Raw genomic sequence first — 55,823 nt, 5'->3', positions numbered from 1 at the left:
GTGCCGGGCGACGAACTTCTCCACGCCCTCGGCGATCCAGGCGCAGCCGTCCGGGTCGATCACCGGGTCCTCGTCCTCGGCGGCGTTCTCCGTGGCGTAGAGCACATTCTCCAGGCCGAGGATCAGGTCGACCAGCTCCGTGTAGGCGGTCGCCCGCACGGTGCCGGTCTTCGCGATCAGCTCGGCGAGCGCGGCGGTCGGGGCGGAGATGCGGGGTACGTCCACGATCTCGCCGAAGTCCACGAACTCGGCCGGCGCGACCGGATCGTAGAAGCGGCCGGTACGCGGCCAGTGCACCGCGACGTTGTCCAGCCCCATCTGCGTCACCTCTCACCATGCGTCTGTCGGACCATCTCCGCCGATGGTCCCCGGTCCGGGCGCGAAAGATCAAGACCGCAACGGCGGCGCCGCAAAAGGTACGGCACGTCGAGTTCCACCGCGACCCCCGGTCACGGTGGCCGCCGATCATGGGCCGGGGACGTCCACCGCTCACGGGGGCCGGTGGCGCGGCACGGCGTCGCTGGCGTGTAGGGGGAGTCGCGGGCAGCGAGGTTCGTCCGGCTACGGCATTCTCAGCCGCCCTCAAGGGGTGCCGAGTGGCGGTTTGGTCGGCTGCGCACAGTAAGATTGGAGGCGAGACGAAAGACCCGACACGGAGCGACGGACACGGGCCCGCAGGGCCCTTGATCATTGTCCCACATCGGGTCCGAGCCGATCGCGATCCGCGGGCAACCGCGGCGCCCGGCGCGCACGATCCGTGACCTGGCGATCCCGGGGGCGGTCCGGGCGCGCCGACGTCGCGTCCTGTCCGCCGAACCCGCGCCCCGCGCCCACGCGCGGCCGGTGCGAGAAAGTGGCCGAGCGTGGCAGCGGAGGACAACAAGAAGTACGGTGCCGAGTCCATCACCGTGCTCGAGGGCCTGGAAGCGGTCCGGAAGCGGCCCGGTATGTACATCGGGTCCACCGGCGAGCGCGGCCTGCACCACCTGGTGTGGGAGGTCGTCGACAACGCGGTGGACGAGGCGCTGGCCGGCTACTGCGACACCATCGACGTGGTGCTGCTGGCCGACGGGGGCGTCCGGGTCACCGACAACGGCCGAGGCTTCCCGGTCGACCTGCACCCCAAGCTGAAGAAGCCGGGTGTCGAGGTCGCGCTGACCGTGCTGCACGCGGGCGGCAAGTTCGACGGCAAGGCGTACGCGGTCTCCGGCGGCCTGCACGGCGTCGGCGTCTCCGTGGTCAACGCGCTCTCCACCCGGATGGCCGTGGAGATCCACAAGGACGGCTTCGTCTGGCGGCAGCGCTACGACCACTCCAAGCCGACCCCGCTGGAGAAGGGCGAGTCGACCGACCGCACCGGCTCCGCGGTCTCCTTCTGGCCCGACCCGGACGTCTTCGAGACGGTCGACTTCGACTTCCACACCATCTACCGGCGCCTGCAGGAGATGGCCTTCCTCACCCGTGGCCTCACCATCCACCTGCTCGACGAGCGGGTGCCGGAGGACGAGGAGGGCAAGACCCGCGAGGTCACCTTCCACTACGAGGGCGGCATCGCCGACTTCGTCCGGCACCTGAACGCCTCGAAGAGCCCGATCCACAAGACGGTGGTCGAGTTCGGTTCCGAGGAGACCGGCATGTCGGTCGAGATCGCCATGCAGTGGAACGAGTCCTACGGCGAGTCGGTCTACACCTTCGCCAACAACATCAACACCCACGAGGGCGGCACCCACGAGGAGGGCTTCCGGGCGGCGCTGACCAGCGTGGTCAACCGCTACGGCGCGGAGAAGAAGCTGCTCAAGGGCGACGAGCGCCTCTCCGGGGAGGACATCCGCGAGGGCCTGGCCGCGATCATCTCGGTCAAGCTGACCGACCCGCAGTTCGAGGGGCAGACCAAGACCAAGCTGGGCAACACCCCGGTCAAGGGCTTCGTCCAGCGGGTCTGCAACGAGTCGCTGGTCGACTGGTTCGACCGCAACCCGGCCGAGGCCAAGACGATCATCACCAAGGCGTCCCAGGCCGCCCGCGCCCGCATCGCCGCCCAGCAGGCGCGCAAGCTGGCCCGGCGCAAGTCGCTGCTGGAGTCCGGCTCGATGCCGGGCAAGCTGGCCGACTGCCAGTCGACCGACCCGCGCGAGTCCGAGGTCTTCATCGTCGAGGGCGACTCGGCCGGCGGCTCGGCGAAGCAGGGCCGCGACCCGCGCACCCAGGCGATCCTGCCCATCCGCGGCAAGATCCTCAACGTGGAGAAGGCCCGGATCGACCGGGTGCTGAAGAACAACGAGGTGCAGGCGCTGATCACCGCGCTGGGCACCGGCATCCACGACGACTTCGACATCGAGAAGCTGCGCTACCACAAGATCGTGCTGATGGCCGACGCCGACGTGGACGGCCAGCACATCCAGACGCTGCTGCTCACCCTGCTGTTCCGCTTCATGCGGCCGCTGGTCGAGCTGGGTCACGTCTACCTGGCCGCCCCGCCGCTCTACAAGATCAAGTGGAACAAGAAGGGCGACGACGCCCAGTACGCGTACTCGGACCGGGAACGTGACGGGCTGATCGCGCTGCGCCAGCAGAAGAAGGCCAACGCCAAGCCGGACGACATCCAGCGGTTCAAGGGTCTCGGTGAGATGAACTACCCCGAGCTCTGGGAGACCACGATGAACCCGGCCACCCGCACGCTGCGCCAGGTCACGCTGGACGACGCCGCCACCGCGGACGAGCTGTTCAGCGTCCTGATGGGCGAGGACGTCGAGGCACGCCGGTCGTTCATCCAGCGCAACGCCAAGGACGTGCGGTTCCTGGACATCTGACGGACACGTGACCGGGCCGGCCGGTGATCCACCGGTCGGCCCGGCGGTCCACAGAGTTATCCACAGCCTGGCCGCTTTCCACAGCCGTTATCCACAGCTAGATCACGACTCTGAGTCTGATAAGGGTTAACAGTGACCGATACTCCCGAGTCCACCCCGAACGAGCCGGAGACCCCGGAGACACCGACCGCGGTCGTCCAGCACGACCGGATCGAGCCGGTCGGCCTCGAGGTCGAGATGCAGCGCTCGTACCTCGACTACGCGATGAGCGTCATCGTCGGGCGCGCCCTGCCGGACGTCCGGGACGGGCTCAAGCCGGTCCACCGCAAGATCCTCTACGCCATGTTCGACTCCGGCTACCGGCCGGACCGCGGCTACGTGAAGTGCTCCCGCGTCGTCGGTGACGTGATGGGCCAGTTCCACCCGCACGGCGACTCGGCCATCTACGACGCGCTGGTCCGGATGGCGCAGCCGTGGTCGCTGCGCTACCCGCTGGTCGACGGCAACGGCAACTTCGGTTCGCCCGGTAACGACCCGGCCGCCGCGATGAGGTACTGCGTTACGGCAGATGTCCGTATTCGTACTTTTGATGGCAGTGTCCGGATGGGCGACGTCGTGCCGGACGCCGCGCCGAGCAGCGAGACCGACATTGAGCTCAAGGTCCGCGATCGCAACGGCGACCTGGTCCGCGCCTCGAAGTTCTTCCACTCCGGCGAGCACCCCACGCTGCGGCTGCGTACCCGCGAGGGGTACGAGCTGACCGGCACCCACAACCACCCGGTGCTCTGTCTGGTGAACGTGGCCGGCGTGCCGACCCTGCTCTGGAAGCTGCTCGCCGAGGTTTCACGCGGTGACCGCGTGGTCCTCCAGCGCACCGTGCCGGACGAGATCGGCTACCCGATGCTGGAGCACGTCGAGGCGGCCGTGCTTGCGGGTGCCTACGTGAGTGAGGGTTGGACCTCCGGTGACCGGGTTGGCTTCGACAACTGCGACCGGGAGTTCTTCGTCCGGGTCCTCGCCGCCTACGACCTCGCGGTCGGCGGTCGGCGCTGGGTCGGCACCGAGACGACCGTTACTGGTAAGACGCTGCACAAGCTACGGGGATGGATCTCCGATTTTGCGGGATCTGCTCTTGGCGAGCTGGTCGGCGCGCGTAGCGCCGCCAAGTTCGTGCCGGAGTTCGTCTGGCGTGGGCCGGCCGCGGTGAAGCGGGCCTTCCTCCAGGCGCTGTTCGAGGGCGACGGCTCGTCGTCGCTGCTGCCGCGCCACACGATCCAGGTCTCGTACTCGACCCGCAGTGAGCGCCTGGCCCGCGAGGTGCAGCAGCTCCTGCTGGAGTTCGGCGTCATCAGCCGGCAGTGCCGGTACGAGGACGGCGAGATCAAGGTCGTGATCACCAACCGGCGCGACGCGCGGATCTTCGCCGCCCACGTCGGGTTCCTCGGCCGCAAGCAGGCCAAGCTGGAGTCGGAGCTGGCCTCGGTGCCGGCGACCAGCACCGCGCTCTCCGGCGACATGGTGCCGTTCGTCGGTGACTTCATCCGGGAGCACGGCGCGACGCGCTGGACCGAGCGCGACTGGCTGCGTCGGCACAACGTGGACCGAGTGGAACGGTGGGAGCGGGACCGCGACGAGATCGCCGCCCGGATCACCGAGCCGGGGATCCTCGACGTGGTCGAGCCGTTGGTCGACGGCCGGTTCTACTACGCCGAGGTGACCGAGGTCACCGACGCGGGGGCCCGGCCGGTCTACAGCATCCGGGTCGACACCGACGACCACTCCTTCGTCTCCGACGGTTTCGTCAGCCACAACACCGAGTGCAAGCTCGACCCGCTGGCCATGGAGATGCTGCGGGACATCGACGAGGACACCGTCGACCTCCAGGACAACTACGACGGCCGGGCCAAGGAGCCCACGATCCTGCCGTCGCGGATCCCGAACCTGCTGATCAACGGCTCCGAGGGCATCGCGGTCGGCATGGCCACCAAGATCCCGCCGCACAACCTGCGGGAGATCGGCGCGGCGGTGCAGTGGTGCCTGGAGAACCCGGAGGCCGACGAGGCGACCACGCTGGAAGCCCTGCTGGAGATCGTCAAGGGCCCGGACTTCCCGACCCACGGCCTGATCGTCGGGCAACAGGCCATCCAGGACGCCTACCGGACCGGGCGCGGCTCGATCCGGATGCGCGCGGTGGTCGAGGTCGAGGAGGACAAGCGGGGCCGGCCGGCGCTGGTGGTCAGCGAGCTGCCCTACCAGGTCAACCCGGACAACCTCGCCGAGCGGATCGCCGAGCTGATCAAGGAGGGCAAGCTCGCCGGCATCGCCGACATCCGGGACGAGTCCTCCGGGCGTACCGGCATGCGGATCGTGCTGGTGCTCAAGCGTGACGCGGTCGCCAAGGTGGTGCTGAACAACCTCTACAAGCACACCCAGCTCCAGGAGACGTTCGGCGCCAACATGCTGGCGCTGGTCGACGGGGTGCCGCGCACGCTCAACCTGGCGCAGTTCATCCGCTACTACGTCGAGCACCAGATCGAGGTCATCCGCCGGCGGACCGCGTTCCGGCTGCGCAAGGCGGAGGAGCGGGCGCACATCCTGCGGGGCCTGTCCAAGGCGTTGGACGCCCTGGACGAGGTGATCGCGCTGATCCGGCGCTCGCCCACCGTGGAGGACGCGCGGCAGGGCCTGATCCGGCTGCTGGAGATCGACGAGGTCCAGGCGACCGCGATCCTGGACATGCAGCTACGCCGCCTGGCCGCGCTGGAGCGTCAGCGGATCCTGGACGACCTGGCCAAGCTCGAGGTGGAGATCGCCGATCTCAAGGACATCCTGGCCAAGCCGGAGCGGCAGCGGAAGATCGTCTCCGACGAGCTGGGCGAGATCGTCGCCAAGTGGGGTGACGACCGGCGCACCAAGATCATCCCGTTCGACGGCGAGGTCTCGATGGAGGACCTTATCGCCCGCGAGGACGTGGTCGTGACGATCACCCGCACCGGGTACGCGAAGCGGACGAAGGTCGACCTCTACCGGTCGCAGCGCCGTGGCGGCAAGGGCGTGAGCGGGGCGACGCTCCGGCAGGACGACATCGTGAGTCACTTCTTCGTATGCTCTACCCACGACTGGATCCTGTTCTTCACGAACAAGGGTCGGGTCTACCGGGCGAAGGCGTACGAGCTTCCCGAGGCCAGTAGGGTGGCCAAGGGCCAGCACGTGGCCAACCTGCTCGCGTTCCAACCGGACGAGCAGATCGCGCAGATCATCGAAATCCCGAACTACCAGGTGGCGCCCTACCTGGTACTGGCCACGAAGAACGGCCTGGTGAAGAAGACGCGGCTCGAGGAGTTCGACTCCAACCGTTCCGGCGGCATCATCGCGGTCAACCTGCGCGATGAGGACGAGCTGGTCGGTGCGGTCCTGGTGGCGCCGGAGGACGACCTGTTGCTGGTTTCGAAGAACGCGCAGGCGATCCGCTTCAACGCCACCGACGAGGCCCTGCGTCCGATGGGCCGCGCCACCTCGGGGGTGATCGGGATGCGCTTCAGCGGTGAGGACGAGTTGCTCGCCGTCGAGGTCGTCCGGGAAGGTCTGGACGTTCTGGTCGCGACGAACGGGGGCTACGCGAAACGTACCCCGATCGAGGAATACCCGGTCCAGGGCCGGGGAGGTAAAGGCGTGTTGACTGCCAAGATCACCGAGCGACGGGGTGGTCTGGTCGGCGCGGCCGTGATCGATCCGGAGGACGAGCTGTTCGCCATCACGAGCAACGGCGGCGTCATCCGGACTCCGGTGAAGCCTGTACGCCGTACGCGTGACCGGAACACAATGGGGGTCAAGCTGATGGACCTCCCGGACGGCGTGACTATCGTGGCGATTGCTCGCAATGCCGACGAGCCTGACGAACAGGACTAGTTGATGACGGAGACACAGGCGAAGTCGGGGAACAAGGGGACCTCGGCCACCCCGGTCGAGGAGGATGCCGCGCAGAGCGGCACACCAGCGACCGGCCGCGCGGCTGTGGGCCGGGCCACGGTCCCCGCCGACGCGCCTGCCCCGAAGTTCACCCGGGCCCCCGGCATGGCCCCGCCCCCCGACAAGCCGACCGAGGGCTCGGAATCCCGTGAGGCGACCGAGACCAAGGTCGACGCGCCGACGTCGGCCGACGGCCTGGCGGCCCCGGCCGCGGCCAGGCCCGCCACGAGCACACCGCCGACCAAGGCGACCGCGACCGCCCGGCCGTCCACCGGGACGACCGGCACCCAGCCGCGCATCGGCGCCGGCCTGGGCACCGCGCCGAAGGTGACGCCGGAGGCCGCCCGCCCGACCGGCGGCGGACCCGGCGCAGGCACCGGCACCGCCCAGGGTCGCCCCGCCAACGGGGGCGGCCTGCCGCCGGGCATCGGCGGGGCGGCGGCGGTCGGGGCCGCGCGCGTGGGCGAGGCGGTACGCGCCGCGCGTACCTCGGTCAGCTCGGCCGCCTCGCGCGGACCGCGCCGGGCCCGGCTGAACCTGAAGCGCATCGACCCGTGGTCCGTGATGAAGTTCGCATTCGCGGTCTCGGTGGTGCTCTTCATCGTGGTGGTCGTGGCCACCTCGGTGCTCTACCTCGCGCTCGACGCGATGGGGGTGTTCAAGAGCGTCAACGACAGCCTGACCGACCTGGTGAACGCCGGCGGCCAGAGCGGCGGCGGTGGCTTCCGCGTCACGGCCAAGGGCGTGATCCTGACGTCGGCGCTGATCGGCCTGGTCAACGTCGTGCTGTTCACCGCGTTGGCCACGCTGAGCGCGTTCGTCTACAACGTCTGCGCCGACCTGGTCGGCGGGATCGAGCTGACGCTCGCCGAACGGGACTGATCCGACGACGCCGGGGCACCGCGTAAAGCGGTCGCCCCGGCGTCGCGCGTCCGGGTAGGTTCGTGGTGGCGACGAGGTGTTTCCGCCACGGGCCCCCCGATTTGGGCGCGCTGGCGGCGATGGGTTAACCTTGCTCGTCGCTACGCGGGGCTATAGCTCAGTCGGTTAGAGCGCAGAGCTGATAACTCTGAGGTCGCTGGTTCGATTCCAGCTAGCCCCACCGCACATCGTCCGACGCCAGTCGAGCGCGAGGGGTCAAGCCCATGTTCAAGAAGCTCCTGATCCTTGCCGGCATCGTCGGCGTCGCCGCCGTCGTGGCCAAGAAGGTCAAGGCCTCGAACGACGAGCGCGCCCTCTGGCACGAGGCCACCACCGCGCCCGACCTGCGCTGAGCGCCACACCGGGCGGTTCCCGCCCGACACGGGGCCCTAGCTCAACTGGCAGAGCACTGCCTTTGCAAGGCAGGGGTTAGGGGTTCGAGTCCCCTGGGCTCCACCACTTAACGTCACCTAGCTGTTGACGTGCGCTTCCGTGGTTCGCATGACCGAGGCATAGGGCTTCGCCCGTTCGCCGGATAGGTCATGATCGGGCTCGGCTCTGTGTAGTTTGAGCTATATCTGTCCGGTGAACACCGGGCCAGCCCAGCGCGCCGGGCGACTAGGACGACAGGCATGTCCGTGACTGCTTACGGGCGCTACGTCGGACCGACGCCTGAGCGGCCGCAGCTCGGTAGTGCGGGTCGATGCGGGAGGCACTCGACCTGTGGTCCGACGACGAAGCCTGCCGCAGTCGTCATACGAACCGGTTGGTCGCGGCTTCGAGTCTTCCTGGCCAGCGAGTGATGCCGCATGCATAATGAATGCATGGTTGCTCTCCAGATTCGGGACGTGCCGGAAGAAGTGCGAGACGCCCTGGCGGCGCAGGCCAAGGCGCGTGGGCAGTCACTCCAGGCGTACCTGCTGGATCTGGTGGAGACGCAGGCTCGGCGGCTGCGCAACACGGCGGCCCTCGATCGCTTCGCCGGCCGATCGGACGGTGCTCGCTCCCTACCGGGGGAAAGCGCGGGCGAGTTGAATGACCAGCGGGAGCAGCGCGGACCATGGGGAAGCGCCGCATGATCGTCATTGATGCGTCGGTTCTGGCCGATGCCGTGGTTGACGACGGGCCGGTCGGCGACGCGGCGCGGGCGGAGCTGACCGGAGATCCGCACTGGGCCGCTCCGAGTCATCTTCTGGTCGAGGTCATGTCGGTGATCAGGGGCAAGGTCCTCGGTGGGAAGCTGGGCCTTGCCCGGGCTCAGGAGGCGATCGACACCCTGCCCTCGTTGGTCATCGATGACGTTGACATCGCGATGCTGCTCGACCGGATGTGGCAGTTGCGGGGCAATGTCACGGCGTACGACGCGGCCTACGTCGCGGCGGCGGAGTTGTTGGCCTGCCCACTCGTGACCGGAGATGGTCGGCTCGCCAAGGCCAGCGGCGTCCGTTGCGAGTTCCGACTGCTCGCGGTGTCCTGACAAGGGCCACCCGAGAATCGGCCTGAGGTCCCTGGGCCGGCCAACCTCAGTGGAAGCGGGTCACCGGCGATCGTCGCGGGGTGGTTCGCATGGTGGTACCTCCGGCCCACCAGCACACACGCCCGCTGACCTCGATCCTCAGTAGAGCCCGGCGGACGTGCAGACGTCACGCGTACGGCGTTTGGTCCGACCGAGTGCGGGGACGCCCGATGATGCATTTCGAATTGAACGAGCCCAGGGCTGCCGAGCGGTTCTGGGAGGGCATGCGAGAGATCGCCGCAGCCGCTACCCGACACCAGGACTACGAGCTGTACGCGGCCATCGTGACGGTGGGCCGGGCGGCCTTGTCGCAGGGTATTGAGCTGGTGCCGTCGGGTGGCTTGTTCCTCCGCTGTCCGGTGTGTTCCGCGGTGCCGGGCCAGCGTTGCATAAACCTGCCCGGCCACCTGCTGGGCGACAGCCAACTCCACTCCGAGCGGGCGGTGTTGGCGGAGCGGGTGATTCGAGGAGAGGTGCCTCTGCCGGTCCCCTTGTAGGCAAGTGATTACTTGCCTATTGTGGTTCGGGTGGGTGACCTCTACCAGGCGCTGGCCGACCACACCCGCCGCCTGATCCTCGACGAGCTGACCGAACGCGACGGTCAGACCCTGTTCGAGATCTGCGGCCGGTTGGCCACCCGGCACCAGGTCACCTCGTCCCGGCAGGCGATCTCCCAGCATCTCGACGTGCTGGAGGCCGCCGGCCTGGTCATCACGCGCCGGCAGGGTCGCTACAAGTTCCACCACCTCGACACCCGGCCGCTGCGTGCTGTCGCCGAGCGATGGCTCGGTGCCGAACCCCGACAGGAGACGCCATGAGGATCAACCTGACCAGCGTGTACGTCGACGACCAGGCGAAGGCGCTGCGCTTCTACACCGAGGTGCTGGGCTTCGTGAAGAAGACGGACGTGCCGACCGGTGAGCACCGCTGGCTGACCGTCGTCTCACCGGACGCGCCGGACGGCGTCGAGCTGCTGCTGGAGCCCGACGCGCATCCGGCGGCCAAGGCGTTCAAGGAGGCGCTGGCGGGCGACGGCATCCCACTCACGCAGTTCGCGGTGGACGACGTCGCGGCCGAGCACGAACGGCTGCGCGGTCTCGGGGTGTTGTTCACCCAGGAGCCGGTCGACATGGGGCCGGTGGCGACCGCGGTGTTCGACGACACCTGCGGCAACCTGATCCAGATCGCGCAGTACAAGTAGCGGCGTCAGCCCAGCCGGCCCAGCAGGTCGCGGCTGCGGCTCACCGCCAGCGCGGTCGCCTCGGCGTCGTACGACGGGAGCGAGCGGTCGGTGAACAGGTGCCGGTCACCGGGGTAGACGAACAGCTCGCCCCGGTCCGGGCCGACGATCGACACCAGCTCGCGCGCGGCGTCGACGTCGCCCTCCAGCCCGAAGAACGGGTCCCGCTCCATCCCGTGGACCTGCACCGCCACGCCGTCGGGCCAGGGGCCGATCGCCCACTCGCCGGTGACCGGCAGGCAGGCCTCGTAGAGCAGGGCGGCGCGGGCGCCGGGCCGGGTCTGGGCGAGCCGCTGGGCGATGGCCGCGCCCCAGGAGACGCCGGCGTAGACGAGATCGGGAGGCAGGTCGGCGGCGATCCGGTCGGCGCGTTCGTCGAGGGCGTCGCCGCCGATCCGCTTGGTGAGCGCCGAGCCCTCCTCCACGCTGGCCGGCAACTCGCCGTCGAACAGGTCGGGGACGTGCACGGTGTGTCCGCCGGCGCCGAGGGCGTCGGCGAGCGCGCGGACACCGTCGGTGCGCCCCTGCAGGTGGTGGAAGAGGAGGATCTCGGCCATCTCTAGACTCCTGACTGTCGGACCAGAATCATCGAACGAACCAGAATCTTAGAACGGTCGAGAAATGTCGGTCAATCAGCGGATCCCGGACTACGACCTCGACGACCTGCTCGTGGTCACCGCCCCGGAGCAGTTGAAGGCGCTCGCCGACCCGCTGCGCGGCACCCTCCTGGAACTGCTCCTGGAGCGCGCGGCCACGGTCAACGAACTCGCCGCCGCCGTCGACCGGCCGAAGAGCAGCGTGGCCTACCACGTCAACCAACTGGTCGACGCCGGTCTGCTGCGGGTGGTGCGCACCCGCCGGGTCCGGGCGATCGAGGAGCGGTTCTACGGCCGCGTGGCCCGCACCTTCTACGTCGGTGCGCTCCACCGCCCGGAGGACAAGCAGGTCGCCGCCGGCATCAACGGACTCGCCGAGGCGGCGGCCGAGGCGGCCGCCGCGCACGCCGCCGACGAACTGCGGTGCACGCTGGTGCACGCCCGCATCCCGATCGAGGACGTACGCGAGTTCTGGGCCGAGGTGCAGGCGCTGGCCCGGCGATTCGCGCAGATCCCGCGCGCCGGCGAGCAGGTGTACGGCTTCGCCGCCGGCCTCTACCCCACCGACGCGCCCACCCTGCCCGACCCGGCCGACCCCGCTTCCGACCCGCAGACCTGACCGCCGGCGTGCGGGCCCGCCCGTCCGCCGTCCAGACGGCGACCTGCGGACGCGGTAACCGGCGGAAGCGGCGAACCGACGCGGGCCGCCGGGGCCGCCGGGGCCGCCGGGGCCGCCGGGGCCGCGCCGAAGCGGTGACCGGGAGCAGGCTAGCGTCGGAGCGTGAGCACCGGATCTCCCCGCGTCCTGCCGGCCGGCAGTGGCATCGACGAGGCCGCCGCCGTCCTGCGCGCCGGCGGGCTGGTCGCCTTCCCCACCGAGACCGTCTACGGGCTGGGCGCGAACGCGTTGGACGCCCGCGCCGCCGCGCGGATCTTCGAGGCGAAGGCCCGGCCCAGCTTCGACCCGCTGATCAGCCACCTGGCCGACGCCGCCGACCTGCCGGCGCTCGTCGGCGCGGTGCCGCCGGCCGTGGCCGCGCTGGTCGAGCGGTTCTGGCCCGGCCCGCTCACGCTGATCGTGGACCGGCCCGCCGCGATCCCGCCGATCGTCACCTCCGGCCTGGACACGATGGCGGTCCGGGTGCCCGACGAGCCGGCCGCCCGGGCGCTGATCGCTGCCGCCGGGGTGCCGGTCGCCGCGCCGAGCGCCAACCGGTTCGGGCAGCTCAGCCCCACCCGGGCCGAGCACGTGGTGGCCGGGCTGGGCGGCGCGGTGGACGTGGTGCTCGACGGCGGGCCCACCCGCTGCGGCATCGAGTCGACGATCGTGGACGCGCGGGGCGAACGGCCGGTGGTGCTCCGGCTCGGCGCGCTGCCGGTGGAGGCGCTGATCGAGGCGGTCGGGCCGGTCGAGGTACGTCAGGGCAGCTCCGGCCAGCCGGTCGCGCCCGGGACGCTTGCCGCGCACTACGCGCCGCGTACCCCGCTGCGGTTGGGCACGTCGGCCGAGCACGACGGCGGCCGGCGGGGATTCCTGGCCTTCCGGAAGCCACCGGCGGACGGCGACTGGGCGGCGGTGGAGGTGCTCTCGCCCGACGGCGACCTGACCGCGGCCGCGGCGCGGCTCTTCGACGCGCTGCACCGGCTCGACGCCGCCGGGGTCACCGCGATCGTCGCCGAGCCGGTGCCCGACGAAGGGGTCGGTCGGGCCATCAACGACCGGCTGCGCCGGGCCGCCGCGACCTGGCACTGAGCGCCGGTCAGGACGAACCGGGCTGCGGCAGGCGGTCCACCAGCCGGGTCAACGCGCCGTTGGCGAACGTCGCGCCGAGCGCCGAGCCGGTGGCGATGGTCCAACCCACCGGCCCCAGCGGCGTACAGCCGAAGAACTGGCTGACCCCGGGCGTCTGCACCACCGCGACCAGCACGCCCACCGACGCGGCGGTGGCGGCCAGCACGGTGGGGCTGGTGCCGCCGGCCAGCACGGTCTGGCCGAGCTGGGTGCCGATCAGCGAGGCGAGCGCCACGGTGCCGGCCCGCCGTTGCGTACCGGTCCAGCGGGCCATCGTCCAACCGGCGGTCGCGCCCAGCGTGGTCGCCGCCGCGCGCAGCCCGATCTCCCGGGTCATGGTGGCGCCGAGCGACGAGTCCGGCCCCTCCCGCAACAGGTGGTCGGCACGGTCCTCGGCCGGCGGTCGGACCGCGATGGCCAGCGCCGGAGCCAGGTCGGTGAGCAGGTTGACCAGCAGCAGTTGCCGCCCGGTCAGGGCCGACCGGCCGGTCGAGGCGGCGCTCAGCACGCTGAACGCGATCTCGCCGAGGTTGCCGCCGACCAGGATGCTCAGCGCGTGCCGGACCGAGGACCACATGGCCCGCCCCTCGACCAGCGTGGCGATGATCGTCTCCAGCCGGTCGTCGGTGACCACCAGGTCGGCGGCGGCGCGGGCGGCCGGGGTGCCCCGTTGACCGAGCGCGATGCCCACGTCGGCGAGGCGGATCGCCGGGGCGTCGTTGGCGCCGTCGCCGGTCATCGCCACGGTCCGGCCCCGGCGCTGCAACGCCTGGATGATCCGTACCTTGTGCGCGGGCGTGCAACGGGCCACCACGTCGGTGGCCATCAGCAGCTCGGCGAGCGCCGTGTCGTCGAGCCGGTCCAGGTCGGTCGCGGTCACCACCCGCTGCTGCCCGTGGTCGGGGCTGATCGTGGCGGCGATCGCCTCGGCGGTGGCCGGATGATCCCCGGTGATCATGACGGTGTGCACGCCCGCCCTCCGGATCCGCTCCACCGCCGGACGGGCGCTCTCCCGCACCCCGTCCGCCAGCGTCAGGAACCCCACGAACACCAGGCCGTCGACCTGCTCGTCGGTGACCGCGTCGGTGGACACCCGGCACTCGGCCAGGGCGAGGATGCGGTGCCCGGCGCCGGCCCGGGCGGCCAGCATCGCCTGCACCTCGTCCCGCCCGGCCGCGTCCAACGGCCGGTCACCCCCGGCGGTACGCCGGGACGCGCAACGCGGCAGCACCGACTCCGGCGCGCCCTTCACGCTGAGCAGCGACCCGTCCGCGGTGCGCCCGACCGTGGCGCTGTAACCCCGCGACGGCTCGAACGGCAGCCCACCGGTCGCGGTCCACTCCGTCGCCCCGGTGCGCTCGGTCACCCCGGCCGCGTTCGCGCCCCGGCGTACCGCCCGGTCGGTCTGCTGCGGCAAGTCGTCCGGATCGTCGGCGGCCGGGGTGGCCCGCAGCGCCGCCGCCAGCGTCGACCGGAGCGTGTCGTCCAGGCGGTCCGCCGGGGCGTACCGGTCGTCGCCGGTGCCCACGCCGGCCAGCAGCAGCTTCCCCTCGGTCAGCGTGCCGGTCTTGTCGAAGCAGAGCACGTCCACCCGACCCAGCGCCTCGATGGTGCGCGGGTTGCGGACCAGCGCGCCGTGCTCGGCCAACCGCCGCGCCGCCGCCAACTGGGCGGCGCTGACCAGGAACGGCAACCCCTCCGGCACCGACGCCACGGCCAGGTTCGCGGCGGTCGCCGCCGTCTCCGCCAGGGGTACGCCCCGCAGCAGCCCCGCCCCGGCCACCGCGATCGCCGAGCCGGCCGCCAGCGGCACGGCGGTGCTGGTCAGCTTGCCGAGTCGCGCCTCCACCCCGCTGGCCGGCGGGGCCTGCCGGGCCAGGGCCAGGCTCCGGCCCGACTCCGTCTCCGTGCCGGTGGCCACCACCACGGCGGTGCCGTGCCCGGCGGCGACGGTGGTGCCCTCGAAGAGCATCGAGTGCCGCTCGGCGATGGCCGCCGCCACCACCGGCTCGGGGCTCTTCGCCACCGGCAGCGACTCACCGGTCAACGACGACTCATCGGCCTCCAGGCCGTCGGTGGTCAGCACCCGGCAGTCGGCCGGTACGGCGTCACCGGAGCTGAGGCTGATCACGTCGCCGGGCACCAACTCCTCGGCGGGCACCACCCGTTCGGCGCCGTCGCGCCGCACCCGGGCGGTGATCGCCGAGCGGGACAGCAGCTCGGCCAGGGAGCGTTCGGTGTTGCGCTGGTGCACGGCCCCGATCACCGCGGACCCGCCGACCAGACCGCCGACCAGTGCCGCGTCGACGAGCGAGCCGAACGTGGCGGACAGCACCGCCCCGGCGGCCAGCACCGGGGTGAGCGGATTGGACAGCTCGTCGACGAACGCGCGGAGCAGCCCGGCCGGCCCGTGCCCGTCGCCGGCCGACGCGCCCCGGCGGCGACCGGCCTCCTCGTCGGTCAGCCCGCCGGGACGGGTGCCGAGCTGGTCCAGCACCGTCTCCACCGGCATCAGGTGCCAGGCGGTGAGCGCGGGCGTCGGGGTGCCGGTGCGGTCCGGCAACCGGTGGGCCCGGAAGACGCCGTGCGCGAACGCGACCGCGGCGGCGCCGTTCACCGCCGCCATGGTCCGGCCGGGTAGCTGCCGCCGCTCGGCGGTGAACGCGCCGAGCGCGCCGAGTCCGCTGCCGGCCATGGCGATGCGGATGTTCTGCCCGGTCATCCGGCGGGCCACCCCGGCGGCGTCCACGAGCAGGGCGGGGACCCGCAGGTCGTCGCCGACCAGCAGGTGCGCGCCCCACGGGGGCAGGTCGTCCGGCGCGGACACGCCGAGGCCGCAGTCGGCGGCGGCGAGCGCGGCGCGCCGCCCGGAGACCACCAGCACCACCGCGCCCTCGCGTTGCAGGTCACGGACCGCGTCGCCGAGCCGGTCGCCGCCCGGCACCCGGCGGTCGGCGAAGTCGTACCGGCCGTCCTCGGCACCACCGATCACCAGCCGGAATCCGGCCTGCCGGACGGCGGACACCAGCGCGTCCACCCCGGGCGCGGGTTCCGGCTCGACCCGCAGCACGGCGGCGAGCCGGCCGCCCTCGGCCAGCCCGAGCAGCCGCCCGCCGTCGGCGCGCAGCCGCTCGCTGTCCGGAGTGTCCCCGGGATCCTCGGCGTCGAGGCGGTCCAGCGGCCCGAGCCGCCAGCCGTCGTCGGACCGTACGGCGTCCGGGTCGGCCGGGTCGAACAGCGCGAACGCACGCGCGGCCACCTGCCGGGTCTCCGCGCCGGGCAGCGGGGCCAGGTCGGACAGCACACCCCGGTCGGAGCCGAGCACCGCGGCGTCCAGCAGCACCGTGTCGATCCGGTCCAGCTCCCGCAGCACACTGCGGTCCATGGCGATCACCCCGCGCCGGGCCAGCATCCGGCCGAGCTGCGCGGCGTACCCCTCGCGACCGCTGCCCGGCGCCTTGGGCAGCGCGGAGAGCGCGAGCGCGGCGGCCCGCTTGCCCCCGGCGACCGGGATCGCCGCGGCCCCGGCCACCGCGCCGGCCGCGAGCATCCGCTGGACGTAGCGCTCGGCCGGCCCGTCCGGCACCGGGCAGGGCCGTTCGCCGTCCGGCACCCGCGCGACCGCCCGGTCCGGGTCGCCGGTCAGCCTCGGCTCGGCCCGGCTCCACGCGGCGAGCTGGGCCCGCGCCTCACCCCACTGCACCACCCGCTGCGCGCCGTCGAGCACGATGCCGGCCCACCCGCCGGTGAGGCCCTGCACCACCGCCTCGGCGAGCGGGAACAGCACCTCGGCGCGGGGGTCGGCCCGCAGGCCACGATCGGCGAGCGCGTGCAGTTTCGGGTGCAGGTCGACGGCGTTGAGCAGACCCGCCACCTCACCGGGGACCGGTGTGAACGGCAGGATCCGGGTGGCCGCGGAGATGGTGAGGCCGAGCGCGTCGGAGGCGAGCGCGCCGAGCGTACGCGGGGTGCGCGGGCCCTCCTCGGGCGGATGCGGCGGCGGGATCTCCGGGTCCGGCTCGTACGGGCAGACCCGCTCGGCGCGCGTCACGGTGTCGATCAGGTCGCGCAGCTTCGGCTTCGGCTCGCCGGTCGCCACCACCACCCGGCCGGACGGCGCGTTGACCCGTGCCCAGGTCACCCCCGGCACCGCCTCCAACGCCGCCTCGACCTGCCGGGCCAGCCGGTCCCCGCCGTCCTGGCAGACGCCGTGCACCTCGATGTGGTGCCGGCCGTCGCGAGACCACACCCGCCGCCGGGACAGGCCGGTCAGCCGGGCCAGGCGGGTGGCGGCGGAGCCCACCGTCCCCGCCGCCTCGGTGACACCGGGCGGCACGGCGACGTCGGGCAGGACCGACCCGACGGTACGCGCGACCCGCGCCACGGCGTCCGGCACGGCGGCCGGCGACAGCAGGAGACCGGCGAAGCCGTACGCCATCTCGCCTCCCGGATTCGTCCCGGCGGCCCGACTTCCCGGCGCGGCGTCCGTTATGCCCCCTGGGTGGGGGAAGTTTCCCCGCTGCCCGGGGCATGGACGCCGGGGGCGGTGGAATGCCGGGTCGATGCGTCGTCGCAACCGGGGGAGGCAGGGATGAGCACGCTGACGCGACACATGAGCGGAGCACGGGAGACGGTCCGGGCGTACAGCCGACGGGTGGACGTCCCGCTGCTGGGCGAGGTGGCCGTGCCCCCGCCGGACAAGCTGGCCTACTACGCCGGCATCGGGGTGCTCGCCGCGTTGCAGGTTATCGAGTGGCCGCTCGCCCTGGTCATCACCGCCGGGCACGTCCTCGCCGACCAGCACGCCTCCGGCCTGGCCAAGGGCGTCGGCGAGGCGTTGGAGACCGCCTGACGAGACCGGGCCCACAGTTGACCTCAACCACGGTTGAGGAACCAGGCTGGAGCCCATGACGACCGCCACCGCCACGCCCGGGACCTCCGCGGACGGCCTGTGGTCGCCGGGCCTGCGGGCGATGACCGTGGGCAGTGTCGCCCTGGTGTCGCTGCTCGCGTTCGAGGCCCTCGCGGTGGGCACGGCGATGCCGACGGTGGCCCGGAGCCTGGACGGCCTCGGCCTGTACGCGCTGGCGTTCGGTGGACCGTTCGCCTCCGGGGTGGTGGCGATGGTGGCGTCCGGCATCTGGTGCGACGCACGGGGGCCCCGTCCGGCCATGTGGCACGGCGTGGCCTGGTTCGTCGCCGGGCTGGCGCTGGCGGGTGCCGCCACCGGGATGGGCGTGCTGGTCGCCGGCCGGGTGGTGCAGGGCTTCGGCTCGGGCCTGCTGTCGGTGGCGCTCTACGTGATCGTCGGGCACGCGTACCCGGAGCGGCTGCGGCGGCGGATGTTCGCCGCGTTCGCGGCGGCCTGGGTGGTGCCGTCGCTGGTCGGGCCGGCGCTGGCCGGCCTGATCGTGGAGTACCTGGGCTGGCGGTGGGTGTTCCTCGCGGTGCCGGCGGTCGCGGTGCCGGCGGTGCTGCTGATCCAGCCGGGGCTGCGGTCGCTGGCCGGCACCGTGCCCACCCGCCCACCGGCCGGGGCGCTGGCGCGGGTGGGCTGGGCCTGCGGGGCGGGGGCGAGCGCCGCACTGCTGCACCACGGGGGGCAGCAGCGCGGCGTGCTCGCCGCCGGCTTCGTCGCGGCGGCGCTGGCCGGGTTGCTCGTCTGCGTACCCCGGTTGTTGCCGCCGGGGTTCCTGCGGGCGGCGCGCGGGCTGCCTACGGTGATCGGCCTGCGTGGCCTGGCGTCGGCGGCGTTCGTCGGCGCCGAGGTGGTGATCCCGCTGATGCTCTCCCGGGAGCGCGGCTTCTCGCCCACCGGCGCCGGGCTGGTGCTGACCGTCGGGGCGCTCTCCTGGTCGGCGGGTTCGTGGATCCAGGGCCGGATCGCCGCGCCCCGCTCCACCGCCACCCTGCCCCGGGCCGGTCTGGCCTGCATCGCCGTCGGCACGGCGGGCGTCGCGTCGGCGCTGCTGCCGGGGATCCCGGTGGCACCGGCGGTGTTCGCCTGGGCGGTCGCCGGCCTGGGCATGGGCCTGCTCTACCCGTCGCTGTCGGTGCTCACGCTGGAGTTGTCCGCGCCGGCCGAGCAGGGCCGGAACTCCTCGGCGTTGCAGTTGGGCGACTCCCTGGCGGCCGCCACCGTGCTGGCGTTGACCGGGGCGGTGCTGGCCACCGGCGCGTCGCCCGGCCCGGCGAGCTACGCGGTCACCCTGGCGGTCGCGGCCGGGTGCGGACTCCTCGGCCTGCTGCTCGCCGGCCGCGTGGCGCCCCGGCCGGCCGGCTGACCGGCGGTGGGGTCGGCGCCCGACGGGGCCGGACGGATGTGTTGACGCAGCGTGATGCCCCTCAGAAGAAGGCATCACTTTTCTCGGTTATACCTCTCGGTCATATCTATGACTCAGAGGTATCACGCGGAAAAGTAGACCCTCCTTCAGCGCGGCCCGGCCCTCGCGCCGAGCGGTCCGGCCGCCGCGCGGCCCGCTCCCCGCGGCCGGTCACGATCCTCGCCGCTGTTCCGTCCCCTGTCCGGCCGAACTCGAACGGCACCGGACAGGGGGACTCGACCGGCTCGGGAACGGGGACTCGACCGGCGTGGAGCGGACGGCCGCGCGGCTACCGAGCGGGAGGATGTGGCGATGCGGGTGTTGGTGACCGGGGCGACCGGACGACTCGGGCGGGTGGCCGTGCCGCGGCTGCGGGACGAGGGGTTCACGCTGCGGGCGGTGAGCCGCCGGCCCGGCGCCGGCGAGGGTGACGGCGAGGGCGTCGAGTGGATGGCCGCCGACCTGGCCACCGGCGCCGGACTGGCCGAGGCGGTCGCCGGGATGGACGCGGTGCTGCACCTGGCCTCGTCGCCGAACCGGCGTACCCACCAGATCGACGTGCTCGGCACCCGCCGGCTGACCGTGGCCGCCGGCCACGCCGGGGTCCGGCACCTGGTGTACGTCTCGATCGTCGGCGTCGACCGGGTGCCGCTCGGCTACTACCGGCACAAGCTCGCCGCCGAGCAGGTGATCGCCGCCGGCGCGGTGCCGTGGAGCGTGCTGCGGGCCACCCAGTTCCCCGGCTTCCTGGCGGAACTGCTGGCCGGCGCGAGCCGGTTGGGCCCGGTGATCGGGGACCGGGCGGTGCTCGCCCAGCCGGTCGACCCCGGCGAGGTGGCCGACCGGCTCGCGGTGCTGCTGCTCGCCGGCCCGTCGCACCGGGTGGAGGACTTCGGCGGTCCCGAGGTGCTCCGCTTCGACGAGGCTGCCCGGGCCTGGCTCGCGGCCCGCCGGTCCCGCCGGCCGCTGCTGCCGATCCGGATCCCGGGGCGGCTCGGCCGGGAGTTGCGGGCCGGCGCGCTCACCACGACCGCCACGCCTACGGGCACCCGCACCTGGGCGGACCACCTCGCTCACACGTACGGGGGAACGGGCCGAAGGTGAGGGTCGGTCGCGTTCCGGTCGGCCTAGCGTGAAGTCCATGCTGGTCTTCGTCGCCACCATCGTGCTCTACGTCTTCGGCTTCGTCTTCCTCTACGGCGTGATCCGGGTCGGCGTCCGGCACGGGATCCAGGACGCCGAGGCGAACCGCCCCGAGGTGCCGCAGCGGCGCCAGCTCACCGAGGTGTAAGGCGGGGGCCCCGGTTAACGGATTCGGTAGAGGAGGGGGCCCCGCTTAACCGCGCGGTGAGCGGGCGGCCGGTGCAGGTGCAAGGATCGCCCCGTGATGGGAACGCTGAAGACGGAGCCGGCCCGGGTCCGGCTGGACCTGTTGGCCCCGCCGGTCGCCGCGGCCGTGGAGCGCTGGCCGGACGAGGCGCCGGTCGACGTGAACGAGGTGCTGGTCGCCCCGATCGACGCCGAGCTGGCCGACACCGCGGCCTTCTGCGCGGCGTACGAGGTGGGGCTGGACGAGTCGGCCAACTGCGTGGTGGTCGCCGGTAAGCGGGGCGGCGAGACCCGCTACGCCGCCTGCATCGTGCTCGCCACCACCCGGGCCGACGTGAACGGCGTGGTCCGCAAGCTGCTCGACGTCCGCAAGGCGAGCTTCGCGCCGATGGCCGAGGCGGTGGAGCTGACCGGCATGGAATACGGCGGGATCACCCCGATCGGGCTGCCCGAGGAGTGGCCGATCCTGGTCGACTCGCGGGTGATCGCCACGCCGCACGTGATCATCGGATCGGGTGTACGCCACAGCAAGATCGCCCTGCCCGGGCCGGCGCTCGGCGCGCTGCCCGGAGCGAGGGTGGTGGAGGACCTGGCCAGGCCGGCCTAGGGCCTCATTCGCATCGATCTTGTTCCACGTGAAACATCACCCGGCCGCCTCCCGCTGGGCCACCTCGCGCAGCGCGGCGAGCATCGTCTCCGGCTCCTGGGCGCCGGTGACCGCGTACTTCCCGGCCAGCACGAAGGTCGGGACGCTGGAGACGCCGAGTTGGTGTGCGGCGGTCAGCTCGGCGGCCACCTCGCGGCGGCCGAGGTTCGACTCCAGATAACCGCGCGCCTCGGTCTCGTCCAGCCCGACCTCGGTGGCGAGCGTGACCAGCACGTCGATCGACCCGACGTCGAGACCGTCGGCGAAGTGCGCCCGGTAGAGCCGCTCGACCATCTCGTCGGCGCGCCCCCGCTCGGCGGCGAAGCGCACCAGCCGGTGTGCGTCGAACGTGTTCGCCGCCACCGCTTGGTCGAACCGCAGGTCCAGACCCGCGCCGGCGGCGATCCCGGAGACGTGGGCGGCCATCTGGTCGGCCTTGTCCCGGCCGCCGAACTTGTCGCCCAGCGCGTCGAGCAACGGCCTCGGCTCGGTCACCGGCGTCGGGTCGAGCTGGAACGGCCGGTACCGGACGGTCACCTTGCCGTCGTACGACTCGATGGCCTGCTCCAGGCGGCGCTTGCCGATCCAGCACCAGGGGCAGGCGACGTCGGCGTAGATCTCGATCTCCATGTCCAGCGACAACCCGCAGGTCAGGCGATCTGTTCCCGGACCTGGCGCTTGAGCCGGGCGAGGATGGCGGTGCCGCCGCGGACCCGGAGCGGGCTGATCGCCTGGGCCAGGCCCATCCGCTGGTAGAGATCGTCCGGGACGGCCAGCACCTCCTCGGCGCTCGCGCCGGCCAGCCCTTCGGCGAGGATGCCGGCGAACGCGCGGGTGGTCGGCGCCTCCGGCGGGCAGTCGAAGACCGTGCTCACCGTCTTGTCCGCGTTCACCTCGGCGCGCAGGAAGAACGCGGTCTGGCACTCGGGGACCTGCTCCAACGCCTCCCGGTCGGTCCCCTCCGGCAGGGGCGGGATCACGTCGGCGAATTCCAGCAGCATCTCCAGCACGACGTCGCGCGGGGCGGCGGCGAACTCGTCGACGATCTCGGCCAGCTTGGTCGGCATCTCGGGCATGCGTCGAGGTTATCCGGCCGCCTCCGGGCCGGAGCGGGGTGTTAAGCGGGGCCCCCGCCTCTACCGAAGGCGTTAAGCGGGGGCCCCGCCTTTCATGAGTTGGGTGGGGCCTGGCTGATGTCGCTGAGGGTCGAATCGGGGTCCAGTCGGATGGCCAGGTCGCCCAGGGAGACGATGCCGACCAGCTTCCGCTCGTTGTCGCAGACCAGCACCCGCCGGATGTTGCGCTCGCGCATCAACGCGGCCGCCTCGCTCGCCGTGCAGTGCTGCTCGATCATGACGACCTCGCGGGTGATGATCGACCCGATCGTGGTGGTGCCCGGGTCGGCGCGCTCGGCCACCGCCCGTACCACGATGTCGCGGTCGGTCAGCACACCGGCGAGGGTGGCGCCTTCGGTCACCACCACGTCGCCGATGTCGGACTCCTTCATCACCCGGGCCGCCTCGTCCAACGGGGTCTCCGCGGGGAGATAGACCACCTGCTTGGTCATCACGTCGTTGACGCGGTACATGAGAGCCTCCGAAACGCCTCGGTCGATCCCTATGCGGTACCCGGTGGCGCAATCGCTACACCCGGTCGCGGCGCGTCGCACCCACCTCGTCGAGCAGGCGCGCCACGACGTCCGCCACGGACAGTTCGGTCCGCTCGCCGCCGGCCCGGTCACGCAGCTCGACGTACCCGTCGGCGAGGCGGCGGCCGACCACGACGGCGCGCGGGATGCCGATCAGCTCGACGTCGGTGAACTTCACCCCGGCGGAGACGTGGGTGCGGTCGTCGACGAGCACCCGCAGGCCGGCGGCGGCGAGACGTTCGCCCAGCTCCAGCGCCGCGTCGAGCTGCGGCCCCTTCCCGGCCGACACCACGTGTACGTCGCACGGCGCGACCTCGGCCGGCCAGACCAGCCCCCGGTCGTCGTGGTGCTGCTCGGCCACGGCGGCGACCGCCCGGGACACGCCGATGCCGTAGCAGCCCATGGTCGGCCGGACCGGCTTGCCCTCCGGGCCGAGCACGTCGACCGTGAACGCGTCGGTGAACCTCCGGCCGAGCTGGAAGATGTGCCCCACCTCGATGCCGCGCCGCAGGGTCAGCTCGCCGTCACCGCAGGCCGGACAGGGGTCGCCCGGGCGCACCTCGGCCGCCTCGATGGTGCCGTCGGGCACGAAGTCACGCCCGCAGACCACGTCGGTGGCGTGCCGCCCCGGCTCGTTCGCCCCGGTCAGCCAGGCGGTGCCGGTCACGACCCGGGGATCGACCAGGTAGCGGACGCCGTGCTTGGCCAGGATCTGCGGCCCGAGGTAGCCGCGGACCAGCTCCGGGTGCGCGGCCCAGTCGTCGAACACCGCCACGGCGGCCGGGTGCAGCGCCGCCTCGACCCGCTTCAGGTCCACCTCACGGTCGCCCGGCAGGCCGACGACCAGCAGCTCGGCCCGCTCCGCACCCGGCTTCCGGACGCTCAACACCACGTTCTTCAGGGTGTCGGCGGCGGTCCACCCGGTGCGGCCGGCCAGCGCGCGCTCGTTCGCCAGGTCGACCAGGGACGCGATGGTCGGCGTCTCCGGCGTGTCGTGCACCTCGACCGGCGGGTGCGCGTCCGGGTCGCCGGCCGCCGGCGCGCCGGTCACCACCGCCTCGGTGTTGGCCGCGTAGTCGCAGCGGGTGCAACCGACGTAGGTGTCCTCACCGGCCGGCGTGGCGGCCAGGAACTCCTCCGACGCCGAACCGCCCATCGCGCCGGACATCGCGTGCACCGTGGTGAAGTCCAGCCCGAGCCGGGTGAATATCCGCCGGTACGCCTCGCGGTGCCGGTCGTAGGCGGCCTGGAGCCCGGCGGCGTCCAGGTCGAAGGAGTAGGCGTCCTTCATCAGGAACTCGCGCCCGCGCAGCAGACCGGCCCGAGGACGGGCCTCGTCCCGGAACTTCGTCTGGATCTGGAACAGCGTCACCGGGAAGTCCCGGTACGACGTGAACAGGTCCTTCACCAGCAGCGCGGCCAGCTCCTCGTGGGTCGGCGCGAGCAGGTGCTCGGCACCCTTGCGGTCGGCCAGGGTGAAGATGTCGTCGCCGTACTCGCTCCACCGCCCGCTGGTCCGGTAGGGCTCCGCCGGCAGCAGCGCCGGGAAGTGCACCTCCTGGTCGCCGATCGCGGTCATCTCGTCCCGGACGATGGCGGTGATCCGGTCCAGCACCAGCTTGCCCAGCGGCAGCCAGGTGTAGCCGCCCGGTGCGGCGCGGCGGACGTAGCCGGCGCGGAGCAGCAGCCGGTGGCTCGGCACCTCCGCGTCGGCCGGATCCTCACGCAGGGTCCGGAGCAGCAGGGTGGACACGCGTAGCAACATGGGCGCAGCGTACGGCGACGACCGGCGCGCGGGCGATCCGTTTCGGCCTTCCCGGGGTATGACTGTCGCATGGAAGATCGTCCCCGGTTCTCGTTGACGTCCACCGTCCTCGACGCGCCGTCCGCACAGGAACTCGCCGTCTTCTACGAGCGGCTGCTCGACTGGCCGCGACGTGAGGACGAGCCGGACTGGGTGGTGCTGGCCCCGCCGGACGGCGGCGCCACGCTGGCGTTCCAGGACGAGCCGGCGTACGTGCGTCCGGTGTGGCCGGCCGGCCCGGGTGACCCGCCGATGATGCTCCACCTCGACATCAAGGTGGACGACCTCGACGTGGCCTCGGCGTACGCGGTGTCGCTCGGTGCCACGGTCGCCGGATACCAGCCCCAGGACGACGTGCGGGTGCACCTCGACCCGGTCGGCCACCCGTTCTGCCTCTACCTCTGAGGCGTTTCCCGGCCGGCTAGGCTACCGGGGTGACCGCCACACCGTCGGCTCGCGCGGTGAGCCAGTACGCGACGACGACCGGCAACCTCACCGCCCGGATGGCGCTGCACGCCTACGGCACCAACCCGCAGGGCTGGTTCGCCTGGCTCGGTGAGCGGCTGCCGCTGGCCGGGGACGTGCTGGAGGTGGGCGCCGGCACCGGCGAGCTGTGGCGTCGGGTGGACCGCCCGGCGACCGGGCTGCGGCTCACCCTGACCGACTTCTCACCCGCCATGTGCGACCGGCTGCGCGAGGTGCCGGGTGCCCGGGTGCAGCGCTGCGACGCCACCCACCTGCCGTACGCCGACGCCGCCTTCGACACGGTGATCGCCAACCACATGCTCTACCACCTGGACGACCCGGACGCGGCGCTGGTGGAGTTCGCGCGGGTGCTGCGCCCCGGTGGGCGGCTCGCCGTCGCCGTGAACGGCCGCGACCATCTCGCCGAGCTGGACGCGCTCGGCCCGGTCATCGACCGATTCGACCTCGCCGTCGGGTCCCATCAGAACGACGTCACCGCCGAGACGACGCCGGCCCGGATCGCGGCCCACTTCGCCGACGTGACGGTCGAGCGCTACCCCGACGAGCTGGCGGTGCCCGCCGTGGAGCCGGTCCTCGCCTACCTGGCCAGCATGGTCGGCCCGCTCACCGCCGCGCAGGAGTCGGCCGCCCGCGACATGGTCCAGGCCCGCATCGAGGCGGACGGCGCTTTCCGGGTACGCAAGCACACGGTGCTGATCAGCGCGGTGCGCGGCTCCCGCTGACCCGGACGAAGGCGCACCAGGCGTCAGGCGTGAAGGTGAGGACCGGTCCGGCCGGGTCCTTGCTGTCGCGCACCCCGACCACCCCGGCCAGGTTGCCCGCCACCTCGACGCAGTCGCCCTGGGTGCCGCTGCGAGTGGACTTCCGCCAGATCGCGTTGATCAGCTCCACGACGACATCACTTCCTTCATCAGGTGGGCCGACTGCTGGCGTGGAAGCGCCTCACTGCGGACGCTCTCCCATCTGGACAGCAGGATAGCTACACCCTCGTCGTTGTCGACCACGACGCCGCCGAGCTGGTTCTCCAGATGGCCGACCCACCCGCCGTCGGTGCTGCGGGCCAGAGCGAAGGGACCGACCAGTCCGACATGCATGGGGACCCGTGTCGGCACGAGGTGAATGTCGATGTGGGGGTGCTCACTGCATTCGATGAGATGTGTGACCTGCGCGGCCATCAACCCTCGGGAGGCCTCATCAGCACGGCGCAGGACGGATTCCTCGATGACCGCGATGTACTTCGGACGGTCCGGGCTGGAGAGGATGGACTGTCGGTCCAGCCTCACCCCGACCCGTCGCTCGACCTCGTCATCGCTGATCAGGTCATCGGTGCGGATCATGGCACGCGCGTAGTGCTCGGTTTGGAGGAGCCCTGGCACCAGGTTCGGTTGATAGGTGCGCAACTGCTGGGCCTGGCGTTCGGCTTCCAGCCAGGGGCGGAACCAGCTCGGTTGGCCATCCCGTTCGGCGAGCTTGAGCAGCGAGGTCAACAACCCACCGGTGCCCAGCACCTCGTCCGCCCGCTTCAGGAAGAACCGGTCCAACGGCCGCTGGCCCAACTCCACCGCCGACACCTGCGAGTTGGAGAAGTGCACCAGCCTCCCGAACTCCTCCTGGCTCAGCTCGGCCTTGAGTCGCAACCGCCGCAGTTGTGCGCGGATCAGCTCGGCTGTCGGCTCGTTCTCCACCCGGCCTCCTCGGACATCCGCCGAGTTCCCCAGCCGCTCCCGGTTCGGCCCCGACGGCTTCCGAGCGTAGTCGCGTCTTCAGCAAGCTGTCACGCATGAACCTTCCCGTGCCACGGCTCGGGCCGTACCCGAATCGGCCCCGTCCCTATCCGCCCGACCACCCGGCGCATCTGCCGATCCGGCCGTTGTGGCTCTGTCGTGCCTGCGGCTCACCGTGGCCCTGCGCGCAGGCCCGGCTGCTGCTCAAGGTCGAATATGCCGACCACCCGGTCGACCTGGCCGTCTACCTGTCCGGGCTCTACCACGAGGCGACCCACGACCTGTTCCGGCTCAACCCGCACGAGGGTCCGACCCCACGTGACCTGTTCGACCGGTTCGTCGGCTGGGGCCCTTACCGACGCGGTGTCGTCGGGCCGGGCTGACCGTCGAGTACGAACGTCCGTGGGCTCCGTCGATAGGATCCACCGCCATGGCAGCGCGCAGGACCGTCGTGTCCGGAGACTTCGACCTGACGATGGACGAGCTGCGGGTGGTGGCGCGTTACGTGCTCCGGCACGCGGAGGACGTCCTGCCGGTCTTCGAGCGGGCCGTACCCGACGATCCGCGTCCCCGCGCGGCGATCGAGGCGGCCCGGACGTTCGCCGACGGGGCCGACCGGACGAAGCTGCAGCGGGTCACGTCGATCGACGCGCACCGGGCGGCCCGGTCCGCGCCCGACGAGGCGGCCCGCCTGGCCGCGCGATCCGCCGGTGACGCGGCCGCGGCGGCGTACCTGCATCCCCTCGCCCAGGCCAGCCAGGTCGGCCACATCCTGCGGGCCGCCGCGAGCGCGGCGCGGATCGGGGAGCTGACGGCGGGCGGTGACCCGGCGGTCGGCGACGCCCTGCTGGACCGCTCGCGGCGGCTCGCCGACCCGGTGCTCGTCGACGTGCTCCGTCGCTACCCGCCGGTGACCGGCGGCAGCAGCCGGGTCGCCCGGCTGATGAGTACGCTCGACGGTGCGCTGCGGCGCACGCCGGAAGCGGGTGGGACGGAGGACCGGTCGTGATCCTGTCGAAGGTCCGGGACCCCCGCCTCGTCACGATCCGTCGTGGCGGGACGCTCACCGACGACGACCACCGGCTGCTCGCGCTCTGGGCCGCCACCTGCGCGGAGCACGTCCTCCCGCTGTTCGAGGCGGTCCGGCCCGACGATCCGCGTCCGCGCCAGGCGATCGCGCACATCCGGGCCTGGGTGCGGGGCGAGGTCACGATGATGGTGTCCCGCGCGGCGGGCGGGCACGCCATGGGCGCGGCGCGGGACCTGCGCGGGGCGGCGCGCCACGCCGCGTACGCCGCCGGCCAGGCCGGTGCGGTCGCCCACGTCGCCGCGCACGAACTCGGCGCCGCCGCGTACGCGATCAAGGCGGTGCGGGCGGCGGCGCCGGACGGTCGGGGCGACGAGGCGGGGCGGGCCGAGTGCCGGTGGCAGCGCGCCCGACTCCCGGCGGCGATCCGCGAGCTGGTCCTCGACGACCAGCGGCTGCGCAACGACATCTGCTGGTCGACGTTCGACTGCTGAGTCGGGGAAAACCGACACCGGGCGACGGCAACCATCGAGCGACGAGGTGACGTCTGGAGGGGCATCAACAGACGCACCACTGACCCGAAGGATCGGCTCGTGTGGACCCTCTCCTGAGTGAGTTCGACTCGTTCGTGCGTACCCGCACACCGGCGCTCCTGCGCTCGGCCTACCTGCTCACCGGTGACCAGCACCTGGCCGAGGATCTCGTCCAGTCCGCCCTGGCCCGTACCCACCGCTCCTGGAGCCGGCTGCACGACAGCGGCAACGCGGAGGCGTACACCCGAAAGATCATGTATCACCTGCAGGTCTCCTGGTGGCGCCGCCGCCGGGTGGCCGAGTCGATGCCGGGCGACCTGCCCGAGTCGCGCGGAGGCGACTCGGGACCCGACCACGCCCAGCAGATCACGCTGCGGCTCACCCTCCGGGCCGCGCTGGCCCGGCTCTCCACCCGGCAACGCGCCGTGCTGGTGCTGCGGTTCTTCGAGGACCGCAGCGAGGCCGAGGCGGCGGAGATGCTCGGCGTCACCGTCGGCACCGTCAAGAGCCAGACGTCGAAGGCGCTGACCAAGCTGCGCACCGTCGCGCCGGAACTCGCCGACCTTTACGCCACGGAAGGATCCGCCCGATGAACCAGGACCGCCTGCGCCTCGACCTGGCCGACCTGGCCGACGAGGTCACCCCGGTCGACCTGCGGGACCGGGCCCTGCGTACCTCCCGCCGGCTCGGCATCCAGCGGGCCGTCGTCACGTCCGCCGCCGCGCTGGTGGTGCTGGCCGCCGCGACCGGCACCGCACTGGCGATCCGACCGAACGGCCAGGCGCCCGCGCCGGCCGGACCGTCGATCACCAGCAGCCCGCCACCCCAGGTCACCCCCACGCCGAGCCGGTCCGTCGAGCCGTCCCGGACGACCTCGAAGAGCCCCGACTCGGGAGCGGGCCAACCGCAGTCGGCGTTGACCGGCACCCGCTACTACCTGGAGCAGACGTCCACCCGCTCCCGGATCCACGCGGTGCGCGGCACCCAGGACCGGGTGGTCCACGAGGTCGTGCACGAGGGCAGCCGCTGCGAGTCCAACACCGTGTCCCTCTCGCCGGACGGCAAGCGGGTGGTGTGGGTGCAGGACAGCACCGACAACAACATGAGCGGCGTCCTGTTGATCGCCACCGTCGGCGAGAACGGCGCGACGACGCTGGCCGAGGGAATCAGTTGCCTCGGCACCCGGCCCCTGCGCTGGCAGGGCGACGACCTGCTGATGGTGCAGCGGAAGAACGGGCAGTCCGTGCTCTACGACGCGGCGGCCAACAAGCAGGTCGTCGGCGACCCCGGGCAGGAGACCGATCGCTGCTGGTCCGCCGACGGTGCCTGGCTGGCCGCCGTGTCGGAGGGCAAGCCCTACGTCTCGAACGACGGCGACCTGCGGCAGTACACCTACACGCCGCCGCAGCAGGAGGCCGCCAAGTGGGACGGTTGGGAGGCGCGCAGCGTGTCCATGGACGGCCGGTACGTCGCGGTGGGCTGGATCGGCACCGACCCGTCCCGCCGGGACGGCAGCTTCGCGGTGGTCGACACCACCCGCAGCAAGGCGGTCGACCTGCCCGGCACCGGTGAGGTACGCAGCGTCCTGTTCAGCGTCGACGGCACCGTCCTGCTGCGGCGGGGCAACGGCATCACGGTCCTCGACCGCCGGCTCACGCCGGTCGGCACAGTGACCGAGCCGTCCTCGCTCCGGAACCGGGCACTGCTGGCGTACGTACCCTGACGCACCTGGTGACAGGCCCCCGCGCGACATGCGACGGGGGCCTGTCGCACATGCGCGACCGGTCGGAAACTTCTCCGTCCCGGGCGGCAACCATCCCGATCGAAACGAACGTCTGGCAGTGCGTCAGACACGCGCGTCACCGAACCCCCCGAAGGGTCACATCGTGAACGTCCTCACCACCGCTCGCGGACTGCGTACCGCCGTCACCCTCGCCGCCACCGCGCTTCTGGTGGCGGGTGTCGGCGCCTGCGGCGAGGGCGGAACCACACCCGCGCCCGCCTCCCCGCAGTCGTCCGGCACCACCGCCGTCGTCACCCCGGCCGCCGCCCCCGCCACCCGGGCCGGCTCGTCGGCCGCCCTGCCCGGTACGCGCTACTACCTGGCGTTCGGCGAGCAGGCCGCGGAGGTCCACGTCGTACGCGGCGACTCGGACCGGGTGAGCACGACCGTGCCGTACGGCGGCGGTGAGTGCGTGCGGAACACGATCACCATCTCGCCGTACGGTGAGCGACTGGCCTGGGTGGAGGGAAAGGCCGGGGCGGAGGCCGGCACGCTCGTCACCGCCCTGGTCGACGGCACCGGCCGGGCCACGATCGCGAAGCGGGCTCCCTACTCCGGCCGGATCGTCTGCCTCGGCGACCAGCCGCTGGTGTGGAACACCAACGACCGGCTCCTGGTGCAGCAGGAGGGCCACTCCGCGCTCCTCGACCTGGCCACCCGCCGGCCGGCCGCCGGCGACGCCGGGAACGAGACCCTGAAGTGGTGGACCCCGGACGGGCGGAACTGGGCGGCCGTCTCCGAGGGCCGGCCGTACGCGACCAACAACGGCCGGACCACCTTCTACCGGTTCACCCCGCCGAAGGCCGAGGCGGCGCGCCACGACGGCTGGCGGGTCCGCAGCGTCTCGCCGGACGGCCGGTACGTGGCGGTCGGCTGGCTCAACACCGACACGTCCCGCAACGACGGCAGCTTCGCGGTGGTCGACACCACCACCGGCCGGACCGTGGACCTGCCCGGCGACGGTGCGGTCCGCAGCATCCTGTTCGCCACCGACGGCGCGGTGCTGGTCCGGCGGGACGGGGGCATCACCGTCCTGGACCGGACGTTCCGGGCGGTGGGCACGGTGACCGAGCCGACCGGGCTGCGTGGGGCGGCGCTGCTGGCCTACGTTCCCTGAGTCCAGGCGGCTGTCGGGAACCGGACGTCGAGACGTCCACCACGTCCGGCCCCGGGGGCGGGCGGGACCGGCCCGCGCGGTGGAAGACTGAGCGACGCATTTCCGCGGGGACGTCGGAGGGGAGGCGCCGTGCGCTGGCGCAGCTTCGTAGCGGTGGGCGACAGCTTCACCGAGGGCATGGATGACGCGTATCCGGACGGCAGTTACCGAGGGTGGGCCGATCTGGTCGCCACCCGGCTCGCCGCCGAGGCGGGTCCCGACTTCGGCTACGCCAACCTCGCCATCCGGGGTCGGCTCTTCCCGAACGTCGTGGCCGAGCAGGTGCCGTCCGCGCTGGCCATGAAGCCCGACCTGATCACGTTCGCGGCCGGCGGCAACGACGTGCTGCGCCGCACCTTCGACCCGGACGTCTTCGTCCCGCGCTTCGACAGGGTGGTCGAGCGGCTGCGCGGCGGCGGCAGCGACGTGGTGCTGTTCCGGTTCGCCGACGTGATGGCCCGGCTCCCCGGGCAGCGGCTGGTGGCCCCCCGGGTGACGCTGCTCAACCGGGCGGTCGGCGAGGTCGCCGAGCGGCACGGGGCGATCCTGGTCGACCTCTACTCCGACGAGGCCTACCTCAACCCGATGCTCTGGAGCACCGACCGGCTGCACCTGTCGGCGGCCGGGCACCGGCGGGTCGCCGCGCAGGTGCTCGCCGCGCTCGGCGTCGGCTGCGACGAGGAGTGGCTGATGGTGCCGCCGCACCCGGCGCCCACACCGTGGCTGGCCGCCCGCGCCGCCGACCTGCGCTGGGCCGGTCAGCACCTGGCCCCGTGGATCAGGCGCCGGCTGACCGGCCGTTCCTCCGGCGACTTCGTGACCGCGAAGCGGCCGGTCCTCGGTCCGGTCGACGGCTGACCGGTGCACACCGTCCACGCCGCCGACCTGCTGCGGCTCACGCTCGACGGCGAGCCCCGCGCCGGGCTGGCGGTTTTGGTCGACGGTCATCGGGTGGAGGCGGTCGCGCCGCTGGACGAGCTGACCGCCGCGTACCCGGGGGTGCGGGTGCGGCGGTGGGCCGGCACGCTCGGGCCGGCGCCGGTGCACGACGGCCCGCTGCCCCCGGCGCCGACCCCGCGCGAACGGGTGCACGCGCTGTTCCGGCTCGGCGCCGCCGCGGTGCTCGAGGCGCACGTCACCGACCCGGCGTTGCGGGCCGCCGCCGCGCGCAACGAGGTGGCGGTCCTGCCCGCCGCCCGGCCGGCGGCGCTGGTGGTCGGTGGCCGGGCCGACCTCGCGGTGTACGACCCGGACGGCTCCTGCCGGGCCACCGTGGTCGCCGGCCGGTTGGTGCACCGCCGTGCCTGACCCGCCGCCGGCTCAGGAGAACTGGAGCCAGCTCCGGTCCACCCCCCGACCGATGCCGAGGAACCACGTCCGGCCGTGCCGGACCGCGACGGTGCCGTCCGGCAGGACACCCACCGACGTGTCCAGGTCCGGCATCCGCAACGGCCCGCGCAGCTCGGGCACCTCGACGTAGCCACCGCCTGTTACGAAGCCCAACCCGCCGTACGCGCTGGTGACCACCAGCAGACCGGCCCCGGGCGCGGCGACCCCTTCGGTGTCGGACGGCAGGGCCGGCCCGGCCTGCCAGCGGTCGTCGGCCAGCCGCCACACCCGCGTCTGTCGAGCGGTCTCGACCAGCCAGACGTCGCGTCCGTCCGGGGCTAGCGCGAGCTGCCGGGCGCCGGAGACCGACGGCAGCGTCCGCCAACTGGTGCCCTGGTCGGCACTGGTCAGCACGGTCAGCCGATCACCCTCCAGGACGGTCAGCCAGAGCCGGCCGTCGGCGCCCTCGACCAGGACGTTCTCGGTGTCCGACCGGAGCGTGACCGGCGGCTGGTGGAAGTGCAGGCCGCCGCTCACCCGCAGCACGCGTTGCCGGTCGCAGGTCGTCGGCATCCCGTTCGGGGGGCAGCCGAGGTAGAGCCCGCTCGGGGTGGCGAAAGCGCGCCGGACCGCCGCCGGTGGCGCCTGGTACGGGTGGCGGGTGAAGCTGATCCCGCCGTCCGTCGTGACGAGGTAACCGGTACGCGTCGTCACGGCCAGCGTGTCCGCGTCCACGGGCAGGAGCTGCACCAGGCCGTTCGGCACCGCCGGCAGGCCGGTCCGCTGCCAGGTCACGCCACCGTCGACGGTCCGGGCGACGGTACGGCGGCAATCCTGCGACGACTCGCCGGCCTCGACGCAGGTGTCGACGAGCGACCAGCCGGCTCGGGCGGAGACGAAACGCAGGTCGATCAGCTCACCGGGCACCCCCGGCAGGGTGACCGTGCGGACGGTGAGCCGGCCGGTCGGACTCTGTGAACCCGTCGGCGTCGGCTGCGGCTCCGGCCGGTCGGCGCGCTGGGCGACCGCCAACGCCGAGGCCGGCCCGACCAGCATCATCGCGAGCAGGCCGGTCAGCAGGCCGCGCCGCCGTCGGCGGTCCCGGATCCGGCGTTGCACGTCGGCCACGCCCGGCGGGCGGAAGGTGGGCACGGCCGTCGCCTCGAACTCGACGAACAGGTCATCCACGTCAGGCACGGCGCGACTCCGATCCGGTCTCGGTGAGGTGGCCGGCGAGCGCGGCCCGCCCCCGGGAGAGCCGGGAGCGCACGGTGCCCTCCGGCGCGCCGACCTGCGCGGCGATCTCGGCGACGCTCAGGTGGGCCAGGTGGTGCAGCACGATCGCGCGCCGCTGGTCGGCGGGCAGAGTGGACAGGGCCTCCAGCAGCACCACCCGGTCCGGCTCCGGGCCGGGCACGTGTTCCTCCCGCTGCCGAGCCAGGTGCCGCACCGCGGTACGCACCCGGCGCAGCCGGCTGGTGGCCAGGTTCCAGGCGACCCGGCGGACGAACGCGGACGGGTCGTCGTACGCGGCGACGCGGGACCAGCGCTCCAGCGCCCGGCAGAACGCCTCCTGGGTCAGGTCCTGCGCCTCGCCGTGGTCGCCCAGGTAGGCGTAGAGCTGCACCGCGATCCGGTGGAAGTGCGCCCGGTAGAACTCGGTGAAGTCCTCCGGTGCGGTCCCGGCCCGGGGCGGCCGGTCCTGTTGCCGTGGGGTCATCGCGGTCCTCTGCGGTCGGCGGTGTTCGCAACTGTCACGCCCGACCCGCCGGATCCGCTGCATCCGGACGTCACATCCACCGCGGCCGACCCGGCGTACCTTGGAAATCATGCCTGTGCCGAGCGATCCGCATCCCCACCTCCAGTCGTACGCCGACCCGCAGCGCCTGGTCACCACCGAGTGGCTGGCCGAGCACCTGGGCGACGAAGGGCTCGTGGTGGTCGAGTCCGACGAGGACGTGCTCCTCTACGACACCGGCCACCTCCCCGGCGCCGTCAAGGTCGACTGGCACACCGAGCTGAACGACCAGGTCACCCGCGACTACCTGGACGCCGCGAGCTTCGCCGAGCTGTGCGCGGCCAAGGGCATCGGCCGCGACGACACGGTCGTCTTCTACGGCGACAACTTCAACTGGTGGGCCGCGTACGCCCTCTGGGTGTTCTCCCTCTTCGGCCACGCCGACGTGCGGCTGCTCGACGGCGGCCGGCAGAAGTGGATCGCCGAGGGCCGGGAGCTGACCCGCGACAAGGTGAGCCGGCCCCGCGCCGACTATCCGGTGCCGCAGCGCAACGACGCGCCGATCCGGGCCTACCGGGAGCAGGTGATGGCGCACGTGGCGGCCGGCCGGCCGCTGGTCGACGTGCGCTCGCCCGGTGAGTACACCGGCGAGATGCTGCACATGCCGGACTATCCGCAGGAGGGCGCGCTGCGCGGCGGGCACATCCCGGGCGCGGTGAGCAAGCCGTGGAAGTCCGCCGCGAACGACGACGGCACGTTCAAGTCCGCCGACGAGCTGCGGGCCATCTACGCCGACCAGCTCGGGCTGAGCCCGGCCGACGACGTGGTGGCCTACTGCCGGATCGGCGAGCGGTCCAGCCACACCTGGTTCGTGCTGCACCACCTGCTCGGCTTCCCGCAGGTGCGCAACTACGACGGTTCGTGGACCGAGTGGGGCAACCTGGTCCGGGCACCCGTCGTGAAGGGCGACCAGCCCGGCGGCCTGACCCGCTGAGCGTTCCGGCCGGCCCCCGCCACGTGGCTGGGGACCGGCCGGGTCAGCGCGCGGACAGCGACACCGGACCGGTCACGTCGCGGGCCACCCGGTCCACCTCGCCGGTCTCCGGGCGCCAGCGGGCCAGACCGGTGGGGTCGGAGCGGAACAGCACCCCGCCGTCGGCCGACCAGCCGAGCACCTCGCAGCAGGCCTTCGCCCGGTCCTCACGGCCCAGGTCGAGCAGGCGGGTCACCGCTCCGGTGCGGGCGTCCACCACGGCCACCCCCTCGGCCCCGCCCATGCTGCCGGTGGTGGTCCAGCCCGCCTGGGCGATCCGGTCGCCGCGCTGCCAGCCCCGACCGTAGACCTCGTCCAGCCGGTAGCCGGGCGGAAGGTCGCCGGTGCCCACCGACAGTTGCTGCGGCGCGCCGCCGGCGGCGGGGAACCGGCGTACGGACAGGCCGTCCTCCGCGCCGCCGAGGGTGAGCAGGTCGCCGGGACGGGCCGGCTCGGGCACGACCAGCCCCCACGGGTCGACCGGCAGCTTTCGGGCCGTCCCGGTGTCCCGGTCCACCTCGTACGCGGTGTCGTTGTCGCCGACGAGCAGCCGGTCACCGGCCCAGACGACGTGTTCCAGGTAGCCGGCGAGTGGATAGCGGCGCACGGCAGCCTTGGTCAGGTCGACCACGACCACCTCGCCGACCTGCGCGAACGCGGCGGTCCGACCGTCCGGGGACAGGCTGCCCGGCTTGAGCGGCGCGGCCTCGTTGCCGCTGGCGTCCCGGGTGGGGGCGAGTGTCACCACGTCGAGTTCCCGGACCAGTCCGTCGTCGCCGAGCACCCGGACCGGCTCGGCCTCGCCGGTCTTCGGGTCGACCGGTTGGCGAAGCGCCAGGGCCCGGTCGACCGGCCGGGCGGAGAGCGGGGCGGCGATCCGGTCGCCGAGCCGGCCCAGCGGGTCGTCGATCAGGCCGAGCACGGGCGGGGGCTGCTGCACCGGCGACGCGCTGGGGTCCGGGCGTACCACCGGATGGGCCGGGGCGGGCGGCCCGGCGCGGTGCAGGAGTGCTGTCGTGCCGCCGCCGATCAGGGCGACCGCCACGGCGGCGGCGCCGGCGGCTCGCCGCGCGCGGCGGACCCGTCCGGCCCGCTCCCAGCCGGCGGTCGCCGGTCGGGTCGGCCGGACGTCCTCCGCCGCCCGGTTCAGCAGCCGGGTCAGGTGCGGTTCGTTCACGGGTTCGCCTCCATCCCGGTGACCAGGCCGTCGTCGGCGTCGCCCAGCTCGGGTGCCACCTCGCGGAGCCGGCGCAGCGCCGCGTGGCACTGGCTCTTGACGGTGCCCACGGTGACGCCGAGCGCCTCGGCGGTGGCCACCTCGGTGAGGTCCTCGAAGTAGCGCAGCACCAGGACCGCCCGCTGGCGCGGCGGCAGCCGGTCGAGCGCGGCCCGCACGGTCAGGCGCAGCGCGTCGTCGGTGTCCACGCCCGCCCGCTCCGGCGGGTCCGCGCTGAGCCGTTCCCGCCGCCGGCGTCGCCACCAGGAGACCGCGTCGCGGTAGAGGATGGCGCGCACGTACGCGGCCGGATCGCCGTCGCGCACCGTGGACCAGCGCAGCGCCACCTTCAGCAAGGCGTCCTGGAGCAGGTCCTCGGCCTGGTGGCGGTTGCCGCAGACCAGGTACGCGGCGCGCAGCAGCCGGTGCTGGTGCGCCTCGACGAAGGCGAGGTAGTCCGCCCGCCCGTGATCCACGGCCCGCCCCATCCGGCTGCTCCCTCCGTCATTCCGCAGACGCCTGGGGCGGTGGAAAAGGTTGGGTCAGGTAGCGCTGGATCGTCGGGCCGACCCATTCGGCCAGCTCGTCCGGGTCGAGTTCGACCACCGGGGGCAGCCGGATCACGTACCGGGTGAGGGCGAGGCCGAGGATCTGGCTGGCCACCAGGCCGGCCCGGCGCGCGGCGGTCGTCGGGTCGGCGCCGGAGCGGGCCACCGCCGTGGCGAGCTGCCCGGCGAAGATGCCGCGCATCCGTTCCGCCGCGCCCGGGTTGGTGCTGGCGGCCCGGAGCAGGGCGATGAGTGTGCCGTCGGCCTCCCACCGGCGCAGGAAGTGCCGGGCCAGCGTCTCGCCGAGCCGCTCGGACGGCACCTGGGCCAGGTCGGGCAGGTGCAGGTCGAACTCGGCCGCGGCGGCGAAGAGCCCTTCCTTGCTGCCGTAGTAGCGCATCACCATCGACGGGTCGATCTGGGCGTCGGCGGCCACCGCCCGGATGGTGGCCCGGTCGTAGCCGTCGGCGGCGAAGCGCTCCCGGGCGGCACGCAGGATGGCGGCCCGGGTGGCGTCGGAGCGGCGGGTGCGGGCAGGCGGTCCGGTCATGTCCACGACTGTAGGCCAACACACGTTGACATCGATGCAGGTGATAGGTCAACAATTGTTGGCAAACGCCTGTTGACCCAATCGGAGGTGCAGTGATGCTGCCCGAACGCACGGACGTCCTGGTGGTCGGGGCCGGGCCGACCGGCCTGGCCGTGGCCGTCACCCTGGCCGAGCGCGGGGTGGGGGTGACCGTGGTCGAGAAGCTGGCCGATCCGCCGGTCACGTCCCGGGCCGCCGTCGTGCATGCCGGCACGCTGGAGGTGCTCGACCGGATCGGGATCGCCGAACCGCTCGCCGGCCGGGGGCTGCACTCCGCCCGGTTCACCGTCCGCGACCGGGACCGCGTCCTCGCCACCGTCGGATTCGACCGGCTGCCGTCCCGCTACCCGTACGCGCTGCTGATCTCGCAGGCGGAGACCGAGGCGGTGCTCGCCGACCGCCTCGCCGCGCTCGGCGGGCGGGTGCTGCGCCCGTACGAGCTGATCGACCTGGACCTCGACGGTGCCGGCGCGACCGCCCGGTTCTCCGGCGGCGACACGGTCCGGGCCCGCTGGGTGGTCGGCGCGGACGGGATGCACAGCCGGGTCCGTGAGTTGGCCGGCATCGGCTTCGGCGGCCCGGCCGATCCGGGCGAGTCGTTCCTGCTCGCCGACGTGCGGGTGGACAGCGCGCTCCCGCGTGACCAGGTCACCCTGTTCCTGTCGCGCGGTGGGCCACTGGTCTGGGCGCCGCTGCCCGACGGCACGGTCCGGCTGGTCGCCACCGTCGCCGACGCGCCGCGCGAGCCGCAGGCGCGGCACTTCCAGGCGCTGCTCGACGAGCGCGGCCCGGCGCGGCGACCGGACCGGGTCCTCGACGTGGCGTGGGCGTCCCGGTTCCGCATCCACCACCGGATCGCGAGCAGCTACCGGTCCGGCCCGGTGCTGCTCGCCGGCGACGCGGCGCACGTGCACAGCCCGGCCGGCGGGCAGGGGATGAATCTCGGGCTGCGGGACGCGGTCGCGCTCGGCGAGGCGCTCGCCGCGGGCCCCGAGGCCCTCGATCGGTACGCGGCGGACCGCCGCCCCCGCGCCGAGGAGGTGCTCGGCTTCGCCGCCGGCCTGACCCGCCTAGCCGCCGCCCCACCCCCCTTGCGGCCACTGCGGAACCTCCTGCTCCGAACGGCCTCCACCCTCCCCGGTCCGACGACGCCTGGCCGTCCGCCTGGCCGGTTTCGAGCCCACCCCGCCCTCGCCGATCTTGCAGTTGCGGCCCCCGTCCGGTCCGCTTCCTGTCGCTTTGCCCGGGCCGGAAGTGCAAGATCGGCGAGGTGGGGGCGGGACGGGTGACGTGACTGGCGGGTAACCACGGCTCCCTCGCCTGGAAGGCGCGGTCTAGGCTGGCCCGGTGGCGGTGGAACAGCAGGCGCGGGGTGCGGCGGGCACGGCCCGGCGCCGGTCCCGGCGGGACGAGATCCTGGAGATCGCGGTCGGCCTCTTCGCGGCGCGGGGCTATCACGGCGTGTCGATGGACGACATCGGCGCGGCCGCCGGCGTCACCGGGCCGGCGCTCTACCATCACTTCGCCGGCAAGGAGGCGATGCTGGCCGCCGCGCTGATCCCGGTCAGCGAGGGGCTGTTGGCCGGCGGGCGGGAGCGCGCCGCCGCCCACCCGGACGACCCGCGCGGCTCGCTGGAGTCGCTGATCGACTTCCACGTCGAGTTCGCGTTGGCCAATCCCGCGGTGATCGCGCTGCACCTGCACGAGCTGGACCGCCTCCCGGACGAGCCGCGCCGCCGGATCCGCCGGCTCCAGCGGATGTACGTCGAGGAGTGGGTCACGGTGCTGACCGCGCTGCACCCGGGCCTGCCGGACGGTGCCGCCCGGGTGCTCGCCCACGCGGCGTTCGGCCTGATGAACTCCACCCCGTTCCTCGGCGGCGAGGTGGACCGCCGCCGCCGGGCGGAACTGCTGCGTGGCGCCGCCCTGGCGGCCCTGCTGGCACCCACCGACCCCGCCTGACACGCCGCGCGCACCTTAACGCGTGTTAAGAAGGGGCCCCGGCTATACACCAGGCGTTAAGAAGGGGCCCTTCCTTGCCGAACATGTTTGATTCGCTGCTGGTTGCGAACCGTGGGGAGATCGCTCGGCGCGTTATTCGCACGGCCCGTCGGTTGGGGGTGCGGGCCATCGCGGTGCACTCGGAGGCCGACGTTGACCTGCCGTTCGTGACCGAGGCCGACGAGGCGGTGTGTGTCGGCCCGGCCAACCCGGCGCAGAGCTACCGGAACGTCGAGGCGATCCTCGCCGCCGCCCGGAGCACCGGCGCGCAGGCGATCCACCCCGGATACGGCTTCCTGTCCGAGAACGCCGACTTCGCCCGTACCGTCTCCGAGTCCGGCCTGATCTGGGTCGGGCCCGGCGCGGACGCGATCACCGCGATGGGCGACAAGATCAACGCCCGGAACCTGATGGCTGCGGCCGGGGTCCCGGTCGCGCCCGGCACCACCGAGCCGGCGGCCGACCTGGACGCGGCGGTCGCGGCCGCCGCCGAGATCGGCTACCCGGTGATGGTCAAGGCCGCGGCGGGGGGCGGCGGCATGGGCATGGGCGTGGCCGCCGACGAGGCCGGGCTGCGCACCGAGTACGACAAGGTCCGCGCGTTCGCGGAGCGCATGTTCGGCGACGGCTCGGTGCTGATCGAGCGCTACTTCCCTCGGGTACGCCACGTCGAGGTGCAGATCCTCGGCCTGGCCGACGGCCGGGTGGTGGCGCTCGGCGAGCGCGAGTGCTCGGTGCAGCGACGCAACCAGAAGCTGGTCGAGGAGTCGCCCTCCCCGGCGGTCTCGGCGGAGTTGCGGGAGCGGTTCCTGGCGGCGGCGGTCCGGGCCGGCGAGGCGGTGAACTACCGCAACGCGGGCACGGTCGAATGTTTGCTCGACCCATCCACGCAGGAGTTCTTCTTCCTGGAGATGAACACGCGCCTCCAGGTCGAGCACCCGGTCACCGAGTACGTCTACGGCGTCGACCTGGTCGAGGAGCAGCTCCGGGTGGCGGCCGGCCTGCCGCCGACGTTCGATCCGGACGCGCTCACCCCGCGCGGGCACGCGATCGAGCTGCGGGTCAACGCCGAGGACCCGAAGCGGTTCCTGCCCGGCCCGGGCGCGATCCGGACCTGGGTGGAGCCGACCGGCGAGGGCGTCCGGGTGGACTCCGGCTACGTCGAGGGCAACACGGTCACCCCGTTCTACGACAGCCTGCTGGCGAAGCTGATCGTCAGCGGCGCCACCCGCGAGGAGGCCGTGCGGCGCGCCCGCGCGGCGGTGGCCCAGTTCGAGATCGCCGGCCCGAAGAACAACCTGCCGTTCTTCGCCGAGCTGCTGGAGAACCCGGAGTTCCTCTCCGGCGACTACGACACCGGCATCGTCGGCCGGATGCGCTGACTTTCGACTCAAGTGAGGTGAACGTGATGGCGGAACTGCCAGCTTCCGTGAGCATTCGGGAGGTCGGCCCCCGGGACGGGCTCCAGAACGAGGAGCCGATCCCGACCGACGCCAAGGTGCGGTTGCTCGACGCGCTGTCCCGAACGGGGGTACGGCGGATCGAGGCGGTCTCCTTCGTGCACCCGAAGGCGATCCCGCAGATGGCCGACGCCGACGAGGTGTGGCAGCGGGCGGCGCGGGTCGACGGGGTGCGCTACTCGGCGCTGGTGCCGAACACCCGGGGCGCGCAGCGGGCGCTGGCCGCCGGCTTCACCGAGATCGAGGTGGTGGTGTCGGCCAGCGACACGCACAACCGGCGCAACGTCAACCGCTCGACCGACGAGTCGCTGGACGACATCGCCGAGCTGATCGACCTGCTGCACGGCGCGGGCGCGACCGCCGAGGTGATCGTGGCGACCAGCTTCGGCTGCCCCTACGAGGGTGACGTGGACCCGCGGCGGGTCGCCGGGATCGTCGACCGGGTCGCCCGCGACGGCGCGGACCGGGTCGCGTTCGGCGACACCACCGGCATGGGTACGCCCCGGCGGGTCCGCGAGCTGGTCACCGCGGTCCGGGACCGCAACGCCCACCTGCCGGTGCTGCTGCACTTCCACAACACCCGGGGCACCGCGCTGGCGAACATGCTGACCGCGATGGAGCTGGGTGTCACCGAGTTCGACGCCAGCGTCGGTGGTCTCGGCGGCTGCCCGTACGCGCCGGGCGCCAGCGGCAACCTGGCGACCGAGGAGGCGGTGCACATGCTGCACGACATGGGCGTCGACACCGGGATCGACCTGGACGTCCTGATCGGGGCGGCGGAGCTGGCCGAGCGGCTGGTCGGCAAGAAGCTGCCGTCCGGCGTGCTCCGCGCCGGCCCGCGTACCCGCCTCACCCCGTTGCCCGGCTGACCCCGCCGGCCCGTTCCCTCCGGGGTCGCCGGAGGGGGCGGGCGTGGGGTAGCCTAACGATCGTTCAGGTCGGTGGGGTGGCGAGGGAGTCGGCGTGACGCTCGACGGTGAGGCTCTGGAGCAGTTGCGCAAGCGCGCCCGTGCCGGCGGTGCGGACAAATACCACGCGGCCAACGCCGCGAAGGGCAAGCTGTTCGCCCGCGAGCGGGTGGCGCACCTGGTCGACGAGGGGTCCTTCGTCGAGGACGGGCTCTACGCCAACGCCATGGCCGACGGGTTGCCCGCCGACGGCGTGGTCACCGGCACCGCGACCATCGACGGCCGGCCGGTCTGCCTGATGGCGAACGACTCCACGGTCAAGGCCGGGAGCTGGGGCGCACGCACCGTCGAGAAGATCATCCGCATCATCGAGCGGGCCTACACGACCAAGGTGCCGATGGTCTACCTGGTCGACTCCGCCGGCGCCCGGATCACCGACCAGGTCGACCTGTTCCCCGGCCGGCGCGGCGCCGGGAAGATCTTCTGGAACCAGGTCCGGGCCTCCGGCGCGATCCCGCAGGTCTGCGCGCTCTTCGGGCCCAGCGCGGCCGGCGGGGCGTACATTCCGGCGTTCTGCGACGTGGTGGCCATGGTGGACGGCAACGCCAGCATGTATCTCGGCTCCGACCGGATGGTCGAGATGGTCACCGGCGAGAAGACCACGCTGGAGGCGATGGGCGGGGCCAAGGTGCACTGCACCGAGTCCGGGGTGGGCCACTTCCTCTGCAAGACCGAGACCGACGCGCTCGACGTGGTGCGGACCTACCTGTCCTACCTGCCGGCCAACTGGACCGAGACGCCGCCGGCCGCCGAGGCGAAGCCCGCGCCGGAGAAGGCCGACCTGGCCGCGCTGGTCCCGGCCAGCGAGCGGCAGGCGTTCGACATGCGGCGGTACGTCAAGGGCCTGGTCGATGACGGCAGCTTCTTCGAGATCCAGGCGCTCTGGGCCAAGGAGCTGACCATCGGCTTCGGCCGGCTGAACGGCGAGGTCGTCGGTGTGGTCGGCAACAACTCGATGTTCAAGGGCGGCGTGCTCTTCGTCGACTCGGCCGACAAGGCGACCCGGTTCGTGCAGCTCTGCGACGCGTTCAACGTGCCGCTGCTGTTCCTCAGCGACGTGCCCGGCTTCATGGTCGGCAGCGCGGTGGAGAAGCAGGGCATCATCCGGCACGGCGCGAAGATGATCACGGCGATCTCCGAGGCGACGGTGCCGAAGATCTGCGTGGTGGTCCGCAAGGCGTACGGCGCGGGCCTCTACGCGATGGCCGGCCCCGGTTTCGAGCCCGACGCCACCATCGCGCTGCCCACCGCGAAGATCGCCGTGATGGGCGCCGAGGCCGCGGTCAACGCCGTCTACGCCAACAAGATCGCCGCGATCTCCGACGAGACCGAGCAGGCCGCGTTCGTCGCCGCGAAGCGCGAGGAGTACGAGCGCGACATCGACGTCGTCCGGCTCGCCAGCGAGCTGGTGGTGGACGCGATCGTCGAGCCGCACGAGCTGCGCGCCGAGCTGGTGCGCCGCTTCGCCGCCGCCCGCACCAAAACCCGCGAGTTCTCCCATCGCCGCCACGGCGTAACCCCCGTCTGACCGGTAAGGAAGGGCCCCCGCTTAACGCCTGGCGCATAGGAAGGGCCCCGCTTAACGCTTCCGGCGTCACGAGCGTCCGGCGGCCCGCCCCTTCCAGGAGGATCGACATGGACTTCCGGCTCGACGAGGAGCAGCAGGCGCTGCGCGAGAGCGTCCGGGACTTCGCCCGCGAGGTGGTCGCCCCGGTGATCGGCGAGCACTACGAGAAGCACACCTTCCCGTACGAGGTCATCCGGCAGATGGGCAAGATGGGCCTGTTCGGCCTGCCCTTCGCGGAGGAGCACGGCGGCATGGGTGGCGACTACTTCGCGCTCTGCCTGGCCCTGGAGGAGCTGGCCCGGGTCGACTCCAGCGTGGCGATCACCCTGGAGGCGGCGGTGTCGCTGGGCGCGATGCCGATCTACCGCTTCGGCACCGACGAGCAGAAGGCGCGCTGGTTGCCGAAGCTGCTCAGCGGTGAGGCGCTGGCCGGCTTCGGGCTGACCGAGCCGGGCACCGGCTCCGACGCCGGCGGCACCCAGACCCGGGCGGTGCTCGACGAGGCGACGAACGAGTGGGTGATCAACGGTTCGAAGGCGTTCATCACGAACTCCGGCACCGACATCACCGTGCTGGTGACCGTCACCGCGGTCACCGGCATCCGGCCGGACGGCGGCAAGGAGCTGTCCACCATCATCGTGCCGTCCGGCACGCCCGGCTTCACGGTCGCGCCCGGCTACTCCAAGGTCGGCTGGACCGCCTCGGACACCCACGAGCTGACCTTCGACGACTGCCGGGTGCCGGCGGCCAACCTGCTCGGCGAGCGCGGCCGGGGCTTCGCCCAGTTCCTGCGCATCCTGGACGAGGGCCGGATCGCCATCGCGGCGCTGGCCGTCGGCCTGGCCCAGGGCTGCGTCGACGAGTCGATCAAGTACGCCAGGGAGCGCCAGGCGTTCGGCCAGCCGATCGGCAACTACCAGGCGATCCAGTTCAAGATCGCCGACATGGAGATGAAGGCGCACACCGCCCGGCTGGCCTACTACGACGCGGCCGCCCGGATGCTGGCCGGCGAGCCGTTCAAGCGGCAGGCCGCGATCGCCAAGCTGCACGCCAGCACCGTCGCGGTGGACAACGCCCGGGAGGCGACCCAGATCCACGGCGGCTACGGCTTCATGAACGAGTACCCAGTCGCCCGCTTCTGGCGCGACTCCAAGATCTTGGAGATCGGCGAGGGCACCAGCGAGGTCCAGCGCATGATCATCGCGCGCGACCTCGGCATGTGAACCGCGCCCGCATCATCCGTCTGTCGGATATCGGCGTCGTACGGTCGGGTGGTTGACGATCGGCTGTGGAGCGTCGGATCCCGTCCGTACTCTTCGAGCCCATGACTCCCGACCATGATCGTTCGCGGAGCCCGGGCAGCGGGCCGCCGCTGTCCGATCTGTTGCGCGGGCACCGGCTCGCCGCCGGCCTGACCCAGGCCGAGCTGGCCGAACGGGCGGGCGTGGGCGTGCGGACCGTGCGCGATCTGGAGCGGGGCCGGGCGACCCGGCCCCAACGCACCACCGTCGACCTGCTCGCCGACGCGCTCGGCCTGACCGACGTCGGCCGGCGGGAGTTCGTCGTCACCGCCCGGCCGACGCCGTCCGCCGCGCCGGCCTCCACGCCGGTCGAGGCCGTGTCCGATCCGGGTACGCCGGTCGCGCTGCCCCAGCCCGTACCGCTGCTCGGCCGGGAGCGCGACGTGGCGGAGGTGTCCGCCCTGCTCGACGCGTACCCGGTGGTGAGCCTGGTCGGGCTGGCCGGCGTCGGCAAGACCGCGCTCGCGCTCACCGTGGCCCACGCGGTCGCGGCCCGGCACCCGGGCGGTGTGGCCGGGGTGCTGGTCGGCGAGGGCTCGGACGCCGCCGACGTGCTCGCCGCCTCGACGTCGGTGTTCGGCGTGAGCCGGCCCGCCGACCTCGCCTGCCGGTTCGCCGGCCGGCCGGCGCTGCTGCTCGTCGACGCCGTCGACCGGGCGCCCGGGCCGGTGGCCGAGGCGCTGCGCTCGCTGACCGACGCCGCGCCGGGCCTGCGGGTGCTGGTGACCGGTCGCCGCCCGGTCGGGCTGCCCGGCGAGCTGGTGCGGCCGGTGGCGCCGCTCGACGTGCCGCCGGCCGGCGTGCAGCCGGCGGACCGGGCCGAGCTGGACCGCTGGCCCGCCGCGGCGCTCTTCGCCGCCCGGTTCACCCAGGCCCGGCACGCGCCACCCACCCGGGCCGAGCTGCCGGCGCTCGCCGCGCTGGTCCGCCGACTCGGCGGGCTGCCCCTGGCCGTCGAGCTGATGGCCGCGCGGGGGCGGATCCTCGACGTCACCGAGCTGCTGGACCGGTACGGCGACCGGGTGCTCGACCTGGCCGGCGTGCGCCCCGGCTGGGAGCCCGTCGACCCGGCCGCCGGCACGGTCACGTTGCGCGAGGCGGTGGCGACCAGCTACCACCTGCTCGCCGCCGTCGATCGTGCCGCGCTGCGGCGGCTGTCCGCGTTCCGCAACCGCTGGTCCGTCGAGCTGGCCGAGGAGTTGCTCGCCGACGGCGGTCACCGCTGGGACGCGGTGCCGCTGCTGGACCGCCTCCGCGAGTTGGGTCTGCTCAGCGTCCGGGGCACCGGCCCGTTCCGGTTCCGGCTGCTGGACGCGGTCCGCGACTTCGCGGCCGAGCAGGCCGATCTGGAGTTCGAGACGGCGGGCATCCGGCTGCGGCACGCCAGTGTGATCGCCGGGCTGGTCCGCCGTACCGCGCCCGGTCTGGTCGGCGCGGAGCTGCCCGGCACCGTGCACCTGCTCGACGAGGCGACCGGTGACATCAGCGCCGCGCTGGCGTACGCCGCCGAGGACGCGCCGGCCATCGCGTTGCTGCTGGCCGCCGCGCTGCCCCGGTGGTGGCGGCTGCGGGGGCGGGACGTCTCGGGCCGGGCGTGGCTGCGTCGGCTGCTGGCCGATCCGCGTACCGCCGGTGCGCCGCCGGTGCTGCGGGCGTGGGCGTTGCTCGGCTCGGCGCGGCTGGCCGCCGAGCACGGGGCGGGGCCGGAGGAGCTGCCGTCGGCCCGGGCGGCGCTGGCCGTCTTCGCCGAAGCCGGCGACGTGACCGGGGAGTTGTCCGCCCGGTCGGTGCTCTGCGCGGTGCTGCGTGGGCTCGGCGCGCACGACGAGGCCCGGGAGCAGGCCGACGCGGCCCTGGCGCTGGCCACCCGGCACGGCCGGGTACGCGAGATGGCGGTCGCCCAGCACCACCTGACCTGGCACGACGTACGCGTGGGAGAGCTGGCCGGTGGCCGGCGGCGGCTGGCCACGGTCGACCGGTTGGCCGCGCAGTGCGGCGACCAGCGACTCCGCCTGCTGGCGCGGGCCGACCTGGCCGAGCTGGCCCGGCTGGAGGGCCGCTACGCCGAGGCGGCCGAGCAGGGGCGACGGGCGGCGGCGGCACTTGTCGAGCTGGGCGACCCGGGTCGGCGCCGCCGGACGATCGGCGGCGTGGGGCTGGCGCTCGCGCTCCAGGGGCGGGGTGACGAGGCGCTGGCGGTGGTGGCCGAGCTGTGGCCGTCGGGTCCGGTGCCGCGTCCGCGCCGCCCGCCGGCCGCCGAGCGGTGGGATCCGCCGGTGGTGGGTCGGGACGTCCGCACCGAGGACGCGCTCCGCGCGCTGATCGAGGGCCAGGTGGCGTTGAACCGGGGCGACCGGGAGCTGGCGGCCGAGTGGTTCGCCGCGGCGGCCGAGGCGGCGGCCGGCGGCGCGGACCGGCGGGACCTGGTCGAGGCGCTGGTGGGACTGGCGGCCAGCACCGGCGACGTGGCCGTGCTGGACCGACTGGACCGGGCGCGGCAGGTGACCGGCGTCAGCCTGCTGCCCCGGGAGGAGGAACTGCTCTATGCGCTGGCGGCGCAGCGGGAACGCGCGCGGCGGGCGTGAGCGGAGCCGGTGGGCTCGACGAGGGCGCGGGGGTGGCGCGAGCGAAGTAGCCCCCTGGTGCTGCCCCTCGCTCCACGCTCGCGCCAGCACCCCCCGGTGCCCCCCGCTTCCGGCAGCCTATCCAGGCGCGTCGAGCGGTTCCGACACCCTTGTCGTATTTATCCCGGCGGCGGGACGGTTCTGCCGGTCGTTCTGCCGGTAACCCACGGGTAGCGGCGACTCAGCAGGTGGGGCCCTCGGTCGCTTCGGTGCTGCCGGCGGTGGCGCCCGGGTGGACGGCGTCCCGCACCCGGCGCAGCCCGTCCAGGAGGCCGGCCAGCTCGGCCGGGGCGAGCTGGCCGGTGAACCACTGCTCGATGATCGTCAGGTGGCCGGGCAGGATCTCGTCCAGTCGACCGAGGCCGGAGGCGGTGACCACCGCGAAGGAGCTGCGCCGGTCGGACGGGCAGGCGCGGCGGCGGATCAGCCCGTCGCGTTCCATCCGGTCGACCACCCGGGTGACGCCGCTGGTGGAGAGCGAGGTCTGCGCCGCGAGGTCGGTCATCCGCAGTTGGTTGTTGGGTGACCGGGCGAGCCGGGTGAGCACCTCGAACTCGACCGGGGAGAGCCCGTGCTCCTCGAACTGGGCGGCGAACCGGGCGGACAGCCCGGCGTGCGCCTCGTAGAGGAGGCCGACGGCGGTGATCCGGGGGTCGTCGAACACGTTCTGATCCACGTCACCATCCTAGCAACACTTGACACAGGGAATATTGCCGTAGTTATAGTTGCTCAGTCAGTCGTTGGGCTACTAAACAATCTTCTCCGGAGGAGAGCATCATGACCAGCAGCACCGAGGCGACTACCCGCGACTGGGAGGGCCTCACCATTCCGGCCCCCGGCACCTACCTCCTGGACGCCGCCCACAAGCGGGTCGGGTTCGTCGCGCGGCACATGATGGTCAGCAAGGTACGCGGTGAGTTCGCCGACGCCACGGCCACCATCACCGTCAGCGAGGACCCGCTGCAGTCCGCGGTCACCGCCAGCATCCAGGCCGCCAGCATCAACACCGCGCAGGCGGACCGCGACGCGCACCTGCGCAGCCCGGAGTTCCTCGACGCCGAGCAGTTCCCGACGCTGGAGTTCCGCAGCACCGGCGTGAAGTCCCGCGAGGGCAACGAGTTCGTGCTCGCCGGCGAGCTGACCATCAAGGGCGTGACCCGTCCGGTCGACCTCCAGGTCGAGTTCGAGGGCGTCGGCCGCAGCCCGTTCGGGCAGGACATCTTCGGCTTCTCCGCGCACACCGAGATCGACCGCGAGGACTTCGGCCTGACCTGGAACGTCGCCCTGGAGACCGGTGGCGTGCTGGTCGGCCGCAAGGTCAAGATCGAGATCGAGGGTGAGGCCATCCGCCAGGGCTGAGCCCTCGCCACGGCCCCACGGGCCCGCACCGTCGCAGCCGACGGCGCGGGCCCGTCGCCGTATCCGGGGTCGTGCGGATTGTCACGTGTTGTTCGCCGGTTACATGCGCTGCGCGAGGTGGCGACGGGGTACAGGTGCAGACCTACCCCGACCCGCGATCCACCAGGGCCGGACGCACTTACGCAGATCACGTGGATGGTTCACAATGCGTTGCGGAACGCCAACGGTTCCGCAGCGCCGGCGCCGGGAGGACACATGGGCAGAGACGTCGAGCAGGGCGCCTTCTCCCGCGAGGATCGGGTCCGCTACCGGCAGAAGGTCCGTCGGTGCCTGGACGTCTTCGCGCTGATGCTTGACGACTTCGGCTTCGACGCCGACCGGCCGATGACCGGGTTGGAGATCGAGCTGAACCTGGTCGACGCCGCCGCCGAGCCGGCCATGCGCAACGACCAGATCCTGGCCGACATCGCCGACCCGCTCTTCCAGACCGAGCTGGGCCAGTTCAACCTCGAACTCAACGCGTCGCCCCGGTTGATCGAGGGCACCGGGTTCACCGACTACGAGCAGGACCTGCGCAGCAGCCTCAGCCGCGCCGACGAGCGGGCCGCCAAGTCCGACGCCACCATCGTGATGGTCGGCATCCTGCCCACCCTCACCGAGCGTCACCTGGTCGCCGACAACCTCTCCACGGACGAGCGTTACCGGGTGCTCAACGACCAGATCGTCGGCGCCCGGGGCGAGGACATCGAGCTGGACATCAACGGCGTCGAGCGACTGCGTACGCACACCGACTCGATCGCGCCGGAAGCCGCCTGCACCAGCCTCCAGTTCCACCTCCAGGTCGCGCCGGACAGCTTCGCCGACCACTGGAACGCCTCCCAGGCGATCGCCGGCGTCCAGGTCGCGGTCGGCGCCAACTCGCCGTTCCTCTACGGCCGGCAACTCTGGGCGGAAACCCGGATCGCCCTGTTCGAGCAGGCCACCGACACCCGACCGGACGAGCTGAAGGCCCAGGGCGTACGCCCGCGGGTCTGGTTCGGCGAGCGCTGGATCACCTCGATCTTCGACCTGTTCGAGGAGAACGTCCGCTACTTCCCGCCGCTGCTGCCGATCTGCGAGGAGGAGGACCCGGTCGAGGTGCTGCACGCCGGCGGGGTTCCCAAACTCGGCGAGCTGCGGCTGCACAACGGGACCGTCTACCGCTGGAACCGCCCGGTCTACGACATCATGAACGGCCGCCCGCACCTGCGGGTGGAGAACCGGGTGCTGCCCGCCGGCCCGACCGTGGTGGACATGCTCGCCAACGCCGCGCTCTACTTCGGCCTCGCCCGGGGCCTGGCCGAGGCCGAACGGCCCATCTGGAGCCAGCTCACGTTCAGCTCGGCCGAGGAGAACTTCCACGCCGCCGCCCGGCGCGGCATCGAGGCGGTGCTGCACTGGCCCCGGCTCGGCGACGTACCGGTCACCACGCTCGTCCTCGACACGCTGCTGCCGGTGGCCGCGCAGGGGCTCGACGGGTTCGGTGTCGCCCCGGCCGAACGCGACCGGCTCCTCGGCGTGATCGAGGGACGCTGCCGCACCGGCCGCAACGGCGCGGTCTGGCAGACCGAGACGGTGTGGGCGGCCGAGCGGCACCGTGGCATGGATCGCAAGGCCGCGCTGCACCACATGGTCCAGCGCTACGCCGAACTCCAGCGCACCAACGAACCAGTCCACACCTGGCCCGTCGACTGAGGTGTAAGGCGGGGCCCCTTCTTAACGCCTCCGGTAGAGGCGGGGCCCCTTCTTAACAACTCCCCACGAGCGGCGGCGGGATCAGCGCGTACGGCGGCGGGGTTTCGGCTCGTCGGCCGGCGGCGTGATCGCGGTGTCCCCGGGTGCCGGCTCGGCGATGCCCGGTGGCGAATCGTCCCCGGGCTCCCGTTGCTGGGGCACGGCCCGGCCACGACGACCGGCGCTCGTCCGCGCGGCGTCACCCGTCCCGGACTGCCCGCCCGCCGCGCGACCGGTACGGCTCGCCGCCTCCCGCTCCTCCGCCGCCACCCCGTCGCGGCCCGAGCCGGCCAGGGCGTCGCGGCCCGAGCGTCGCGTCGCGTCGCGGCCGACGGCCGCCGTCACCGACGGGTCGGGGTCGGACGGGTGAACCTCTCCACCGGCCGGCACCTCCGCCGGCGTGGCGGCCCGGCCCCCGAAAGCGGTCGTCGCGGCGTCGGCGCCGGAGTCCGGCTCGCCGCGCCCGGCCCGCCGCCCGAAGAACCGCCGCGCCGGCTTCGCCACGGCCGGCTGCCCGTCGGCCGCCGGTCCAGGCTGTCCATCGGTCGTCGGCTGCGACTGACCGTCGATCTCCGTAACCGGCCGTCCGTCGACATCCGGCTCGGCAGGCCCCGGCTCGCCGCGTCGCTGGTCCGGCACGACCGCCGCCGTGCGGTCCGCGGCCCGGCGGTCGGCCCGCTGGGCCAGCGCGGCCACCAGGACCGAGCCGCCCACGCCGGCGATCACCGCGTACGGGGCGATCAGGTGGGCCGACAACTGCTCGGCGGCGATCCCGGCGAGCCGCGGCACGGCCAGCAAGTAGGCCAGCGCGACCAGCAGCGGACCGGCCGCCCCGGAGGCGGTGGCACCGACGCGTGCCAGCGGCGAGCGGGTCGCACGCCGGGCGGCCAGCACGCCGATCAGCAGGGCGGAGCCCAGCGAGAGCAGCGCCCCGGGCCAGTAGAAGTAGTCGCGGATCCAGAACCCGGCGCGGTCCGCGCTGATCTGCCAGATGCCGAGCTGGGCGGTGGTCAGGCCCCGGCCGGAGAGCACTCCGTCCACCACCGACACCACGGCGAGCAGCCAGAGCCAGCCGGTGGTGGCGAGCAGGTTGGTCGCGGCGGCGCGGGTGTGCAGCGCCCAAGTCGCCAGCAGTACGCCGAGCACCAGCCCGGCGGCGGCGTACGCGGCGGCCACGGTCTGCGGCGCGGACGTGTCGGGCACCCGGGCCGCCCGGGCCGGCACGGCCACCAGAAGCACGGTGACCAGCGCGCCGACACCGGCGGCGAGTGCGAGCCCGAGCCGGGGCAGCGCGCCGGCCGGTTCCTCCCCGCCGCCGCGCAGGCGCTGGGCGCAGACCGCACCGACGACGACCGAGGTCGCGGCGATCCAGGTGGCCCAGGCGAGGCTCGCCACCCAGGCCGACTCGACGCGTACGGTGCCGGTGGGCGCCCAGTTGATGATGCCGAGCCCGTAGCCGAAGCCGAGCTGCGCGGCCCCCGCGCCGGCAGCCACGCCGAGCGCGGCGGCGGTCGATCCTCCCCAGCCCCGTCTGGCCATGCCGGGCAGCGTAGCGTCCCGAGGTCGGCCCGGCGAGTCGTGGGAGCGGCCGGCCGCGCGTGAGCGGCTTGGCGGGACCGGCTACGGTCGCCGGTGACTGAGGCGGGGGACGCGATGACGGACGATCGGCAGCCGGTACCCGACGAGACCGGTCCGGGCCGGACCCGGCTGGTGGTCGGTGGCGGCCTGGCGGCGGCCCTGCTGGCGGTGATCGGTGCGAGCGTGGGCTGGGTGCTGGCCGGCGATCCCGACCGGTCGACCGTGTCGCCCGAGGCCACGCCACCACCGGCCGCGTTGCCGTCCCGTTCCTCCCAGGTCACGCCCTCCCAGGTCGCGCCCACCACGGGTCGCTCCGCCGAGGATCGTCCGACCGGTTCTCGGTCGACCACTCCGGCCGGGTTGACGGTGCCGGAGCTGGTGGGCACCGACTTCGAGCAGGCCCGGCGGGAGTTGCGCGACCGCCGGCTCGGCTGGCGGCTGGTGTTCGGGAGCGGCTCGGGCCGCGCGGTGGAACGCACGTCACCGAGCCCTGGCGCGCCGGTCCGGCGCGGTGTGACCGTGACCGTCTGGGTCGCCGGGCCGGCGCCGGCCGTCACCGTGCCCGACCTGGGCGGTCAGTCCTGTTCGGACGCGGTCGACGAGCTGGTGGAGGCGGGGCTCTATCCCCGCTACCGCACCGGCAGGCAGGGGCCGGTCGGCGGGCAGGATCCGGTCGCCGGTGGCACCGCGCGCTGGAACGACCAGGTCACGCTGACCTGCGGCGTCGCACCGTCCGATCCGCCGCCGACCCCCTGACGGTACGCACGCCCGACCGGCCCTGCCGGCGCGCTGATCCCGGCCGGCGTGGCCGTGGCCCGTTACCGTGGACGTTCGAGGGCCCGTGCCCCGTCCCGGGTGGGGAAGGACGTGTGTCATGAGCGACGACCGTCAGGAGCCACCGGCCGGTGACGCGGACGCGACCCGGGCGCTGCCACCGGATCGGGGCGCCGACGCCACCCCCGCCGCACGGCCCGACCCTGCCGCCGACGCGGACGCCACCCGCGCGATGCCCCGCGACGCGGCCGGTGCGGAGGACGCGGACGCCACCCGCGCGATGCCGCGCGACGCGGCCGGTGCGGAGGACGCGGACGCCACCCGCGCGATGCCCCGCGACGCGGCCGGTGCGGAAGACGCGGACGCCACTCGCGCCATACCCCGCGACGCGGACGCCACCCGCGCCATGCCGCGCGGCGGGGCGGACGCGGACGCGACCCGGGCGATGCCACGGGACCGTGGTGGGGACGCGACGCGGGTCGAGCCGCGGGCCGACGCCACCCGGCCGTTGCCCGGCGGGGCGTCGCGGCCGCTCGATGCCACCGGCCGGTCGGAGCCGGTCGGTGGTGCGGCCTGGTCCGGGCGGGCCGGGGTGCCGCCGCCCCGGCCGGCCGGCTACCCGGAGCCCGGCGCCGAGTGGTACGGCGACGAGCAGTCCGGCCGCCGCTGGTGGATGCCGATCCTGCTGGGCATCCTCGCGCTGGTCCTGATCGGGCTGATCGCGGCCGGGGTCTGGCTCGCGCTGCGTGCCGCGGACCGTGACCCCGGCTCGGGCACGTCACCGTCGGCGGCGCCGAGCACCTCGGCGCAGACGAGCGCCTCGCCGACCAGCGAGTCGCCGAGCAGTTCGCCGTCGAGCGAGTCGCCGTCCACGAGCGCGGCGGTCGAGGTGCCGATGCCCCCGCTGGTGGGGCTGCCCGAGGCGGCGGCCCGGGCGGCCCTGGACCGGCTCGACATCGACTACCGGGTGCAGCGCCGGCCGTCGGATCGACCGGCGGGCACGGTGATCGCCACGGACCCGGAGGCCGGTTACTCGGTGGGCGAGGGCGAGCGGGTCACGCTCGTGGTGGCCGCGCCGCCGGCACCGACCACCGGCGCGCCGACGACCACCCGGACCACCTCGGGTGCCACGCCCTCCACCACCGCCACGCCCTGACCGGTCACCACTGTCGGCGACGGGTGCCGACCAGACCGAGCCCGGCCAGCGAGATGGCGAGCCCGAGCAGGCCGGTGTAGAACAGCGATCGTCCGGGTGCGGCCGGCTCGGCCGGGCGGTCGGCCAGCGAGCCTTCCTCGGCACCGGCACCGGCACCGGCACCGGCACCGGCACCGGCACCGGCCGAGCCGGGCGTCGGCGCATCGTCGGCCGCCGGCTGGTCCTCGTCCGGTTCGTCCTCGTCGGGTGCCGGTTCGGCGACGGACCGGGCGTCCCCCTCGGCGACGGTGATCTCCGGGGCGGGCACCGGCTCGGCCAGTTGCTGGGTGGCGGAGAAGGCCGGGTGTCGGACCACGAGCGCGAGCACTGTCGCGACCCCGAGGAACACGAAGAGCCCGAGGGCGTAACCGATGCGGGACCGGTGGTGCCGCCGCGCGGCGGGCAGTTTGACCATGACCATCCCTGGTTCAGGGTCCGGGGCGCGCGGGGTGGAACGTGCCGGGGTGGGCGTACCGATTCTATGGCGTCGGCACGCCCACCCGGCCGGGAATCGTGAGGTCAGCCCACCCGGACCGGAGTCCGGACGATCGGCCGGCGGGCCGTGCGGACGGTGTGCTGACGAGGGACCGGCGCGGCCTGGACCTGCCGCAGCCCCTCCTGCTGTACGAAGATCGACCGCCGGTTGACCGCGTCCCCCGCCGCGTTCAACTCGTAGCCGTCGAGCCAGAGCCAACCGTCGTAGGTCGGCCAGTCGAGCACCCGGATCATCCGGAACATGATCGGTCGGAGGAACTGGACACTCGCCGCGCGCGTCACGTGCAGTACGTCACCGGAGCGGGGAAGCACATGGGCTCCTGGGAAGGTTCGGCCGGCGGCGGGGCCGGCGAGGCTGAACGGGGGTCGGGTGCGGTCCGGTGACGGGGGTTCTGCCTCGTGGACCGACGGTCGGTGGGGCGGTGCTGGTCGGGCCGTACCCGCGGTGGCGAACCGCCACCCGACCATCACCCGGCTGCTCCCGGTTACCGCTCCCGCCGCCGCAGCCGAGCTGGCGTGCAGCGGCGGGGTCTTCATTCCGGTGCAGGTCTCACGGCGCGGGACGGCTCCCCTCCGGCCGTCCCGCGAACCGTGGTGTCACCACGCCCGGAGATCAAACGAAGACGGTGAGTAACCCGTGCCATACGGACAGAGTGCATCAGCGACGTGCGTCATGCAAGTTGCACGTCGACTTTTGCCGATAGGTGAGTGGGACACGTGAACGGGACGCTTGAAGCCTCAGGTGTTGGGACGGCACACTGGACGCCGGTTTCGCCCGACGCGGCCGGTCGACGACCGGCACCACCCCCGCCGCGAACGCCTGCCCGCCGGCCCCCGCAGCCGCGAATCGAGGAGTGCTCGTGAGCGAACGGCGCAGCCCGACCATCCGCCGGCGCCGCCTCGGGGCCGAACTCCGCCGGCAGCGGGAAGCCGCCGGCATCACCATCGAGGTGGTCGCCGAGCAACTGGAGT

The 55,823-nt window shown here is 73.2% G+C and carries 56 protein-coding genes, 2 tRNA genes and 1 pseudogene (2 of these 59 cut by a window edge); 41 read left to right on the top strand and 18 right to left on the bottom strand.

All coding sequences use genetic code 11. The features are described from left to right. A protein-coding gene (locus tag H1D33_RS24070; protein WP_181570999.1) for a hypothetical protein crosses the window boundary here: on the bottom strand, positions 1–318 show its 5' portion. The gene continues 237 nt to the left of window position 1, outside the view; 318 of the gene's 555 nt are visible here — the first part of the coding sequence; it begins with the start codon at positions 316–318; its stop codon lies beyond the left edge, outside the window. Between the two features lie 545 nt (positions 319–863). Here H1D33_RS24070 and gyrB point away from each other — a divergent pair. From gyrB to H1D33_RS24015, 11 genes are all read left to right on the top strand, one after another. After that, entirely contained in the window at positions 864–2,810 is a 1,947-nt protein-coding gene (gene gyrB / locus H1D33_RS24065) for a DNA topoisomerase (ATP-hydrolyzing) subunit B (protein ID WP_181571000.1), read from the top strand. 132 nt (positions 2,811–2,942) lie between these two features. Beyond that, positions 2,943–6,719, top strand: coding sequence for an intein-containing DNA gyrase subunit A (gene gyrA, locus H1D33_RS24060; protein WP_181571001.1), 3,777 nt, complete (start codon positions 2,943–2,945; stop codon positions 6,717–6,719). A gap of 3 nt (positions 6,720–6,722) precedes the next feature. Continuing rightward, on the top strand, positions 6,723–7,661 hold the full coding sequence (locus tag H1D33_RS24055) for a DUF3566 domain-containing protein (RefSeq protein ID WP_181571002.1): 939 nt from the start codon (positions 6,723–6,725) through the stop codon (positions 7,659–7,661). 146 nt (positions 7,662–7,807) lie between these two features. Then, positions 7,808–7,881 (top strand) — tRNA-Ile (locus tag H1D33_RS24050). Between the two features lie 43 nt (positions 7,882–7,924). Further along, complete coding sequence (locus tag H1D33_RS24045; protein ID WP_013283222.1) at positions 7,925–8,053, top strand: DLW-39 family protein; 129 nt, start codon at positions 7,925–7,927, stop codon at positions 8,051–8,053. Positions 8,054–8,083: 30 nt separating this feature from the next. Continuing rightward, positions 8,084–8,159: transfer RNA gene (locus tag H1D33_RS24040), tRNA-Ala, on the top strand. A gap of 365 nt (positions 8,160–8,524) precedes the next feature. Next, the gene (locus H1D33_RS24035) at positions 8,525–8,779 is read left to right on the top strand and encodes a FitA-like ribbon-helix-helix domain-containing protein (protein WP_181571003.1); all 255 of its coding nucleotides are present in this window, start codon (positions 8,525–8,527) and stop codon (positions 8,777–8,779) included. After that, a complete protein-coding gene (locus H1D33_RS24030) occupies positions 8,761–9,177 on the top strand; it encodes a type II toxin-antitoxin system VapC family toxin (protein ID WP_181571004.1) in 417 nt (138 codons plus the stop codon). Before H1D33_RS24035 ends, H1D33_RS24030 begins: the two co-directional genes overlap by 19 nt. 209 nt (positions 9,178–9,386) lie before the next feature. After that, complete coding sequence (locus H1D33_RS24025; RefSeq protein WP_181571005.1) at positions 9,387–9,713, top strand: zinc finger domain-containing protein; 327 nt, start codon at positions 9,387–9,389, stop codon at positions 9,711–9,713. A gap of 18 nt (positions 9,714–9,731) precedes the next feature. Further along, entirely contained in the window at positions 9,732–10,034 is a 303-nt protein-coding gene (locus H1D33_RS24020; protein ID WP_220138764.1) for an ArsR/SmtB family transcription factor, read from the top strand. After that, positions 10,031–10,417, top strand: a complete 387-nt coding sequence (locus tag H1D33_RS24015; protein WP_181571007.1) for a VOC family protein — start codon at positions 10,031–10,033, stop codon at positions 10,415–10,417. The genes H1D33_RS24020 and H1D33_RS24015 overlap by 4 nt, the downstream gene beginning before the upstream one ends. 5 nt (positions 10,418–10,422) lie before the next feature. Here the strand turns inward: H1D33_RS24015 and H1D33_RS24010 are convergent, their stop codons facing one another. After that, positions 10,423–11,013 (bottom strand): dienelactone hydrolase family protein, encoded by a 591-nt coding sequence (locus H1D33_RS24010; protein WP_181571008.1) that lies wholly within the window; start codon positions 11,011–11,013, stop codon positions 10,423–10,425. A 64-nt stretch (positions 11,014–11,077) separates the two neighbouring features. Here H1D33_RS24010 and H1D33_RS24005 point away from each other — a divergent pair, with 64 nt between their 5' ends. Then, complete coding sequence (locus H1D33_RS24005) at positions 11,078–11,671, top strand: winged helix-turn-helix domain-containing protein (protein ID WP_181571009.1); 594 nt, start codon at positions 11,078–11,080, stop codon at positions 11,669–11,671. 186 nt (positions 11,672–11,857) lie between these two features. Further along, a complete protein-coding gene (locus tag H1D33_RS24000; protein ID WP_181572609.1) occupies positions 11,858–12,805 on the top strand; it encodes an L-threonylcarbamoyladenylate synthase in 948 nt (315 codons plus the stop codon). Between the two features lie 7 nt (positions 12,806–12,812). Here H1D33_RS24000 and H1D33_RS23995 read toward each other — a convergent pair whose 3' ends face one another. After that, complete coding sequence (locus tag H1D33_RS23995) at positions 12,813–17,282, bottom strand: cation-translocating P-type ATPase (RefSeq protein WP_181571010.1); 4,470 nt, start codon at positions 17,280–17,282, stop codon at positions 12,813–12,815. A gap of 153 nt (positions 17,283–17,435) precedes the next feature. On the opposite strand from H1D33_RS23995, the gene H1D33_RS23990 reads away from it, so the two are divergent. The 5 genes from H1D33_RS23990 (at position 17,436) to H1D33_RS23970 (ending at position 21,103) form a co-directional block, all read left to right on the top strand. Then, positions 17,436–17,696, top strand: a complete 261-nt coding sequence (locus H1D33_RS23990) for a hypothetical protein (protein ID WP_181571011.1) — start codon at positions 17,436–17,438, stop codon at positions 17,694–17,696. A gap of 55 nt (positions 17,697–17,751) precedes the next feature. Further along, positions 17,752–19,128 (top strand): MFS transporter, encoded by a 1,377-nt coding sequence (locus tag H1D33_RS23985; RefSeq protein ID WP_181571012.1) that lies wholly within the window; start codon positions 17,752–17,754, stop codon positions 19,126–19,128. Between the two features lie 351 nt (positions 19,129–19,479). Further along, positions 19,480–20,271 carry an SDR family oxidoreductase gene (locus H1D33_RS23980; RefSeq protein ID WP_181571013.1) on the top strand — a complete coding sequence of 264 codons (792 nt, stop codon included), beginning with the start codon at positions 19,480–19,482 and terminating at the stop codon, positions 20,269–20,271. Between the two features lie 37 nt (positions 20,272–20,308). Further along, the gene (locus tag H1D33_RS23975; protein WP_181571014.1) at positions 20,309–20,458 is read left to right on the top strand and encodes a hypothetical protein; all 150 of its coding nucleotides are present in this window, start codon (positions 20,309–20,311) and stop codon (positions 20,456–20,458) included. Positions 20,459–20,554: 96 nt separating this feature from the next. Next, a complete protein-coding gene (locus H1D33_RS23970; protein ID WP_181572610.1) occupies positions 20,555–21,103 on the top strand; it encodes a YbaK/EbsC family protein in 549 nt (182 codons plus the stop codon). Positions 21,104–21,139: 36 nt separating this feature from the next. Here the strand turns inward: H1D33_RS23970 and H1D33_RS23965 are convergent, their stop codons facing one another. The 4 genes from H1D33_RS23965 to H1D33_RS23950 all read right to left on the bottom strand — a co-directional run bounded on the left by H1D33_RS23965 (position 21,140) and on the right by H1D33_RS23950 (position 24,555). Beyond that, entirely contained in the window at positions 21,140–21,772 is a 633-nt protein-coding gene (locus H1D33_RS23965; protein ID WP_181571015.1) for a DsbA family oxidoreductase, read from the bottom strand. A gap of 20 nt (positions 21,773–21,792) precedes the next feature. Next, positions 21,793–22,218 carry a SufE family protein gene (locus tag H1D33_RS23960; protein WP_181571016.1) on the bottom strand — a complete coding sequence of 142 codons (426 nt, stop codon included), beginning with the start codon at positions 22,216–22,218 and terminating at the stop codon, positions 21,793–21,795. Between the two features lie 92 nt (positions 22,219–22,310). Further along, entirely contained in the window at positions 22,311–22,730 is a 420-nt protein-coding gene (locus H1D33_RS23955) for a CBS domain-containing protein (RefSeq protein ID WP_181571017.1), read from the bottom strand. A gap of 55 nt (positions 22,731–22,785) precedes the next feature. Next, positions 22,786–24,555, bottom strand: a complete 1,770-nt coding sequence (locus H1D33_RS23950; protein WP_181571018.1) for a proline--tRNA ligase — start codon at positions 24,553–24,555, stop codon at positions 22,786–22,788. A gap of 69 nt (positions 24,556–24,624) precedes the next feature. On the opposite strand from H1D33_RS23950, the gene H1D33_RS23945 reads away from it, so the two are divergent. Together H1D33_RS23945 and H1D33_RS23940 are read left to right on the top strand one after the other, a co-directional pair. Continuing rightward, positions 24,625–24,999, top strand: coding sequence for a VOC family protein (locus H1D33_RS23945; RefSeq protein WP_181571019.1), 375 nt, complete (start codon positions 24,625–24,627; stop codon positions 24,997–24,999). A gap of 29 nt (positions 25,000–25,028) precedes the next feature. Continuing rightward, positions 25,029–25,802, top strand: coding sequence for a class I SAM-dependent methyltransferase (locus tag H1D33_RS23940; RefSeq protein WP_181571020.1), 774 nt, complete (start codon positions 25,029–25,031; stop codon positions 25,800–25,802). Here the strand turns inward: H1D33_RS23940 and H1D33_RS23935 are convergent. Then, on the bottom strand, positions 25,777–25,971 hold the full coding sequence (locus H1D33_RS23935) for a DUF397 domain-containing protein (RefSeq protein ID WP_181571021.1): 195 nt from the start codon (positions 25,969–25,971) through the stop codon (positions 25,777–25,779). The two genes, H1D33_RS23940 and H1D33_RS23935, sit on opposite strands and share 26 nt — an antisense overlap. Then, on the bottom strand, positions 25,962–26,765 hold the full coding sequence (locus H1D33_RS23930) for a helix-turn-helix domain-containing protein (RefSeq protein WP_181571022.1): 804 nt from the start codon (positions 26,763–26,765) through the stop codon (positions 25,962–25,964). The genes H1D33_RS23935 and H1D33_RS23930 overlap by 10 nt, the downstream gene beginning before the upstream one ends. A gap of 95 nt (positions 26,766–26,860) precedes the next feature. On the opposite strand from H1D33_RS23930, the gene H1D33_RS23925 reads away from it, so the two are divergent. From H1D33_RS23925 to H1D33_RS23890, 8 genes are all read left to right on the top strand, one after another. Then, positions 26,861–27,187: a hypothetical protein gene (locus H1D33_RS23925; protein WP_181571023.1), complete on the top strand. Its 327-nt coding sequence runs from the start codon at positions 26,861–26,863 to the stop codon at positions 27,185–27,187. A gap of 47 nt (positions 27,188–27,234) precedes the next feature. After that, a complete protein-coding gene (locus H1D33_RS23920) occupies positions 27,235–27,813 on the top strand; it encodes a putative immunity protein (protein WP_220138742.1) in 579 nt (192 codons plus the stop codon). Further along, positions 27,810–28,325 (top strand): putative immunity protein, encoded by a 516-nt coding sequence (locus H1D33_RS23915; RefSeq protein ID WP_181571024.1) that lies wholly within the window; start codon positions 27,810–27,812, stop codon positions 28,323–28,325. Before H1D33_RS23920 ends, H1D33_RS23915 begins: the two co-directional genes overlap by 4 nt. A gap of 101 nt (positions 28,326–28,426) precedes the next feature. Further along, the gene (locus tag H1D33_RS23910) at positions 28,427–28,957 is read left to right on the top strand and encodes a SigE family RNA polymerase sigma factor (RefSeq protein ID WP_181571025.1); all 531 of its coding nucleotides are present in this window, start codon (positions 28,427–28,429) and stop codon (positions 28,955–28,957) included. Then, the gene (locus H1D33_RS23905; protein ID WP_181571026.1) at positions 28,954–30,087 is read left to right on the top strand and encodes a TolB-like translocation protein; all 1,134 of its coding nucleotides are present in this window, start codon (positions 28,954–28,956) and stop codon (positions 30,085–30,087) included. Before H1D33_RS23910 ends, H1D33_RS23905 begins: the two co-directional genes overlap by 4 nt. A gap of 163 nt (positions 30,088–30,250) precedes the next feature. Beyond that, positions 30,251–31,264, top strand: a complete 1,014-nt coding sequence (locus H1D33_RS23900; RefSeq protein ID WP_181571027.1) for a hypothetical protein — start codon at positions 30,251–30,253, stop codon at positions 31,262–31,264. Between the two features lie 129 nt (positions 31,265–31,393). After that, complete coding sequence (locus H1D33_RS23895) at positions 31,394–32,161, top strand: SGNH/GDSL hydrolase family protein (RefSeq protein ID WP_181571028.1); 768 nt, start codon at positions 31,394–31,396, stop codon at positions 32,159–32,161. A 3-nt stretch (positions 32,162–32,164) separates the two neighbouring features. Then, positions 32,165–32,611 carry an imidazolonepropionase-like domain-containing protein gene (locus H1D33_RS23890; RefSeq protein WP_181571029.1) on the top strand — a complete coding sequence of 149 codons (447 nt, stop codon included), beginning with the start codon at positions 32,165–32,167 and terminating at the stop codon, positions 32,609–32,611. A 12-nt stretch (positions 32,612–32,623) separates the two neighbouring features. Here H1D33_RS23890 and H1D33_RS23885 read toward each other — a convergent pair whose 3' ends face one another. Together H1D33_RS23885 and H1D33_RS23880 are read right to left on the bottom strand one after the other, a co-directional pair. Next, complete coding sequence (locus H1D33_RS23885; RefSeq protein ID WP_181571030.1) at positions 32,624–33,829, bottom strand: hypothetical protein; 1,206 nt, start codon at positions 33,827–33,829, stop codon at positions 32,624–32,626. Continuing rightward, positions 33,822–34,352: a SigE family RNA polymerase sigma factor gene (locus H1D33_RS23880; protein ID WP_181571031.1), complete on the bottom strand. Its 531-nt coding sequence runs from the start codon at positions 34,350–34,352 to the stop codon at positions 33,822–33,824. The genes H1D33_RS23885 and H1D33_RS23880 overlap by 8 nt, the downstream gene beginning before the upstream one ends. A 109-nt stretch (positions 34,353–34,461) precedes the next feature. Here H1D33_RS23880 and H1D33_RS23875 point away from each other — a divergent pair, with 109 nt between their 5' ends. Beyond that, entirely contained in the window at positions 34,462–35,364 is a 903-nt protein-coding gene (locus tag H1D33_RS23875) for a sulfurtransferase (protein ID WP_181571032.1), read from the top strand. 43 nt (positions 35,365–35,407) lie between these two features. Here H1D33_RS23875 and H1D33_RS23870 read toward each other — a convergent pair whose 3' ends face one another. The 3 genes from H1D33_RS23870 to H1D33_RS23860 are packed head-to-tail and all read right to left on the bottom strand — an operon-like array spanning position 35,408 to position 37,717. Further along, positions 35,408–36,580 (bottom strand): hypothetical protein, encoded by a 1,173-nt coding sequence (locus H1D33_RS23870; protein WP_181571033.1) that lies wholly within the window; start codon positions 36,578–36,580, stop codon positions 35,408–35,410. Further along, positions 36,577–37,107 carry a SigE family RNA polymerase sigma factor gene (locus H1D33_RS23865; protein ID WP_181571034.1) on the bottom strand — a complete coding sequence of 177 codons (531 nt, stop codon included), beginning with the start codon at positions 37,105–37,107 and terminating at the stop codon, positions 36,577–36,579. Before H1D33_RS23865 ends, H1D33_RS23870 begins: the two co-directional genes overlap by 4 nt. Positions 37,108–37,123: 16 nt before the next feature. Beyond that, positions 37,124–37,717 (bottom strand): TetR/AcrR family transcriptional regulator, encoded by a 594-nt coding sequence (locus tag H1D33_RS23860; RefSeq protein WP_181571035.1) that lies wholly within the window; start codon positions 37,715–37,717, stop codon positions 37,124–37,126. Positions 37,718–37,812: 95 nt separating this feature from the next. Between H1D33_RS23860 and H1D33_RS23855 the strand changes: the two genes are divergently transcribed. The 7 genes from H1D33_RS23855 (at position 37,813) to H1D33_RS23825 (ending at position 47,638) form a co-directional block, all read left to right on the top strand. After that, positions 37,813–39,045 (top strand): FAD-dependent oxidoreductase, encoded by a 1,233-nt coding sequence (locus H1D33_RS23855; RefSeq protein ID WP_307755241.1) that lies wholly within the window; start codon positions 37,813–37,815, stop codon positions 39,043–39,045. A 58-nt stretch (positions 39,046–39,103) separates the two neighbouring features. Further along, positions 39,104–39,718: a TetR/AcrR family transcriptional regulator gene (locus H1D33_RS23850; RefSeq protein WP_181571037.1), complete on the top strand. Its 615-nt coding sequence runs from the start codon at positions 39,104–39,106 to the stop codon at positions 39,716–39,718. A gap of 83 nt (positions 39,719–39,801) precedes the next feature. Then, positions 39,802–41,139 carry an acetyl-CoA carboxylase biotin carboxylase subunit gene (locus H1D33_RS23845; protein ID WP_181571038.1) on the top strand — a complete coding sequence of 446 codons (1,338 nt, stop codon included), beginning with the start codon at positions 39,802–39,804 and terminating at the stop codon, positions 41,137–41,139. Between the two features lie 26 nt (positions 41,140–41,165). Continuing rightward, on the top strand, positions 41,166–42,086 hold the full coding sequence (locus H1D33_RS23840) for a hydroxymethylglutaryl-CoA lyase (protein WP_181571039.1): 921 nt from the start codon (positions 41,166–41,168) through the stop codon (positions 42,084–42,086). A 94-nt stretch (positions 42,087–42,180) separates the two neighbouring features. After that, positions 42,181–43,713 carry an acyl-CoA carboxylase subunit beta gene (locus tag H1D33_RS23835; protein WP_181571040.1) on the top strand — a complete coding sequence of 511 codons (1,533 nt, stop codon included), beginning with the start codon at positions 42,181–42,183 and terminating at the stop codon, positions 43,711–43,713. 107 nt (positions 43,714–43,820) lie between these two features. Next, complete coding sequence (locus tag H1D33_RS23830; RefSeq protein ID WP_181571041.1) at positions 43,821–44,975, top strand: acyl-CoA dehydrogenase family protein; 1,155 nt, start codon at positions 43,821–43,823, stop codon at positions 44,973–44,975. A 101-nt stretch (positions 44,976–45,076) separates the two neighbouring features. Next, a complete protein-coding gene (locus tag H1D33_RS23825) occupies positions 45,077–47,638 on the top strand; it encodes an ATP-binding protein (protein ID WP_181571042.1) in 2,562 nt (853 codons plus the stop codon). Positions 47,639–47,858: 220 nt separating this feature from the next. Here the strand turns inward: H1D33_RS23825 and H1D33_RS23820 are convergent, their stop codons facing one another. After that, positions 47,859–48,353, bottom strand: a complete 495-nt coding sequence (locus tag H1D33_RS23820; protein ID WP_181571043.1) for a MarR family winged helix-turn-helix transcriptional regulator — start codon at positions 48,351–48,353, stop codon at positions 47,859–47,861. Positions 48,354–48,454: 101 nt separating this feature from the next. Between H1D33_RS23820 and H1D33_RS23815 the strand changes: the two genes are divergently transcribed. Next, positions 48,455–49,036, top strand: coding sequence for a YceI family protein (locus H1D33_RS23815; protein ID WP_181571044.1), 582 nt, complete (start codon positions 48,455–48,457; stop codon positions 49,034–49,036). 255 nt (positions 49,037–49,291) lie between these two features. Beyond that, on the top strand, positions 49,292–50,770 hold the full coding sequence (locus H1D33_RS23810; protein ID WP_181571045.1) for a glutamate-cysteine ligase family protein: 1,479 nt from the start codon (positions 49,292–49,294) through the stop codon (positions 50,768–50,770). 342 nt (positions 50,771–51,112) lie between these two features. On the opposite strand, the pseudogene H1D33_RS23805 reads toward H1D33_RS23810, so the two are convergent. Beyond that, positions 51,113–52,348, bottom strand: a pseudogene (locus H1D33_RS23805) (hypothetical protein); the annotation flags it as partial. Positions 52,349–52,462: 114 nt separating this feature from the next. Here H1D33_RS23805 and H1D33_RS23800 point away from each other — a divergent pair. Both H1D33_RS23800 and H1D33_RS23795 read left to right on the top strand, forming a co-directional pair. After that, positions 52,463–53,143, top strand: coding sequence for a PASTA domain-containing protein (locus H1D33_RS23800; protein WP_246411904.1), 681 nt, complete (start codon positions 52,463–52,465; stop codon positions 53,141–53,143). Positions 53,144–53,261: 118 nt separating this feature from the next. After that, positions 53,262–54,317, top strand: coding sequence for a PASTA domain-containing protein (locus H1D33_RS23795; RefSeq protein ID WP_181571047.1), 1,056 nt, complete (start codon positions 53,262–53,264; stop codon positions 54,315–54,317). Positions 54,318–54,321: 4 nt separating this feature from the next. Here the strand turns inward: H1D33_RS23795 and H1D33_RS23790 are convergent, their stop codons facing one another. Continuing rightward, entirely contained in the window at positions 54,322–54,777 is a 456-nt protein-coding gene (locus H1D33_RS23790) for a hypothetical protein (RefSeq protein WP_181571048.1), read from the bottom strand. Between the two features lie 98 nt (positions 54,778–54,875). Beyond that, positions 54,876–55,163 (bottom strand): hypothetical protein, encoded by a 288-nt coding sequence (locus H1D33_RS23785; protein WP_181571049.1) that lies wholly within the window; start codon positions 55,161–55,163, stop codon positions 54,876–54,878. 548 nt (positions 55,164–55,711) lie between these two features. On the opposite strand from H1D33_RS23785, the gene H1D33_RS23780 reads away from it, so the two are divergent. Next, positions 55,712–55,823, top strand: the beginning of a protein-coding gene (locus H1D33_RS23780) for a helix-turn-helix domain-containing protein (RefSeq protein WP_181571050.1). The gene runs 770 nt beyond the window's last position; only the first 112 of its 882 coding nucleotides appear in the window; it begins with the start codon at positions 55,712–55,714; its stop codon lies beyond the right edge, outside the window.

The sequence above is a fragment of the Micromonospora ferruginea genome, assembly GCF_013694245.2.
Taxonomy (GTDB): Bacteria; Actinomycetota; Actinomycetes; order Mycobacteriales; family Micromonosporaceae; genus Micromonospora; species Micromonospora robiginosa.
Note: the sequence above shows the minus strand (reverse complement) of the source record. Positions and strands in the feature narration are given on the sequence as shown.

Bases quoted from the DNA above. Each gene is read 5' to 3' on its own strand.
- H1D33_RS23865 (WP_181571034.1), bottom strand. From the start codon at position 37,107: ATGGGGCGGGCCGTGGATCACGGGCGGGCGGACTACCTCGCCTTCGTC.
- H1D33_RS23905 (WP_181571026.1), top strand. From the start codon at position 28,954: ATGAACCAGGACCGCCTGCGCCTCGACCTGGCCGACCTGGCCGACGAG.
- H1D33_RS24030 (WP_181571004.1), top strand. From the start codon at position 8,761: ATGGGGAAGCGCCGCATGATCGTCATTGATGCGTCGGTTCTGGCCGAT.
- H1D33_RS23985 (WP_181571012.1), top strand. From the start codon at position 17,752: ATGACGACCGCCACCGCCACGCCCGGGACCTCCGCGGACGGCCTGTGG.
- H1D33_RS23920 (WP_220138742.1), top strand. From the start codon at position 27,235: ATGGCAGCGCGCAGGACCGTCGTGTCCGGAGACTTCGACCTGACGATG.
- H1D33_RS23855 (WP_307755241.1), top strand. From the start codon at position 37,813: ATGCTGCCCGAACGCACGGACGTCCTGGTGGTCGGGGCCGGGCCGACC.
- H1D33_RS23840 (WP_181571039.1), top strand. From the start codon at position 41,166: ATGGCGGAACTGCCAGCTTCCGTGAGCATTCGGGAGGTCGGCCCCCGG.
- H1D33_RS23880 (WP_181571031.1), bottom strand. From the start codon at position 34,352: ATGACCCCACGGCAACAGGACCGGCCGCCCCGGGCCGGGACCGCACCG.
- H1D33_RS23800 (WP_246411904.1), top strand. From the start codon at position 52,463: ATGACGGACGATCGGCAGCCGGTACCCGACGAGACCGGTCCGGGCCGG.
- H1D33_RS23790 (WP_181571048.1), bottom strand. From the start codon at position 54,777: ATGGTCATGGTCAAACTGCCCGCCGCGCGGCGGCACCACCGGTCCCGC.
- H1D33_RS23875 (WP_181571032.1), top strand. From the start codon at position 34,462: ATGCCTGTGCCGAGCGATCCGCATCCCCACCTCCAGTCGTACGCCGAC.
- H1D33_RS23830 (WP_181571041.1), top strand. From the start codon at position 43,821: ATGGACTTCCGGCTCGACGAGGAGCAGCAGGCGCTGCGCGAGAGCGTC.
- H1D33_RS23995 (WP_181571010.1), bottom strand. From the start codon at position 17,282: ATGGCGTACGGCTTCGCCGGTCTCCTGCTGTCGCCGGCCGCCGTGCCG.
- H1D33_RS23990 (WP_181571011.1), top strand. From the start codon at position 17,436: ATGAGCACGCTGACGCGACACATGAGCGGAGCACGGGAGACGGTCCGG.
- H1D33_RS23845 (WP_181571038.1), top strand. From the start codon at position 39,802: ATGTTTGATTCGCTGCTGGTTGCGAACCGTGGGGAGATCGCTCGGCGC.
- H1D33_RS23970 (WP_181572610.1), top strand. From the start codon at position 20,555: ATGGGAACGCTGAAGACGGAGCCGGCCCGGGTCCGGCTGGACCTGTTG.
- H1D33_RS24015 (WP_181571007.1), top strand. From the start codon at position 10,031: ATGAGGATCAACCTGACCAGCGTGTACGTCGACGACCAGGCGAAGGCG.
- H1D33_RS23860 (WP_181571035.1), bottom strand. From the start codon at position 37,717: ATGACCGGACCGCCTGCCCGCACCCGCCGCTCCGACGCCACCCGGGCC.
- H1D33_RS24005 (WP_181571009.1), top strand. From the start codon at position 11,078: ATGTCGGTCAATCAGCGGATCCCGGACTACGACCTCGACGACCTGCTC.
- H1D33_RS23975 (WP_181571014.1), top strand. From the start codon at position 20,309: ATGCTGGTCTTCGTCGCCACCATCGTGCTCTACGTCTTCGGCTTCGTC.
- H1D33_RS23965 (WP_181571015.1), bottom strand. From the start codon at position 21,772: ATGGAGATCGAGATCTACGCCGACGTCGCCTGCCCCTGGTGCTGGATC.
- H1D33_RS24045 (WP_013283222.1), top strand. From the start codon at position 7,925: ATGTTCAAGAAGCTCCTGATCCTTGCCGGCATCGTCGGCGTCGCCGCC.
- H1D33_RS23960 (WP_181571016.1), bottom strand. From the start codon at position 22,218: ATGCCCGAGATGCCGACCAAGCTGGCCGAGATCGTCGACGAGTTCGCC.
- H1D33_RS24025 (WP_181571005.1), top strand. From the start codon at position 9,387: ATGATGCATTTCGAATTGAACGAGCCCAGGGCTGCCGAGCGGTTCTGG.
- H1D33_RS23825 (WP_181571042.1), top strand. From the start codon at position 45,077: ATGACTCCCGACCATGATCGTTCGCGGAGCCCGGGCAGCGGGCCGCCG.
- H1D33_RS23955 (WP_181571017.1), bottom strand. From the start codon at position 22,730: ATGTACCGCGTCAACGACGTGATGACCAAGCAGGTGGTCTATCTCCCC.
- H1D33_RS23815 (WP_181571044.1), top strand. From the start codon at position 48,455: ATGACCAGCAGCACCGAGGCGACTACCCGCGACTGGGAGGGCCTCACC.
- H1D33_RS23810 (WP_181571045.1), top strand. From the start codon at position 49,292: ATGGGCAGAGACGTCGAGCAGGGCGCCTTCTCCCGCGAGGATCGGGTC.
- H1D33_RS23950 (WP_181571018.1), bottom strand. From the start codon at position 24,555: ATGTTGCTACGCGTGTCCACCCTGCTGCTCCGGACCCTGCGTGAGGAT.
- H1D33_RS23945 (WP_181571019.1), top strand. From the start codon at position 24,625: ATGGAAGATCGTCCCCGGTTCTCGTTGACGTCCACCGTCCTCGACGCG.
- H1D33_RS24035 (WP_181571003.1), top strand. From the start codon at position 8,525: ATGGTTGCTCTCCAGATTCGGGACGTGCCGGAAGAAGTGCGAGACGCC.
- H1D33_RS23980 (WP_181571013.1), top strand. From the start codon at position 19,480: ATGCGGGTGTTGGTGACCGGGGCGACCGGACGACTCGGGCGGGTGGCC.
- H1D33_RS24055 (WP_181571002.1), top strand. From the start codon at position 6,723: ATGACGGAGACACAGGCGAAGTCGGGGAACAAGGGGACCTCGGCCACC.
- H1D33_RS23795 (WP_181571047.1), top strand. From the start codon at position 53,262: ATGAGCGACGACCGTCAGGAGCCACCGGCCGGTGACGCGGACGCGACC.
- H1D33_RS24010 (WP_181571008.1), bottom strand. From the start codon at position 11,013: ATGGCCGAGATCCTCCTCTTCCACCACCTGCAGGGGCGCACCGACGGT.
- H1D33_RS23925 (WP_181571023.1), top strand. From the start codon at position 26,861: ATGAACCTTCCCGTGCCACGGCTCGGGCCGTACCCGAATCGGCCCCGT.